We start from the raw sequence: 54,434 nt of genomic DNA, 5'->3' as shown, positions 1-54,434 counted from the left end.
GTGAAAGTGATCGAGGGAGCTATTCAGATCACCCCCATAGACTTCACCGTGCTGGAGGGCCTGCGAACCATCGAGCGCCAAACGGAACTGTACAAGGCCGGCAAATCAAAGACGATGCGCAGCCGCCACTTAACCGGTCATGCGGTGGACCTGGGTGTGTTGATTAACGGCTCGATCACCTGGGAGACTCGCTATTATCAGATACTCGCCGACACCGTGAAGCAAGCCGCCGACGGGCTGGGCATTCCCATAGAGTGGGGCGGTGACTGGAATGGCTTTTTCGACGGACCTCATTACCAACTGCCTTGGAAAGAATACCCATGAGCGCCTGGGCCTCAATTCTGAACCTGTTTAAACCGGTCGCCGACCTGATCGACAACGTCCACACCAGCGACGAAGAGCGTCTGCAGATACAAGCGCAGCTATTCCAGATTCAGGCCGAGCTAACCCAACGGGTGATGGAATACGAAACCAAGCTGCTGGAGGCGAAGGCCAGAACGATCCAAGCGGAGGCGCAAGGCCAAAGCATACTGCAGCGCAACTGGCGCCCGTTAACCATGCTGTGTTTCCTGGCTTTGGTTGTGTGTGATTCCTTCGGCCTGCTGACGTTCAGGCTAAGTGTGGAAGCCTGGGACCTGCTGCAAATAGGGCTGGGCGGATACGTCGCCGGCAGATCGCTGGAGAAGATCGCCCCCAAGGTAACCGACGTGATGAGTAAGAAATAATGGAAGAGAACCAAACCACCCGGAGGCACTGGCACTTGGACAAGACCATCAGTGTGGGCCACCTGATCAGCACGCTGGTAATCGCCATATCTGTGATCACCTGGGCGGGCTCCATAGATCGCCGTGTGGAGCAAAACGCGCTGGCGGTTAAGTACCTGAATGAAGAGCAGGTGCAGCAGCGGCAACGTATCGACGCCGTCCGTAATGAGATTAAAACCGACTTGCGAGCCATCAACGACAAGTTAGACCGCCTGATCGAGCGGCAGAGTGAACGCTAATGCCCAAGGCATCGCTAAGGCCCTGTAAAGATAAAGGCTGTCCCAATACGACCCGGCATAAGTCGCGATACTGCGAGAGTCACGCAGACAAGCGAGAGGCAACGCGCTGGGGAGTCTGGCAACAACAGAAGGGCAGCGATACCCAACGCGGTTACGGTTGGCAATGGCGGAAGCTGAGAGCGCGGATACTGAGACGAGATAACTACCTGTGTCAGGTGTGCTTAAAGCAGGGGCGAACGAGTGCGGCGACTGAGGTGGATCACATCCAACCCAAAGCGAAGGGGGGAGGTGATCACGAAGATAATCTGCAAGGAATATGTGAGATTTGCCACAAGCGTAAAACATCAAAAGAGAGGCGTCAGTCTAGGCGGGGTTTGCCAGACGCCTAAGAATCACCAGTACAAGGCTCAAAGATTTGTTGCTCTGGAAACCAAGGGGGAGTAACCCCATATTTTTCATATAAAGCAGCCACTCGCCCTGTTCCAACCAAGTCTTCCAACGCTGCTTGAAGTGCGGCTTTGTGACGGTTACCAGGGCTAATACCGTAGTAATTACCTATATTGATTTTCTTCTTATAAACGGCAAATGCATACTCTGTAACTCCTGCTGCCTTTAGCGCGTCCAGCGCAGAACTGCGATCAAGTACGGCCATCGCGTCAAATCGCGAACCATTGAACATTTTTACCATATTTTCGTCATCGCCAGACTCCACTTTTTTAATATCAGGGGCGGTATTGAACTCTTTGAAATAAAAAGTACCTCTTTTCACTCCGATCTTTAGACGCTTAAGGTCATCAAAGGTTTTGACTGATTCTTCCATGCCTGGTTTAACCAGGAACTCTATAACCTTCTCCTGGTATCCAATAGGGCCAATATAGTCAATTTCACGCACCCTCTCATCAGTACACAAAGTTCTAGGGAGAATATCTACACTTCCTTTTTTTAACTCTTCGTAACTGGCTTTGAACTGCCTTTCTGAGAAGCGGACTGTATGACCTGCCTTCATGGCTGCCTCGCTGATAATATCAAGCAATGGGCCACTCATTGCCCCATCACTGATAACCATTTCAGGGGGGCGGCTTCGGACATCAACATTTAGTTCGGCTGCTGATGCTATGCTCACCCAAAAAAAGCATAGGCCCCATATTGCATAACGTTTTATTGGTAGCGAAAGCATGGAGTAACCTCACCAAATATGAATGAACACCTCTCTCTACATACAGAGTAGCCAAGGATTTTGATACTGCATACTTTGATTCGCGCGCGTGTGATTGCTACTTGGAGTAATGCCATAGATAGCCGTGCACTGATGAGCTTGTATGGTTGCGGTAAAGGATCACTCTGTGTCTACGATCATAAAAAAATTGGCTTATGTGGGGGCGTACAACGAGAAGTTAGGCCATCTGATCGAGCGCTATTCTACAAGCTTCCCAGAAGGGCGGTCCTAACGCCTAGCGCAGTTACGGTTTGAGCATAGGGCGCGAATACTGAGACGGGATAGTTACTTGTATCAGGTTTGCTTTAAGGCTGGGCGAAGCAGTGCGGCCACTGAAGTGGATCACATCTATCCCAAGGCCAAAGGTAGCGATGATAGGGAAGGGAATATACAAGGAATTTGTTGGTGGCGTCATAGGGCAAAGACACTTAAAGAGTAGAGGTTATTAGCCTATTCTATATTTTTAAGAAAGTGGGTAGGCTCTAATTGACAGGAAAAGAATAAAGCAGATGAGATCTGAGTTTTCGATAAGGAGCAGTAAAGTGCGTGCTCTGTTATGTCTCTGTATCCTTGGGTGTCTTGCTGCGGCGCCAAAGGCCCTTGCGGAGCTGGTAATTGTTCGTTACCCAAACTCTGAAGCAGTTAATGATGCGCGTCAGGATTATCCCTTGAAACTCCTTGATTTAGCCTTAAGTACAGCCGGTGCTGATTATAGGTTATTAGCTACGAAGCAGCGTATGCCACAGGGCCGTGCGCTTCAATTTTTGCGTGCGGGAGATGCTGTGGATGTGGTTTGGAGCATGACCTCAGATCAGCGGGAGAAAGAGTTGTTACCTGTGCGAATCCCCATTTTCAAGGGACTGATTGGCTGGCGTGTATTCCTGATAAATAAAGAGGATGCAGATAGATTCCACCATGACTTATCCCTGCAAGAGCTGAAGCGTTTTCTGATGGTGCAGGGACATGATTGGCCTGACACTGAGATACTCAAGCTAAATGGGTTTAATGTTTTAGAGTCACCAAGCTATGAATCAATTTTTGATATGCTGGCTAGAAAGAGGGCAGACCTCTTCCCGCGTTCAGTCGTTGAGGTGTGGAGCGAAGCTGAAGCGAATAGTGATAAAGGTTTAGCAGTTGAAGGCACTAAGTTACTGAGATATCCCACAGCGCTTTATTACTTTGTTTCACCAACAAATCATTCCTTAGCTAATGCTATCGAAGCAGGTTTAAATCAAGCCTTATATGATGGAACATTTGATGCGCTGTTTTATCGCTACCATTCCGAGCTGTTAAAAAAGACAGGGATATCCAAGCGGCAAGTTTTCACTATCGATAACCCAATATTACCTGAGGCCACGCCGTTAGAGCGTAGAGAGCTGTGGTATCAGGGAGATGATTAGCATGGGTTGTTGCGGTCAAAAAATGATCAAATAGCGAGAATAGGAAGGGGTGGGGCGGGTCAAATCTCTGATACCTGAGCGACCAACACCGCACCCCTAAGTCTTTTTTTATACCCGCGAAATTAAAAATTTCAGATTCACGCTGTGGGTGGGGCCGCCACTCGCTTGCCACGCAGCACCAAATAAAGCAATGGTCCAGCAGATACAAATATGGCAGTCAAAATGAAAAAGGGAAGAACGTAAGCGAAACCTTTCCCACGACTTTTCGCATCTTGGTACATCCATAGGCAAGCTAATGAAGCGAGTATATAGAGGTCGATAACAACCTGTGCGGTATCTGGTTTAGACATGAGTTGAAGACCAAACGCCACCAGAGACTGTTCTGCGCCAGCCATGACCCAAAGGGTAAAACCCATGAAGAGGCAGAGGACAATAAGAGGAGGGATTGAGAGTCTCATAATATTCCTTAATCGAGGCTGAGAAATGTAGTGTTGCACTTTGCCGTTAGTTGGATGCCCAAGAACTCCGGGCCTCAATATGCTTATAAACAAATGTAAAGGGGCGGGTCAAACCCGTGATATGCGGGCGTCCCGAATCATTTTTATACTCACGAATACTAAACTCAGATAAACGCAATGAGTGGAACCGCAACCAGAGCTGGACGGGGGCGGAAGCCCAAGCCCGTTGCGCAAAAGCTCCTGGCCGGCAACCCCGGAAAGCGTCAACTCAACACCCACGAACCCCAGTTTTCCCAGATCACTAACATCGACTGCCCGGACTGGCTGGGCGACGACGCGCGCCGCATGTGGGAGCTGATCGCCCCGGAGCTGTGCGCGCAAAAGATCATCGCCATTACCGACGTGCATAACCTGGAAGCCTTCTGCGCCGCCTATGGGCGCTGGCGTCAGGCGGAGCGCGAATTGGCGCAATACGGCATTACGATCACTGACGCAAACGGCGGCCTGAAGAAAAACCCGGCGGCCACTATCGCCAACGAATCCTTAAAACAACTGGCGACCTTCGGGGCGCTCCTGGGCCTGGACCCATCCAGCCGTCAACGTCTGACCGGCGGCGGCAATCAAGACGCATCAAACCCCTTCGATAAATTCTGATTTTCGGTTAATCCATGGCGGCTAAATATCCTCACGTCGAGGCGGCGACGCGGTACGCCCGCGCCGTGCTGGACGGGTCTATCCCTGCGTACCGGTACACGCGCCTCGCGTGCCAGCGTTACCTGGATGACCTCGCCCAGGAGAGCGATCCGGACTATCCGTATTACTTCGACCGGGCAGAGGCCGAGCGGGTGTGCGAGTTCGTCGAACTGCTGCCGCATACCAAGGGCGAGTGGGCGTTCAAACGTCAGCTTATCAAGCTGGAGCCCTGGCAGGTGTTCGGCTTCGTCAACATCTTCGGATGGAAGAGCAAGGCCGACGACTTGCGCCGCTTCCGCGAAGTCTATTGGTGCGTGCCAAGGAAGAACGGTAAAAGCATTATCGCCGCCGGCGTGGGGCTGTATATGTTCGCCTGCGATAACGAGTTCGGCGCAGAGGTCTACAGCGGAGCGACCAACGAGCGCCAAGCCTGGGAGGTGTTCAGGCCGGCCAAGCTGATGGTCTCGCGCACGCCGTTATTGCAAAAGGCCAAGGGCATTGCCGTTAACGCCAAGAACCTGAACCGCCCGGCGGATGAAGCGCGCTTTGAACCGGTCATTGGCAAGCCCGGCGATGGCGCGAGTCCGTCCTGTGCGCTCATCGATGAATACCACGAACACGACGCCCCCGACTTATACGAGACCATGGTGACGGGGCAGGGCGCACGCCGGCAGCCGCTGACGTTTATCATCACCACCGCCGGCAACAACATCGAAGGCCCTTGCTACGACAAGCAGACCGAAGCGCAAGAGATGCTGGACGGCGTCGCGCCCAATGACGAGCTGTTCGCGCTGATGTATGGCGTGGATGATCCCGAACGCTGGGCGGACCCGGACGTATTGGCCATGGCTAATCCGAATCTGGGCGTTAGCGTTTATAAAAAGTATTTGGAAAGTCAGCAGCAAAAAGCGATTCGCTCCGCCCGCTTTCAGAACATATTCAAGATCAAGCATTTAAATATCTGGGTTACGGCGCGCTCGGCGTTCTTCAACATGGAGCAGTGGCAACGCTGCTACGACCCCAGCCTGAGCGTGGAAGACTTCGAAGGTCAGGAGTGTATCGGCGGTCTGGACTTGGCCGGCAAACTCGACCTTAACGCTTTCATCAAACTGTTTTACCGCGACCTGATGGACGAGGACGGCAGAACCCGTCGGCATTACTACTGCCTCTCGCCGGTGTTCTGGGCGCCCGAGGATACGGTCAACAACCCGGACAACCGCAAGCTATCCAGTCGTTATCAGAAGTGGGTCAACCTGGGGGCGCTCACCGCCACCGATGGCGCGGAAGTGGACTATCTGGAAGTGCTGGCGGAGGTCACCGACACCAACCAACGCCACCCCATCGCGGAGATCGGCATCGATCCACACGGCGCGCTGAACCTGTCGCACCGCCTGGACGATGAGAACCTGAACCCGGTGCAGATCACGCAGAACTATTCCGGCATGTCCGCCGGCATGAAAGAGCTGGAAGCGGCCATCGCGGCGGGGCGTTTTCATCATGACGGCCACCCCATTTTAACCTGGTGTATGGGCAACGTCGTCGGACGCTATATGGGCGGCGCCGATGACGACATCGTTCGCCCGACCAAGGAACACAAAGACAAAAAAATCGACGGCGCGGTCGCGCTCATCATGGCCGTGGGCCGCGCTATGTTGGCGGCGGAAACCACTGGCCCCAGCATAAGGTTTGCCTGATGTTCTCCATTTTCAAACGTAAGAACGCCGCCGTCATCGACAGCTCGGCCAAGCTCGCGGAGTTGCTGGGCGCATGGTACGACGCCGACGCCGGTGTGCAGATCACCCCCGGCAACGCGCCGGAGATCAGCGCCGTGTTTTCGTGCATCAAAGTCCTAACGGAATCAATCGGCATGCTGCCCTTAAACCTGTTTAAGGAACTGCCCGGCGGCGGTTCGGAAAAGGCCAGCGGCCATCCCCTGCAGGCGCTGTTAAAGCATGGGCCGAACGACTACCTGACGGACCAGGAATATAAAGAACTGATCGTCGCGCACCTGTGTTTGCGCGGTAACCATTACAGCTACATCAACCGCACGGCGTCGGGCAGGGTGTTGGAGCTGCTGCCCATGGCCCCGGATGCAGTGACGCCGAAATTGTCCAACGAATATGAACTGACCTATGACGTGCAGTTTAAAAGCGGCCCTGTGCGCACGCTGCCGGCGGAGGAGGTGCTGCATATCCGCTTATGGAGCCTGGACGGCTTAACAGGATTGAACCCAATTCAATACAACCGCCACTGCCTGGGGCTGGCCAAGGCGACCGAAAAACACGGCTCCACACTGTTCGCCCATGGCGCGAAACCCTCCGGCGTGCTCTCCACCGATCACGCGCTGACAGATAAACAATACGAGCGCCTGAAACAGGAGATGGAGCTGCACCGCGGCGTCGCCAACCAGAACCGCGAGATGATCCTCGACGGCGGCTTGAAGTGGCTGCAGGTGTCGATGACGGCGGAAGATTCGCAATTCTTGGAAACCCGCAAGTTTCAGCGCTCCGAGATCGCCGGCTTTTTCCGGGTGCCGCCGCACATGATCGGCGACCTGGAGCGGGCGACCTTCAGCAACATTGAACACCAAGACCTCGCCTTTGCGCGGCATTCATTAATCCCGTACTGCACCCGCATCGAGAAGCGCATTAACAAGGCGCTGCTCTCAGACAAAGAACACGTCGCCCACTTCGCCAAGTTCAACATCAACGCCCTGATGCGCGGCGACATGAAGACCCGTAGCGAATACTACACAGCCATGATTCAAAACGGCGTCATGAGTCCGAACGAAGTCCGCATCCTGGAGGACATGAACCCCAGGGAGGGCGGCGACACCTACCTGACGCCATTGAACATGGCCGTTAACGGACAACCCACGGGAGAGGCTGAGAGTGCTGAATAAGCAGAAGTTAGATTTTCCATTAAAGATTAAATCCCTGTCCGACTCTGGCGAGTTTGAAGGGTATGGCTCCGTGTTCGGAGTAAAAGACTCCTACAGCGACATTGTGGTCAAGGGCGCGTTTGACGCATCCCTGGCGCGCTGGAAACAACGAGGCCGCCTGCCTGCGCTGTTATGGCAGCACCGCATGGATGAACCTATCGGCGTCTATACCGCCATGGAGGAAGACGAGCACGGCCTGAAGCTGTCCGGGCGTTTGCTGATTGACGATGACCCGTTAGCCAAACGCGCCTACGGGCACCTTAAAGCCGGCTCTATTTCCGGTCTCTCTATCGGTTACTCCGTCCCCAGTCATGGCGTGGAATACGACAGCGCCAAAGATGCGTTTTTAATTAAAGAAATCGACTTGTGGGAAGTGTCCCTGGTGACTTTCCCCGCCAATGACGAGGCGCGCATTGCGCAAGTCAAACACCGCCAACGAGACGCCGAGCACGCACAAGCCTTGGCCACAATCAAATCCCTGCAAACCCTGTTTAACTAAGGAACTTTCTATTTATGCCAGTTGCATTACAAGACATCCAAGACGTAGCGGAAGAACTGTCTAGCCGCTTCACTGAGTTCAAGGCGGCGAATGACTCCAGCCTGGAAGCCACCAAGGCGGAGGTAATCAAACTCACCGAGAAAACCGACAAACTCAACGCCCAGCTTAGCGAGCTGGAGGCCCTGAAAAAGGAGCTGGACGGCCTTTATAAAAAGCAGAACCGCCCCGGGACCGTGGAGGGCGATGCGGAATACCGCAAACACTTTATCGACCAGTGGATGCGCAAGAACAACGCCGCTGGCATCGAGGCCAAGGCCGTCAACCTGGGGGCGAATCAGGACGGCGGCTTTGGCGTACCGGAGGAGCTGGATCGCCAGATCCTGGAGCTGGAGCGCGAGCTGTCGCCGATGCGGGCGCTGTGCCGAAATATCCAAGTGTCCACGGACGGCTACAAACGTTTGGTTAACCTGGGCGGCGCTGGTTCCGGCTGGGTGGGCGAGACCGACGCCCGCCCGGAAACCAACACGCCCAAACTGGCGCAGATTGAAGCCTTCATGGGTGAGATTTACGCGAATCCCGCTACGACCCAAAAGGCGCTGGACGATGTGTATTTCAACGTTGAGCAGTGGATCGCCGACGAGGTGGCGCAAGAGTTCGTCGACCGTGAAGCCGACGCCTTTCTGAATGGCGATGGCGTGGGCAAACCGAAAGGCATCCTGGCTTACTCCATGGACACCGCCCCGGACGCCTCCCGCGAGTTCGGCAAGCTGCAACGAGTGATCAGCGGCAAGGCGGGTGACTTCAACGCGGATAACCTGCTAAGCGTGATCTACCGTCTCAAGAAAGCGTTTCGCCGCAACGCCAGCTGGATGATGACCGGAACCACGGTGGAGAAGGTGCGCAAGTTCAAGGACGCGGAGGGCAACTACATGTGGCGCCCCGGCATCGAGGCGGGACAACCCTCCTTGCTGTTGGGTTACGGCATTGAAGAGAACGAGGACATGCCGGAAGTGGCGGCGGATGCTAACGCTATCTTGTTTGGCGACTTCATGCGCGGCTATTCGATTGTGGACCGTATTGGCGCGCGCATGCTGCGCGATCCCTACACCCATAAACCCTTCGTTCACTTCTACACCACGAAGCGGGTGGGCGGCATGTTGGTCGACTCCAACGCCATCAAGGTGCTGACCTTGAGTAAGGGGGCGTAATGGCCCCCATCACCTTAGAGGAAGCCAAGCAGCATCTACGGGTTGAGCACGAGGAAGAAGACGCCTACATCACAGCGTTGATCGCCGTGGCGCGCAATCTGGCGGAGGAATATTCAGGCCTTTCCCTGGCGGAAGGCGAGAGCATTCCCGAGCTGGCCAAGCACGCCATAAAAATGATCATCGCCACCCTGTACGAGCAACGGGAGGACCAGACGGCGGCGACGGTCTCGCAAGTACCGCTGTGCTCCAAAGCGCTGCTGGATTTGCTACGGATTCGCAGGCTATGAGAGCGGGACGACTACGGCGACGGGTGACCATACAGGTTAATGACACGACTCAGGATGAGTACGGCGAAACCGTGCAGGGCTGGCGAGAAGTCGCCACGCGCTGGGCGGGCGTGGAGCCGCTGTCCGGTCGGGAGTTCCTGGCCGCCAGCGGTCCCCGCGCTGAGCTGACCACCCGCATGGTGCTGCGCTGGGAGCTGGGGCTGGCTGGGCTCACGTCCCAGGATCACCGGGTGATCTATCAAGGGCGCGTCTATGACATTCATTCCGCCATCAATGCCAACGAGGCGAATAAAGAATGGGTGCTGATGTGCGCGGATGCAGGGGGGCATCATGAGTAGCGGCGTCAAGATCAGCGGCCTGCGCGAGCTGCACCAAGCCTTACAACAACTCGGCAAGCAGGCGGCCAACAAGGCGGCGCGGGACGGGCTGACCGAAGCGGCCAAAACGTTCAGGAAAGAGATCCGCCAAGGCGCGCCCGTAAAAAGCGGCCACCTGCGTAAACACATCCGCTACAAGCTTCGTAGGGATCGCAGCGGTCGCGGCTACACCGGTCGCGTGGGCGTGCATCCCAAAGCCTACTACGCCCGTTTTATCGAGTTCGGCGCCGCGCCGCACGCCATTCCCAACCCGACCACCGGACGAGGGAGAAACAAGCGCAAGAACAAAAAGCGCCTGCGCATCGGTTCGCAGGTGGTGTCCGGCGTTAACCATCCCGGCATTGCCCCGCGTCCTTTCCTGCGTCCGGCGTTTCTGCGCGCCAAGGATGCAGCGGTCAAAGCCGCCGGCAAACGCATGTGGCGTTCCATTATTCAAGCGCGTGCGAAGCGCAATTAATCAACCCTGAAGGAGTACGCGGGAATGATCATTCCCCGATTGCTGAAGCGGCTGCGTAAGGCGGAAGAGGTGCGAGCGCTGATTCCGCCGTCCGCGATTCATGGACATTTTCTACCGCCCCACGCAGCAACGCCGGCGCTATCTCTGCTGTATGTCGGCGACGATCCCGTCAACGACCTGGGCGGAGAGGATAGCAGCCGCCGCGAACGGGCGCAGATCGACGCCTGGGCGCCGACGCTCAAGCAGGCGGAGCAGTTAGCAAAGGCTGCGACGGCTGCATTGGCTCCACGCGGCCAGGATTTCACCGCTGTACGCAACGGCAAAACCTACGAGTACGACGACGCGGCCCAGCTCCACCGGCTGAGGCTGGATTATTCATTTACCTTTTACGAGGACTGACCATGGCGAAAATGCCCGCCGACGGAACCAAAATTGAAATCGACGGTACGACCGCCGGCGCGCCTGACATTGAGGTGACCGGAGTTAAATCTTTCTCTGGTTTTGATGGGGAGCGCCCCGAAATCGACAACACGGACTTATCCAGCGAGGCGTCCGAGTTCTTTTTAGGCAAGCGCGATTGGGGCTCTTTCTCTCTGGACTGGTTTATTAACTATAGCGATCCCGGCCAAAACGAAGTCCGCGCCGCCGAGCTGTCTGGAGCTTTAAAGACCGTCAAGATCACGTTTCCCGACCTGACCACCGCTACATTCAAAGCCTATGTGAAGAACGCCACCAGTTTGAGTGGAGGCATCAGCGGCATGGTGGAAGGCTCCGCCGCGCTGCGCATCACCGGTAAACCCACTTTCGCGAAGCCATAAACGAGGAACCTAAATGAGTTATTTAAACAAAGCCCAGATTCTGGCGGCGCAGGATATCGAGTCTGTCGATGTGGACGTGCCGGAGTGGGGCGGGACCGTGCGGGTTGCGCTGATGAGCGGCGCTGCCCGCGACGATTACGAAGGCTCGCTGATTCGCTTGGCCCCGGATGGAACGGCGCAACGCGACCTGACCAATATCCGCGCCAAGCTGGTGGCGGTCTGTCTGGTGGATGACAAAGGCGAGCGCTTATTCAGCGAGAGCGACGTTAAAGCCCTGGGCGCGAAATCCTGCGCCGCCCTGGATCGCGTCTACCATGTCGCCGCCCGTCTCAATCGCCTGACTCAGGGCGAAGTGGAGGACGCCGCAAAAAACTCCTGAGCCGGCCCGAGCGCCGGTTTTACTTCTACCTCGCCGCCAAGTTGGGCAAGACGGTTAAGGCCCTCCTGCAAGAGATCGACTCCGCCGAGTTGGCCGAGTGGATGGCTTACGAATCCCTGGACGCCTACGCCGAGCAATTCGAACGTGAGCGCCAGAGCAGCGCTGAGCGGTCGGACGCACTGAAACACCTCCTATTCGGCGACGCCTGGCGCGACGCCTAACCCTTCTATTTCGTAATCCCTACAGGTCGCTTATGAGCCAAGAAATGATTGGCGCGCTATCTATTGATCTACGCCTTGCGACGGCCAAGGTCGAAGACGGCTTGCGCAGCGTCAACAAGCATCTGGAGCGCACCGCGTCAGCGGCCAACAATGCCGGCAAGATGTTCACGACGCTGGCCACCATCGCTACGGCGGGCGTGTTTGGCGGCGTTATCAAAGGCAGTCTGGATGCGGCCAACCATCTGGGCGACTTAAGCGTGCGCCTGGGCGTGAGCGTGGAAGGACTGAGCCGTCTCGCTTACGCGGCCCAGTTGTCGGGCGTATCCGTCGGCACATTGGAAACCGGCCTGCAGCGCATGACCCGACGCATCGCCGAGGCGGCCGCAGGCAGCGGCGAAGCCATTGGCGCAATCAAAGCCCTGGGGTTATCCGCGCAGAACCTTCAGCAACTGCGACCCGAGCAGCAATTTGAAGTGCTGGCGGACGCGCTGGCGGAAGTGCCGGCGAAGTCGGACCGGGTCCGCCTCGCCATGAAACTGTTGGACTCCGAAGGCGTCGCCCTACTGCAAACAATGGAGGGCGGCAGCGCCGCCATACGAGCCATGGGCGAGGAGTCCGACCGCACCGGCAATACCATCAGCACCCGCTTTGCGACCCAGGCCACCGCCGCCAATGCCGCCATCATCAAGATGAACGCGGCGCTGACGGGCATGACCAACAATATGGCCGTAGCGCTGGGGCCGACCATCGAGCAAGTCGCCCACTTTTTGGGTGACGTATTGCCGGATGCCGCCAAGCTGGGCGGGCAGGCGGTGCGGTTGCTCGCCGCTGGCGCCTTGGAGGTCAGCGCTAGCGTGATTGAGTTTATCCGAGTGGCGACCTACTACCTGGGCAAGCTTTCCGATGATGTGGCGCAAGTCGACGCCGAGCTCTACAACATGCAGGAGAACCTGCGCGGCGCCACGGGCGACATTTTCGCGGAGATGGCGGCGGCGGATCAGGAGACGGAAAAGTTCAAGGTGACGCTGGGCGAGAGCGTCGTCACCCTTCAGGACTACCAAGGCGTTACCGCCACCGTGGCGGACAACCTACAACGGGTGAAGGCGGCCCAGGAGGAAGCCAACGCAGCGCTGCAGCGTCAGAACGAAATACGCGGCAACGTCGAAAGCATCCGTGAATCCCTGCTGACCGAGGAAGAGGCGGAACGGGAATCCTACGAACGTCGGCGGGACATGCTGCAGGAGGCGTTGGACGAAAAACTGTTAACCCAAACCCAGCATATGGAGTTGTTGGGCGAGCTGTCCGCGCAGCATCAAGCCACGCTGACGGAGATCGAGGAACGGGAGAAAGGCAAACGTAAAGCCCTGGCGGAGGCGGAGCATCAGGAGCGGGTGTCTGTCATGACCGGCATGCTGGGCAACCTCTCCACCTTGATGGACACGAAAAGCAAGAAGCTGTTTGAGATCGGCAAAAAGGCGGCCATCGCCAACGCTCTGGTGGCGGGTTATGAAGCGGCGGTGCATTCCTACAACAAAGGCGCGCAGATCGGCGGTCCTATTGTGGGCGCCGCGTTCGCGGCCACGTCTGTGATCGCCACCGCTGTGCAAATTCAAAAACTGAAATCGCAGAAGTTTGGCGGAGGCGGAACCGTCAGCGCCGGCGGAGGCGGAGCGCCGCCCAACACCTACCAGCCGCCGCAACCCACGATCCCCAGCGGACCCGCCGGCGGCAAAGGCGAGGGCGCGCAGATCATTTTTCAGTTTAACGGCGCCGTGAATGGTGACCCCTATTTGATCGCCGACGCCATCGCGCCGCACCTGCGGGATATTGTCAGCAAGAAAGACATCGTCATCGTGGAAGCGAACAGCCGCAACGGCCAACAACTAAGAGGGCTCTAATGTACGTTGAATATATCGCAAGGCGCTTTATCGCGCCCGGCCATGTCGCCGGCGGCAATTACTGGATCGACGTGAAACTGACGCGCTGTGATTTTGATGCGCAGATTGAGGCGCAGACGACCACGGCGCTCAGCGGCAAATCGAAAACGCTGCTTCACCGTATCGATCAGACCTATGACATCGCCACCGTGTACATGAACCAACCGGAGCAAATAGCGGAAATGCGGGAGTTTTTAGGGTCTGTCAGTGGCGGGGAGAGTTTTATGGTCAGCCTGCATGGCGACCGGGTGAGCCCTCTGCAGCCCGCTATGCTGGACCCGATCACCTGGAAAGAGGAACGCTATGGCACGACCACTTACTTTAAATATATGTTCAAACTGAAACTCACATAAGGGTAAGATAAATCCAATAAGATGAAATGGTCCAAATGGCTGATTGGGTGTTTTGTCTTTGTGTGTTAATACTCCTATATATATCAAGAGATAGGAGTATGATTTTGGGTCAGGGATTAAAAATGGTATCTGCCAGGAAGTTGACAACTGGTGACAAAGTATATCCTATTGAAAAGCTAAGTAAGGACGACCGAGGAAATTTAAAATGCAGCTACTGTGAAGCATTAGTAACATATGTAGATGAGCACACAAGGAGGAATTCAGACTACTATGTTTCCGCATATCTTAGACTTAAAAATGAGAGTCAGCATCATGCAAATAGTTGCTTAAACACTCCACGAGGTGCGCTTGAACAATTGGTCGCTAGTTCCAAGGCTGTAGAAAACGGCCCTCTTTTGCTCGAATGTCAACCTGATGGCAGCTTTATATTCAGGATGAATATGCTTGTTAATGAGCTATATGAGCATAGTAATAATTATGAGGATGAAAGAGAAAAGGCTTCATCATGTGAGAATATAACTGAACGTACAAGGTATGTGAATAACGGAAAAACACTTGCCAATTACTTTCGTTCTGCTGCTGGCGTGGCTAAAATTAGAGCTAACCTGGAAAATGGAAATTTATCTGAGTTTAAGGACCTTGTGAAGATTCAGTACAATAAGGGATTTATCGATTGGAAAGACTTCTATTATGACGAGGAACGGTATGATGTGCTTGCAAAAAGGCTGAATAAAGAGTCTAAAATTGCGTATCCTATAGCCATCAAAGTACACCCTAAGAGGGAGGCGACTAAAGGGAAAAATGGATATTTTGATATTCAATGTATAGGGGGGAAAGGTGGAGCTCCAAAAGTGATTCCGCGCATTAAAACTAATAACGAAAGTATTGCAAATTTGATTTCTGTCGGAAGAGCCTACTTAGTTGTAGGTAAGCTTTATGCGTCTGTAGGTGGAAATGGTAAATTTTTTAATATACATATTTATGTTGTCGCATCTTCTCAATTGTTAGAGGATGTTGTTTGACCTTTAAATCGCCTTGCGCTAAGTGCTTCATGTTGTTTATTTACTTTCTAATATTTTGAAATTTAATGGCCGGTTATGTTAGCTGGCCTCTTTCTCTAAATGTTCTTAAGGCTGCCAATAGTTTGGTGGCTTTCAGCTTCAAATATCCCCACATCTATATTCATCACATCTATAACTCGGCGGCAGTGTTAGTGCCCCGTTATTGAAATATTAAATTAGGTATTGCTCTTCATGAGAGTCACTAATAGCGAATTCGTCTCCGCCTGGAGCGGCGAGAGCGTGTCGCCCGTCTATGTCGTTGAGCTGTCGTTCGACCGCGCCAACGAGGACGTGGTGTATCTGACCAGCGGCCCGGTAACGGGTTTATCCGGCGTAGTGTATGACGGCGTGCTGAACGCCCGCACTTTGTCCGGCACATCGCAAAAAATCCAACCCGACAAAGGCTTGGCGTCCATCGGTAGCCTGGAGTTTGAAGCGCTGGACCACAACCTGAGCGCGCTGCAAAAAGCCAAGCTGGAGGATGGCAAGGGCCTGCGCGGCAAACGCGTGCGCGTCTGGGTCGGCGAGCGTGGTTTGGCGTGGTCGGACTTTGTGCTGGTGGCCACGCAGATCATCGAGGACGCCGAGATCCTGAACGGCGTGTATTCTTTTCGCTGCGCCGATGTGCAACGCACGCTGCGTAAGGATATCTTCGACGTTAAAAAAGTCGGCTTGGCGGCGTCCGCCGTGGGGAATAACGATGTGATTCAAGTGTATTCCACGGAAGGGTTTGCGCCGGTGTATCAACCGCGAGGCAGCGGCATTACCGATGCGCCGAACCGAACTGTCGGTTATCTCAAGATGCCCAACGGTTGCATCGTGCGTTACAAATACACAACCCCCACCGCCTTTTGGGGCTGCGAGTGGGGCGCACTGGGAACCAAACATCTGGTCGCGACGGTGAAAAAGTCCGAGGACACCAACGCCGACAACGCGCCGCAGGTGGAGGAATACGTCTACATCGAGCAGCCGGCGCCCATGCTGCTGTATGGATTGCTGACCGGTTATATCTATGGCTATCCCGGTAAGCGCTACCCGGAGCATTGGCACCTGGGCGTTGATCCGCAGTATGTGCGCACGTCCGACTTTATCAATATCGGCGCAGACCTCTGGGACACTACGGACGCAGACAAAGGCTTGCCGGCGGTGGTGCGCGGTCAAACCAAGATCGACGGCAAGAAATACATTGAGGAGCAACTGCTGTTGATGATGGGCGCGTTCTCGCCGATCTACGCCAACGGCGAAATGGGGCTGCGTCGTCGCACGGCGATCATGTCCAGCGGCGCTTACGTGCGTGAGCTGAACGCCAGCAACCTGCTGAAGGTGAACGCGCTACGCCACGACATGGGCGCGATCATCAATCAGATCGCCATCCACTGGCATTATGACCCGGACAAAAAAGAGTACCGCCGCGCCAATGTCCTGGTGGACCCGGATTCCATCGCCACCCATGGCGCGTCAGACCTGAAAGAGCTGAAGTTTAAAACCCTGCATAGCTCCCGCCACGCCTATTCCGCCATCAAGCATCAGTTCGACGCCTTGCGCGACGCATACGCCGGGCCGCCTTTGCTCCTCGATGTCGTGGCCGACATGGACAATCACGATCTGGAAGTGGGGGACATCGTTCGCGTTAATCTGGAGCATGTGCAGGACTTCACCGGCTTCATGGCGGACGGACGCCTGGACCGTAACTTTGAGATCCAGCAGATCACCACGGACTGGGTCACGGGGCGGGTGAAGCTGGCCTTGCTGGGCTCCTCGCAACCGGCGGGCGCCTTGCCGCCGGATCAGAATGGCGCGGCGCTGCCGGATGCGTGGTACAGCGCCGCCGGCGTGGCGATCAACGCGACTAATTATCCTGGCAAAGTGCTGGTTACCGATACGCAGGTGCGCATCGTGGGCGACATTCACCTGACTGGCGGGGCGGACCTGACTCAGTCCGTTTACTTCTGCGACCGGGATTTAACCGTGGACGCGGGCGTGACGGTGATGTTGTCCGGCAACGTGCAACTGAGGGTCAAAGGCTTTCTACAGATCAACGGAACGGTGGACGGTAAAGGCCGAGGCATCGCGGGAGTCGCTGGCGGACAGTCTGTGGCGCTAACCGGTATCGGCTCCACGGTGGCGGGGGACGGGATTGTCTTCGGCCTTGGGACGGGAGACCGCCGCCGCTTTGAGTCCGCCAACAACCGCGGCGGGATCAACGCCCGCGCCGCACAGGATAACGTCGCTTACCTTAACCTGACCGTGAATGCGCAAGGTCAGCTGCAGGGCTTGCCGGCGGATATTCGCGGCAACGGCGGCCATGGCGGCGGCGCGGCCGTCAACCGCTACGGCGGCAATAAGGGAGAAACGCCCGGCGGACGTGGGGGCGCAGGCGGCGCCGGATTGCTGGTGGTGGCGCGCGGGATTGACCTGGGCGCCAATGGACGGGTGGACACCAGCGGCGAGGACGGAGAACTGGGCAGCCCGCGCCAGATCGGCGGGGATATGGACCCGCAAGCCTACCTCAAATCCGGCAGCGGCGCCGGCGGTGCGCCCGGCGCGGTGTATTACCTCGTTGACGGCAAGTACAACCCGCCCAACGTCACCCTGGGCAACAGTGCGGCGCGCTACGGCCTGAGCCCGGTGCAAGACGGCGTTTACCTTATCCAGGGTCGTAAGCATCAGAATGATACCGTCGGCGCAAGCTGGGACCCGTCTTTCGAGGGGATCGACAAGGCGGTCGCCTCCGTCTACGTGGGGAATTACTTAGGGCCAGAACGTGAGAACGCCGTGCGCGGTTTTCTGACCAAGGCGACCGGGCAAGCGCCCAATATGGCGGAGTCCTGGCATCGCGTGCAGATCCTGTCCGGCTATCAGCCGCCTGTCGTTATGGAAGAGATTCCGAAAAAGCCGCTGCGTATCACTGTCACGGAGTCGGCGAATACGCCGCGTACGCCGGACGGCAATATCTCCACCCTGGAATTAAGCGCCGTTCCGCCCGACGATCCCAGCTATAGCCATGCTTTCTTCCAGTATCGACGGGCGGACGGCGCAGGCTGGACGGACCTGGGGGCGGCGTCGCCGGAGCTGACGCTGCAACTGGTGAGCGATGGTAAGACGTATTACTTCCGCGCCTTCGGCGTGAGCAAGTCGGGCAAACGCTCCGCCAACTACGCCGCTACGTCAGCCACGGTTTCGCGCATTGAAACAGGTTCGCCTGATGTGCATGAAGCCTTGCCTCTGGTGACGCCCAAAGTGATGTTGGTGGATCGAGGACAAGAGGCCAATCACTTTATGGGCAGGGATGCGCACTTCTATATTTACTATGGCTCTGGCTACCAAGAGCCGCCGCACTTCGCCTTCTACGAGATAACCGTCTACCACAAAGGCCTGCAGGTGCGCCGGGAGTACATACCCGGTAGAAGCTACACCTACACCGGCAATATGAACCTGGAGGACGGCAATAGCCGAGATATTGGCCTGAGCGTGCGCCCCTGGGGGAAACAGAACCAGACCGGGCAAACGGCTGTTATCAGCGTGTCCAACCCGGCGCCCAAGGTAACCGTCAACAATACGGTCGCCGGGATCAGCACGGCGCGCACCTATCTGACGGAGATCACTGACCCGGATTTCAAATCCATCAAAGTCTACCGATCAACGGTGAAAGGCTTTACGCCCAGTCCGGATAACCTGGTGTATGACGGCTACACCAACCCGGTTATCCATGAAGGGCTCCAGCCGGACACCACCTATTATTTCCGGTTACTGGGCGCGGATGAGTTCGGCGACGGCGAGTTGACCCCGGAGTTCAGTTTCAAGACGGAGGCCTTTAACCCGGCGGGTGAACTGAGCGACGGCGACAACCTGATCGTGCGCGGCAATGTCGTCAGCGAATACGGCGGCTCCCAAGTGATCCTGGGTCCGCTCAAACGCGACGGCTATTACAACGTGCTGGAGGCTAGCGCCGCCAATGCGCCCATATTCGAGGTCAGGGAAAACGGCGACCTTCTGCTTGGCAGCGAACAAAGCGGCTCTTATGCGATCTGGGATCAGTCCGAAAAAGCGTTCAAAGTGTTCGGTCAGATCAACATCGCGGCGGGGAGCAAAGGCTATTCCGCCCTGCAGGATCGTCCCAACTCGTTGTCGTCCATCAACGCAGCGGAAGCCGGCAAGCTGCAAGGCATTCAGGACGGCGCTACCAAAGGCGCGGACTGGGGACAAGTGTCGGGCATTCCGCAACGGTTTTCCGATAACGCTACGCCGGGCCTGAACCTGACGGCGGACTACCTTGGCTTTCATAACGGCAGCCGCTTCACCACCTACATGGACCGAAACGGCCACTTCGCCCTGAACGCCGGCGCGGCGAATCACTGCCTAAGCTGGAACGGCTCCGTGCTGTCCGTGCGCGGGGATGTATTGGCCACCAGCGTGGCGGCCAGCGTCAGCCTGAGCGCGCCCACGATTAGCGGCGGCACGATCCAAGGGACGAACATCACGGGAACCACCATTAATGGCGGCGCGATCAATGGAACCAGCATCACCGGCGCCACGGTAACGGGGTCCACCATGCAGACCGCCAGCAGCGGCAAGCGGATAGTTTTGTCCTCGGCCACCAATGAAGCCCACTTCTACGGCGATCAGGGAGACGGATCGATTCAGGAACTGGCGAGTATCGGCATACGACCGGTCGGAGGCGACAAGTATGTGATGCAAGTGGGGAACCTGAATCCGGGCAACCGTCGGGCGGGGATATTGGCGCACTCCAATGATACGGTCGCGATCATGGCGCAATCGAATACGGGCATGCCGCTGTTTGCGGTGCATGAGTCCCAGACCGCACGGACCAGTCCGGCGATATACGCGCTCAACATGTCGCACGATCCGATATCCGTTGGCGTGAAGGCGAGCAGCGCCGGCGGGGTAGGGGTGAATGCGCAGGGGAGCAAGTACGCGGTTTACGCCAACTTTGGCGGCTATGGGCCTTTCACTGGCGCGCACGACTGCTTATTGCGTACCGGCAGCAATCCCAAGCCGGGACAAATCCTGGTCTATGGCGGGATTATCAACCGCCGGGATTTATCCAACGTGCTGCACGAAGTGCGCCTGTCATCGAAGCCGCGGCAGCGTGGCAAGGCGGGCGTTTACGTTTCCGCCACCGCCATTAACCCGGAACACTTTGACATGACGGACGACGAGTTTGCGGAGCTGGAGGACACATATACCGCTGGCATTATGAACGCCTTGGGGGAAGGTCAGATCCTGGTTTGTGGGGAAGGTGGAAATATCGAGATAGGCGACTACATCGTCACCTCAAGCCGTCCCGGAATTGGCATGCGCCAGGATGATGATGTGCTGCGTAGCTACACCATCGCGGAGGCCCGCGAGGCGGTTAACTGGTCAGAGGAGGGAAGCGGCGAGAGGTTGATCTCGTGTAAGTATCTTTGTGGTTGAGGAGGGCGCTCCTCCTCACGGCTGCGCGATTTGAGTAAATGCCGAGTTTGTGAAATTGGGGTTAGGCCCCCAGCTTCAATGGAAACTGGTTCTGAAAAGTGCTTTGATTCAATAAGTTGGGATCTGGCTTGTTGTGATAACGAGACCCCCAAAAAAGTGTATATGCGCACGCACGGTTTCTTGTAAGTGAGGTAGTTTGACTTTCTGGGGCTTTACACTGGAATCAGTGGGCTGGAGGAACTATCTTCAAAATATTAGAATGGAAAAACGCGCATGCGCGATATACAAATTTTATATTTAAATGAGGATGACATGCCAAAGAAATATAGAAACAAAGATGTAAGCTCGGTTGGTTGGTATGTTGCCTCTTACATTGAGAGATTTAAGGTTGTTGGTGAAGATGATACCAATGACAAAAAGCGTTGTGTTGCATGGGAAAACACAATTCTTATTAAAGCATCGAATCCTGATGAGGCGTATGAGAAAGCAATCGAAGAAGCAAAAATAGGCAACGATCCATATGAAAACACAGATGGTGAAATGGTCCAGTTTGTTTTTGAGGGCTTAACGTCGTTGCTGCCTATTTACGAGGAGCTAGAGCATGGTTCAGAAATTATTTGGACTGAACATGAGAATAAAGCCATAAAAACTATTAAATCTATGGTAAAAAATAAATCTGAATTGGAAGTGTTTTTCAATGAATAACCAACCTCAGAGCGATACGCTAGGCAACAATATGAATGACTACCCAATATAAGAAAATGTCGATGAACGAGTATTAATTTGTTGCCATTTGATGGATGATGCTGAATTACATTGGGTACATCATCTACCAGAAGAACAGTGTGTATGGAACTTCATGTGTGCGAAAGAGCATGAACGATCTGATATGGTTCAAAAAACGTTGGAAGAAGCATGTCGGTTATTTCCAGAAATCGGAGAGCTAGCAGACGTGCCTCATGATATGGATGTATCGTTTAAAAAGGGTAAAACACAGGTAAATGGTATGATTTTCACCGCAGTAACTAGCATGCCTAACAAAGCGCTAAAATTCGTTCCGGCCGCAAAAAGCACGGCCTCCACCAGACTGGTTGCGTGCTGCCGTTTAGTTTTGCGTTAGGAAATACGAAACACAATGGCATGGAATACTGAGAAACTCGAGAAAGAGCTTTGTAGGTCTGGCGTTCCAAAAGGTGTCATGGATTATTTACTGGAAAAACCAGATTTAGGCTATATCACAATTATCGAAATTATGGATAAAAGAATTTCAGATAGTCATCTTGTAAATGGGCTTGCCATCTTAAATGAGCTGATTTTGAGGAAAGCTGTTGAACCAGATATTGAGAAAGTAACAAGCTATTTTGTTATATCTTTGGAGATCGAGAACGCTGAGAAAGTCACCTACGCTGGAGAACAATTTATCACTTATCTAATGCGTTCGTTACTATATATACGTTTACAAAGTGTGGCAGTTCAGTTTCAACAGCTTCTAGCTAAAATTAAGGTTAATGCACCTGTAGCTTACGAAAGGAATAAGCTTCGTGTAAACCTTGCATACAAAATATGGGTCGAGAAAAATGCCTAACAAGGTGCTTAAACCGATACCAAACACTCCGCACCTTTTGTGTTTCGCTTTGCTCAGTATCACACAAAAGGTGCTCCGTGCTTGTCACGGTTTAGCAAGGCGTTAACTTTTAGAGCTATGCCAAAAATCCTCGAAAAAAGGCACTTTGAAGATGTAGATGAAGAGCTTGGCTATTCCTATATTGGAGATGACTATTGCATCCTCTCCGGGGGTACAAAGTTTTCATTGAGAAAATATGAAGATGAAGATCGGGTCATAATCTCCGATCCATGGGTGGTTAAATTTAGTTCGCCAGATACGCATGAGCTAATTTGCTTTGTAAAAAATGAACTCTTTCATAAAGATATAGAAATATGGCACGCAGGAGAGGGCGGTTACGAACCAATTCCAAAGGGTTAACCGGGGTCAAAGTTCACAAAGCCAGGCAGTAAAGCCCCTGCTGGCGGCGATTATGAGTAATCGAATTGGATAAAGAAATCAAAAATTTATTAGGAAAACTGTGCGTAGACTTGGGGTTCTGTTTACCGCCTATAGAGCAAGATCGTATCGCATCTCTTGCAGTTTGGAGGGCGGACGAATTTGCGAAGGATGTTATTTCTAGCGAAGGGCTTAATCCAGAGTATGAGAAAAAACGGTTCCGAGAGATTCGAAATCGATTTGTTGCTCATTTTGGTAGTAACGTGTATGAAAGCAAAAATTCATAACCAGGCGTGGTTGTCGCCTTCGGCTGGGACGGTGCAAAAAACGCGCAGCCCCCCACTTGACGTTATACGCTATGAAAAAATTCACCATCGTACTATTAATGATCATCGCAGGATGTAGTGATTCTAGAATGGATGCACCAGTACTCAAAGATACGACGTCTATCAATTACACTAGGCATGAATTCCATCATCCACCTGAAGATGTGAATGGAGATCTTCTGACCTTAGTCTATGACATTCCTTATTTTGGGGCCTGTGGCGTATTTCCACCTTTACATATTGCTAATCAAAAATTTTCTAGCGGTGGAGGTGATGGAGGAATGAGTCCGGGGGCATCTTGGAATCCTTTTACGATAAACCAAAACCAATATGATATTTTGCTAAATCAAGTTTTAGAAACACCAGTAAGTGAATTAGAAGGGAAGTCAAGATTTAACTTTGTAAAATTTATTCGTGATGATTCATTTGATAACATTCAAGATCAATTTGATTGGCTAGAGGCAGTTTGCGTTAAACATCGTGAACGCTACAGATTGGAAAATGAAAAGTATCAAAAAGGCGTATAACAAGAGACACTGCAACCGACCTCCGGCGGCTGACCACGGCGTTAGGTCCATGATAAGGAAAAAAAAGTGCAAGCTGTCAACCCTAAATTGATAATAGTTTTATTAGTTGTAATCGCATTTATTGCCTATTTACAACTAAGTAATCCATATAAAAAATATAGCCGCCAAGCATATTGGGAAACGGCTACAGTTGAAGATGTGTATTCAATACCTGATGAGGCCTTGCTCCCAGGTAATAAAAATGGGCCAGTACTAATGTGGGCAGCAACTAGCTCAAACAACCCAAAAGTAATTACTGCGCTGGTTGAGCGTGGTGCTAATGTAAATGAAGCGGACTCTGGTGTATTCTCAGGAACACCATTGAGTGCAGCAGCTGGCTATGCTACTAACCCAGCAATAATAGATGCGCTTGTAGGTTTAGGTGCAGATATAAATAAAGTGGTTGGTAGTAATGATAAAACGCCGTTGATAATAGCGGCAGAAATAAATAAAAGTCCCGCAATTATAGAAAGCCTTATACGCAATGGCGCTGATGTTAATTACAAAGACCTAACAGGTCGGACGGCTTTAGAGCAAGCAATAAGATTTAAAAACGAAGAAGTCTCTAAATTGCTTAAGGCATACACAAAATAAATTAACCAAACCAGCAGCTCCACCGGACTCCGTAATGTGAGCGGGGCGTTAAACCAATAGGGGTTCTAATGCGGAAGCTCTCTGTATTTTTCGTTCTTTTAGTTGTTTTTGGGTGTTCCAAGAAGGATGAGTTATCCGAGGAGGTGTACCAACCGCAAATTGTAGAACTAACAGATGACCATAGGAAAATAGCCTTAACCGCCTCGGATCTATCAAGGGTTGAGGAGTTGACGATTCAAATTCTGAATTACCATAAATCTCAGAATACTCTAGTATCAAGAACTCTCAATCCGCCTATCGCCAAAGAAGAGGTAAGGAAGTTATTTTCTGAATTTTCGTGTGAGCCTCCAGAAGAGATATACCGGATATGGTCGATTATCAATGGTACTTCGATGGCCGGTAGTGATGACAGTTTTATTTGGTATCATAAATTGATGTCGGCCGAAGACTCAATATCAAAGAATAAAGAGCTGCGAAATTACGATATGCCTGATTGGAATTCAGATTGGTTTCCAATATTCGAGTTTCAGGATGAGTGGTATTTTTTTGAATGCACAGATACACCTAAGCTTGCAAGCCCGATAGTGTTCTATTTCACAGAATCAGGGGCGTGGTATAGTTATATTAATCTTACTACAATGCTTGAATTTGGCGCGGCTGTTATTAGCCAGGGGTTGCATAAAGAGGACGGTGAGATTTCCTATAGTGAGCGAAATCGAAGATTGTATGAGATCCATAGGAAGTTTAATGAAGGCGCCACGTTTCCTTATGCTGTCGAGTAGGTTTAACAAGTCAATTAAGAATATACTACTTCTATCGCTGACTTTATTTTGCTGCTCTTCTTTTGCAGAAGTTGAGTCCGTTACAGTTTTTGATGCTGAGTTCAATAAAATAGACGAGTTAACTCAGTAAAAAGATATAGAGGCCTTTCACACATTGTGGAAAACCAAAGCTGGGTCTGAATTAAGATAAGAATGGATTGGTCAAAGGGATATATCAGTGGCTTCACATTTTTAAGTTCGCGCTTAATAAACTGCTTATCGCAATGCTCCATAAGCCATTCGTAGACGTATTCAGTGATCTGATTTTCGGTATAGAGAACTGCTGCGATTTCCCTGAGGCTTAGCTCCGATTGTGATCCGGACATGAAAGGCTGCTACCTTTATGAAAATTTGGCCGGGCAGTTTGGCCGTCATGGAATATCGGGGGGATAGAACAAATCTTAATCGCTTGTGCGAAATTTCGCACAAATACAGATTATTCGGAGGGGGGATCAAATTTATTGGCTTTGCCAATTGGTTCTGCCGCTTGCTTACTCTTATTTCTTGAATTGTTGACCGCCGTGTTTAGAGGCAGATATTCCCAGTTGGATAGTTCGCGAGGTGTGAGCATCGGCCTGATATCTGTCAAAGGGGTGCTAGAACTTAGCCACTGATCAAACTGTTCGGGGTTAAGGAGTACTGGCATTCTGCTATGTAAGTGCTGGAAGCTTGGAGATGCTTCAGTTGTGATAATGGCAAATGACTCAAGATGATTGCCGTCCTTCTCCCATACGTCCCACACTCCCCCGAAAAAGCAGAGGCCGCTTTCAGGTTTGATGTAGTAGGGCTGTTTAACTCCGTTCTCTGTCTTCCACTCAATGAAGCCGCTGGCAGGTATGATTGCTCGTCTATGTTGAAAGGGACCTTTGAATGCGCGGCTTGTTTCTATAGTTTCGGCCTTAGCGTTAAACATGCTGTATTTGCTGGTTACCTCTGGCGCCCAGCTTGGGGTTAGTCACCACCTCATTTCTCTGAAGAACTTGGTTAGCTCCTCCTGAACGGCAACCATTGCATGATCAGTCGGGGCAATATTGAATAAGTCATCTTGATAGAAATGCGGTTTAAGTCCTGACGTATCAAAGCCAAGCGAATCCATTAGGGCGATAACCATGGGGGCGTCGGTTACGTTGAATCTTCCACACATAATCTGATGCTTCGGGTGGTTACTTTGGATTGATTGTAGATCAGTTATGGACGGGTGCTTTTTTAAAGGATGTGTGGACTGGTAGAATTGTCAAAGGTCGTAACGGGCGGGATTAACATTAATCCTTGGCTGGTCTGGGCGTGGGGAATAAATTTTTTGGTTACGCCAAAATTACGCCAAACGCGTATAAGTTATTGATTTATGAAGGGGATCGTTGCCGGCCCCAGGCACCAAATTTCCCCTTATAAATCAGTAACTTACAGATTGTCGATGTTCAATTCGGTTGACCAAGCTTTGCCAAAAATCGGCTAAGTGTCAACAAAGTGTCAACGCAATTTTTTCAGCCTCTCAAAACGTTGGCAGGGTGTCGACACCAGCTTGTCTCTACAAAATCCATTTCTCATTCCAAAGCCTGAAATCTTATCTCGGTCGCTGGCGTTTATTATTCATCTCATACCCAAGCGCTAACCTCTGGTTTTCATAAAATCCCTGACAGGTTAGCGCTGTCATAGCATGCTGAAATTACGATATTTTCTTTTTGTCCTATCAAATAGGGGGCTTTCTAATGTCCAAAATAAGAGAGGTTAGCGAAAATGAACGTGACTATGTCGCTAGGGGGAGGCTTTGCCTTTTGGCTCGCTGTTAAATGCGATCCAGCGGCATAAATAATCGCATTGCCGTAGGTTGTCCACGAAGCTGCCCTGCGTAGGCTGGCTAAGCATGTGTCCCGACTGTTCGCTGAAATGCTTCGCTGTATCTGCAATAGAGTTGTTTATCTATTTGTTTTTATGTCTGCACGATACGCGCCAGCTTTTTTGGATTGCTATACTTTATATATCTTGATGACTTCCCCAAGACCGTTAATTCTCACCACAAATCGTTCTCTATCAACGAAAAACTGGAATTCAAAGATGCCATTAATGCTATCATTACTCCCTATCGAATTTATCTCAGCGTAACTTTCAAAAATTGCATCCTCCGCTTTAGTAAACTCGAGTAACGCCGTGCCTGCATCGAAAAATAGAACCTCAATTGGCTTGGAAACTAATGCCTCACGCTTTGATAAAAATTTTATAAGCTTATTTACTGAATCAATAATACGCTTCCATTCCTCTAGAGCCTCCCTAATCCGTTTATGTGCTTCAGGTATAACAAAAAAAACTGTTCCTGCAATACTTAAAATATTAACAGATATAGTCGGCCAGTCAGCACCGCTGCCAAAATTCTCCTCCGATAAATCATATTTAATATGCTCATCAAATTCTCTGAGAATGCCATTAATTCTATTCATTACGATGGGAGTCTGTTCTGTCCAATCTACTCCCATCGCGGGGTCTTCATAAGGATTGAGTAAAATTTTCATATGGTATCCTTTTTATCTTAACGTTGGAGCGCCACATAAACACACTAACCTGAAGCATTTGTTAGCATTTTTGCCATGCGCTCTAAGTCACACGCAACGTCATTTAAACCGAAGTAATTTGTTGGATGCTCATACATATTAATCCGGCATCGATATAGGCATTCTATGCCGCATATTTGATGCTTGGGTGGTTAAAGTATTTTTTCACCCTCGAAGGCTTCTTTTGCAACATACACATATGTGATCGAACTTTCTTTTTGAGATCCCCTTTCTTTCGCGCCGGCTTACCACTGTGAACTCCCGCTTTTAAGTCACAATTCAAGTATTCGTCCGGGTTCAATTCCGGGGAATAGGCGGGTAAATAGAACACTTCTATACGATCCTCATTCTCCTCAAGCCAGGCCTTCACAACCTTGGCGTGATGGACTCTCAAATTGTCCAGTATCAGGAAGACCTTCCGTTGGGCGTCTTGGATCAGCCGCTTCATGAACCCTATCAACCGGTCTGCGTCCATTGAGCCGTCATAGATTTGAAACCGCACTTTGCCCTGGTTGCTGATCGCTGAGATCATATTGACCGACTCACGCTTGGCGTTCAGGCGAATCACCGGCGTTTTCCCTTTCGGCGCATAGCCCCGCCCATGTTGAGCGTCGCTTCGAAGCCCTGTCTCATCCCCCCAATAGATCTCCGCCCCTTCCGCCTTCGCTCGTCCGCTGATGACCGGGTATTCCTCCTTCAGCCACTTCTCGACTTGAGACGGGTTTTGCTCATACGCTTTCTTCACCGGCTTCTGCGGCGTGAAACCCCAGGCGGCCAGATAACCGCCAACCGTTCGGATCGCCAAGTGCTCTCCCGTCTCCTGCGCAATAAGCTGTTGCACCGCCTTACGGGTCCAGAGCGCATACTCCAGCTTGAGCTGGTCCGGGCTTTTATCGACAATCAAACATCTGATTCGGTTCTCCTGCCCTGGCGTTAATCGCTGTCCCGAACCGGGCTCTCGTCCCCGGGGCTTGGATTTAATCCCGCTAACCCCTTGCGCTTCATAAGCTCTGATCCACTTTCCCACCGTCAGGTTATGGACACCGACCTTATCGGCTATTTCCTGATAGCTATACCCCTGCTTGCGCAGTCGCACGGCCTGTTTTCTTTTTTCTTCCTGCGCTGCGGCAGGTAATGAGCGAGCGTCTTCTATAATCATATGGGCATTGTATCATATCTATATCGATGCCAGGTTAATAAGATCTGAGTGGTTTTTCACTGGTTGGTAATTATGTATTCGCGACCTTAATTCATCTCTAAGCATTGTTGCGTCTACGCGAAACCTACGCTCATATTCTGCATTTCGCTCAGTTGACAATCGCATCGATTCGCTTCTACTTCTTTCCCAGGCGGCATCTCGTTCCTCGTTGGTTTTCGCGGAGTGCATAGCAGAGCGCTCAATAGCATTCAAGCGATTATCTTCCTTCCTGTACCGATCAATAAACTCTCGTAGATTATTAACAAGGTCTAGCGTTCTTTCTTTTAAGGTGGCAGCATCGGAATCTACTACCTGTTTAACTTTATCATCATATTTACGAGCTCTGTCTTTATAGGATTCTGCTTGTTCAGACTTCAAAAGTAGGCGCTCTTTAAGAGCTTCATTTGAAGCTTTCGTTTGATCTATAACTGCTGTAAATCTCCATTTTGCAGCCAAGTATGCGAGGCTAAAGGAAATGCCAAAAATAATAATAAATGTGAATGGAGCTTGAGAGACTACAGACCATTCCTTTTCTATAAGTTCAAGAAGTTTTTCCACGACTATCCCTAATGAATGCTAAAGGTTGTTCATCCCGCATGCGTGCTTTTCTATCTCAAGGCTTCGAAACTGCTTCCTTCAGTACATTGATTCTAGTGTAAAAATCATGGAAGTTCTAACTACCTCATTGACGAATAGCTGCATATTTACATGTGAGCATTCGTGGTCGTCGCGTTATCACTATAGTTTAGTCACCAGGTTATTGATTCATGGAGCTTTTTGGGGGGTGTAAAACCGGGCTATTTGACTCCATAAGGAATGTGAGCTTATTGGCGCTCCAGGCGTGGAACTGTATTTATATACAGAAAAATGGGCGTAGGCAGACTGAGTAAACAGTAGCTTCGCATCTATCTCAAGCTCTGGAGCCAAGCGGGTTGTTACAACATCGTTCCAAAATATTCAATAAATGAACTTTCGACTCTTCTAAAACCATAGCCTCTTGGGACTTAGAGCCTTTCCCTAGTTTCAAAAATATAGCCTTTTCTCAAACCGCGCAGGCGTGGGGAGGAGTGAACTTTCATTCCACAACAGCTTTCGGGCTGAAGTCAGACGACAGCATGGTTTTGAGGTCTGTACAGTGCTTGCTCGAAAGCAGGCACCAGGAAGAAGTGCTACCTTTTTAGTCAATATCAAATGGCAATAGACCACTTTCGGCCAGAAGCAGACATTAAGAGTTTTTACTCTGACCCAGGATATTCCTGCTTACCGACTCCCTGATTAGGCTTTCCTTTCATCACTTTCAACGTGAGGTAAAATACTGGTTGTACTTACAGTATATTGACGAATCATCAAGAATCGTGCTCGTTTTGCCAATACCACTGGCACGGTTTGTCATCTTGTTCTATAAGACAAGTTAAGGAACTCAATAAGCTGTATACCGATCCATTTAAATAACGGGACCAAGTGAGCAAGATATATGTGCATGCTCGCTTTTTCTGCGAGCTACAAGAGCCGATTGCAGGGATTTCCAAATGGAATCAGGGAGCTGGAGGATGTATCTTCAGAAACTAAAATTAGAAAAACGCGCATGCGAACTATACAAATGTTAGCTGTCAGGGAGTATGAGGTAGATATGGTAATATTTGAATTGTTTTCTAAAAGACAGAAGAAGCTAAGAGGAGAAATTCCTGACGTATATCAATATGAAAATATTGACCAAAGCTTCCGCATTCAGGTTGTCCATATAATAACGGATACCATTGGTATCGAGCAGCCATACAATGATACTACTAATGAAGTATACAAAGAGATTCATAAGGCTCTCTGTAAAGAATACGGCGTATTTACACTAAAAGAACATGCCAATTCCAATTTCTCTGCAGTATATGAATACTTCGTAAATGAAAAAAATTACGAAAAATGCCTAGATATCATAGAGCTTACATTCAGAATAATTGATACCCATGTTAGAGAGCGAGAATGGGATTTTCGCAATGCAGCTGGTGTCTCGCAAAAACCAGATGACGCTATTGGTGAGTTAAATTATAGATTTAAAGAAACAGGGATAGGTTACCAATTCGAGTCGGGTGAGCTGATCCGAGTTGACTCCCAATATGTCCATTCTGAAGTTGTAAAGCCTGTTCTTCAACTGCTTGGAAAAAACAAGAAGTATGCCGGTGCAAACGATGAATTCTTATCTGCCCATGAACACTATCGCCATAAGCGATATAAAGAATGCCTTAACGATTGCCTGAAATCCTTTGAGAGTTTAATGAAGGCAATACATGAAAAGCATTCGTGGCCTTACAACCAGAACGACACAGCAAAGAAATTGATCAATAGCTGCCTTACCAATGGCCTTGTACCAGAATACCTGCAAAACCAGTTCTCCTCTGTTCGCATTCTCCTTGAGAGCGGAATCCCAACAGTACGAAACAAGGAAGGAGGTCACGGACAGGGTACTGAGATAACATCTGTTCCAGAACATCTGGCTAGTTACACACTGCATCTAACTGCTACTAATCTTTTGTTTTTGGGCAACTGTGAAGAGCAATACAGCTAACAATGGGCTACTGTCGGACAATTTTTTCCGCTGCGCTCCAAATTGCCGCAGGGCGCGGCGTTATGTCTCTAAAGGAAGTTTATGAGTAAAGTCAGGATAAAGCTGGTATCGATAGGGCACTTACCATTAGAGTTCCAACCTAAAAAAATTAAAAATTGGTCATCTAAGACTTTCGAGGTTGTCGAGGAGATCGACAACTATTCGCTTCGTTGTAATTCTGATGGTATTGATTGGGAGTTCTCAGATAGTGCAGTAAAAGGACAACTTCCTAATCAGTTTAATGCTGATTTTATGATCGCTATTGTAAACGTTCCTATTGAAGACAACTGGTATTCGAGAAGGCTCGGAAATAATCAGGTTGTATTCACATTCTATCAAATCAAAGACATCCTTGAGCATTACAATATTCCACTAGAAAATATTGTTTACCGTTTACTATATGCGTACACACTTTTGTATAGGCGCGCGGGAAACAAAATCCCCGATTTGGGTGAGGCTTCAGATTATACCCACGATGAGACGCGTGGATGCCTCTTTGACATGAATGGCATAAAAACCGATTTAGTCGCTTCTTGCCATAACCCCAAAATATGTGATGAGTGCCAAGAGAGATTGAAGCATGAAAGAGTATCTAAGTCCGATATTGAAAACACTCAAAGTGACATTCAGCGCATCAAAAAAGATTTATATTTCATAATAATAGGTCATGTAAAAAAGCATCCAATTGCAGCACTGGCTATATCTAGTATCTTTGCATTAATGCTTGGGATTACTGGCTCTGTCATCGGCTCGTATGTTTATGGATATCTAAAGAGTGGAGCATGAGGCAGCCGAGACATAACAATCGCAGGCACAGCGACGGCTTTTTCGTTGCGGCTTCGCCTCCACTACAAAGCCGCGCGTGCTGCTGGCGTTATAACTAAAGAGAAATGTCATGCCTTTGCCACCGTATTCCACAGATGTAACATGGACTGACTATAAAATAGATACGCCAACATTCGAGCTGACACCCATTGAAAAGCCCGACATGTCTCCTTTCTTGTTTCACATGACAGGAAAGCAAGAAATTATTTCAATTCTTAAACCAGAAGAAGCTGATGAAATTCCTGAATTTAGTGGGTACTTGCAAGCCAGAGTTCCTGAGGCTCAAGGGGCTGATCAAAACTACCAAGCTAAAGTCGTATGTCTAACGGAATCTCCTTCTTTTGCATTGGATTTTTTCAGATATCGCAGTTTTAGAAGATGGCGAAATAACCAATTATATGGCATAGGATTTGACAAAAGCTCTCTATCTAGAATTGGCGCAAGGCCTTGTATATATGCTGATGAGCAACTTAAAAACGATATTATCGTTATTAAAAATAGATTGGCCGAGATAGTTCTAGATGATCCAGTTTTGAAAGATAGATTGCCTTCTTTGATAAATGGTGCTTATCCGCTTTTAATGCCGTTGCTAGAAGAAACTCGATCCCAAGGTTTTATGTGGGAGCGTGAATGGAGGTATGAAAATGAAGCCAGCGGCGGCTTAGTATTTCCGTACTCTTCGATTCGAGTCGTTTGTTGCCCTGAAAGTGAAGAAGGGGAAATACGTGATGCGTTAGGAGAAAATTCCAATCAGGTAGAATTTGTTCGTTCTTGGCGAGAGTATAATGAGGTCACGAGTTATCTTAAAAAACGCAAGCCTGAAATGCACATTCCACAGAAAGTTCAATACGATAGTGATGGTGATTTTTTGAGCGCTCTAGAGGAGCAGTTAAGCAATCACATAAAAGTATTTAACAGAATTGACGCATTTAGGGGCTTTATCGAAGCTATAGAAAATAAAGAGCAACCAACAAGTGAAGCATTGCAAGAACTTCAAGACACAATGCAATCTATGTTAGGTCAAATACAGAAACTGAAAAAGTTATAACAAGGCGCTGCTGTCGGACAAATTTTTCGCTGCGCTCCAAATTTGCCGCAGAGCGCGGCGTTATACAGGTGTCGCATGAAGATTACGTCTACCATAGATCACCCTTTGCTTAAAGCAGCCTCAGTATTATGTAGGCAATTCTCAGAGGGCTTTTTACGGGTCCGAGTGATAAATTAATTTTCTTAATCGTACTACCAACCTGAAATGTATACCCAAAGTTTACAAAGTAAGCCCGCTAATCTGGCCTTTTAAACCACCTGCGCGGCTCGCCTGGCTGCTATGGCTCCCACTGCTTGATGGCGTCCCGCTTCCTCCGCCCCCGTGTGTGTGGCTCGCCGTGGTAGCCGCCAACTCCTGCACCACCCCAATCAGATCCGCAATCACCTGCAACACATCCACGCCTCCGCCGCCCATGGCGATGGCCGGCGCCTGGATGGTCACGGCGGCGCTGGCCTTTAGCTGAATAACTTGCGCTTGAATTTGCCTGGCCGCGCTGGCGATGTCGGTATGGCTTCCCTGAACGTTAATGGTTTTGTTTGCGCTGGTTTGTGTGTCGCTGCCGCTGATCGTCACAGAGCGCGAGCCGCCCACGGTGGCGCTGTCGTCGCCTTGGATCGACGCCTTCCGATCTCGCGCGACCGCCTGGTTAAGATCGGCGGCGGTGGTCAGGTTCAGGTTATCCGCCGCCGATAGGTTGGCGTGCCCACCGCTCAGCAGTTTTAACGCGCCTAGGGCTTCTACCGTTTTCACGCCGCCGATATGCTCCGCGCTATGCTCGCTGACTTCGGTCCGGCTGTCCTTGTAGCGCTCCTGGTTGGCCAGGGCGTCCACGCGCCGGCGGGCGCTGTTGTCGGTTATGGCTCCGTGCGTCTCGCGAAGCCAGTCGCCTTTGGCGCTGACACGCTGGCGCACCGCTTCGGATTGCTGCCACACCAGGTCACCGGGCTGGACGCCTGGCGCGCCTAACCCCTGTCCCAATACCGTGCGGATAAAGGGCTGATCCGGTAAGCCGTAGGCGAACGCCACCTCTACGATGGTCCCCGGTTCCGGGAAACCATACTGGCCGCGCTCGATGCCGCCATAAGACGCCGGCAACGGCACACAGCGATAAAGCGGTAACTCCGGGTCTTCCTCGCCCTGCGGCGTCAGTACGCGCACGTCTACCGCGTAGCGGGGGCGGAAGCGGTCGCAGAGTTCCGGCTTTTGCAATGGGTCGCTAATCGCCACCACCTTGGCCAGGCGCGGCAAATGCAAATTCCCGCTTAGTTCTGGAAACATCCGTAACACTATCTTTTTAATCTCTTCGTCCACGGCGCAGCGCTCCAGGTCAGGTTCATATGATTGTCAGCCAGGCATACCTGAGTGATGTAATGGGTTTGGTTCAGCCAGACGCCCGGGCGCAGCTTTGGCGTCGCCGGCAGGCGGGCGCGGTTAGCCACGCCGAAGCCGTTTAATAAGTTCGTCGGGATCTCCACGGGCCGGGCCGCCCAGTAGCTATGCGTCCAGCTGCCCACATAGACCGCGCCGTCGCCTTGCTGTTGCCAGATCATGTGCGGGATGGCGTACACCTCCGCCAAGGCGTCCATGCAGTGATAACCACCGCTCCAGGAATAAAACGCCGGCGCTTTGGTGGTCGCGTAAGACTCCGGCGGCGTCACGAAAATTAGCCCGGTGTCCTGACTGATCGCCGCCAGGGTGTCATTCAATGTCACGTGGCGCAGATTGAGCGCTAAGCGCCGATTTAACGTGGCGGTCAACTCTCTGCAAAATACCCGCTTTTGTTGGTTATCCAGGGGCGTACAGCTTTCCACGTAACCGATAAAAAACCGTTGTAAGGCGTTGGGATCATAGCCCAGGGCGAACTGGACCACGCCCGACAAGGGCGCGTCCGCCTGCACGGTAAACACCGCCCGTCCAGGACTGAACAACGCTAGGCGCACGTCTTCAGATACCAGCTTAAGCGGCGTTCCGCCCACGCTCAGGGATTTATGCAACTTCATGCCAGCGCTTTGTCCACCTTACTCAGAAAGGTTTCAAAGCCGGTCAGGGTTTCCCCTTCGGCGGGCGTCTCCTCCTGGGCGGCGATGGTTTCCCCGGTTGCCTGTTGCGCCTCCGCCTGGCTCAGGTCGCGGCGCTGTTCGGTTTTCTCGGCCACACTCAGGTATTCCGCCAGGGTGAAACTGACGCGCCAGGCTTGGCTGGGGGATAGATCCTTGCACACAAACGCCCCGGTGAATTGCACCTGGCGCACGTTCATGGCGCGGGCCGTATCCTCCACGATGTCATAAACGCGTAGCTTGCCGGCGTCGTCCTCCGCTTCCGCCACTTTCACCAGGTCGGTTAAATCGCTGGCGTGCTTCTTCAGGATCAGCAGGGACACGGTCAGCGTTTTCGGTTTAATGCCCTTGTTAGCGCGGTCCGTGCCGCTGGTCTGGCCGCCCAGATCCTCGGTCTCGATGCGCAGATTGCCCGTCACCGTTAACTCGGTTCCGGGGACGGTAAAATCGTTGAGTCTCATAATCCAAACATCTCTTTTAAAAAGGTCAGCCGGCCCGCGTCGGCCACAAACAACGCCCCCGCCGTCAGCACGTATTCATGCCCAGGGGCGCCCGGCGCTTCTAGTTGCGCCGCTACGGTTGGCGCATCGCCCTGGGCGTAAAGCGCAAAACCCGCCTGTCCGGTCAGCTGGCTTTTTAATTGGTTGTAGTCGTTGGTTAACTTTTTCAGCTGCCGCCGTTTACGCTCAATGACCGCCTGTAACTCCGCTATCGGGCTTGGCGTTTCCGCCGCGTAACTCTGCGCCATCGCCAGCTGCGCCCCGACCGCGCGCCCATGCTTCGCCAGGCGTGGGATCTGCACGCCATCGCGCGCTATCCAGGGCGGCGTCAGGGGCGCATCCGGCAGGATGAATTTTTCCTGCTCCAGGGTGGCCAGCTGCGCGGCGCGTCGCTGCGTCAGTTGCAGTTCCGGCGTGGGGAATATGGCGTTGAAGGCCGCTAGGCGTTCGGCGAAGCCCGCCAGATCCCGCGCCACGATCAACAGGGCGAGCGCGTCCAGCTGGCCACGGGGCCGGCCTGCGTCCTGGGCGTCAGTCAGTTTCGCCGCCAGGCGCGCCGTCGCATTGGGCGCGGACAAATAGCGATAAAGCCCGCTCCCATCGCCCACGCCTTCCTGAAACGGATGCACGCACAACACACGCCCCTCGTATTGCATTAACGTCTGATAAGCGTCTCGCGCTGCTGCGGCTTCGCTGGCCTGCGTCGCCAGGGGATTTGGAAAGTACGCGAGCGATACACCATTCATCCGCGCGCTGGCATCGGCCAGGGACGCGTCCGCGCCGGCAAGGATCGGCGCCGCCAGGGCGACGGCTTGCGCCTCGGTGTTTGAAGCGCTGAACGCGGTCAGTCGCCAACTCATGATCCCGCCAGCTCCTCAAAGGCCGGCAGCGCAGCCAGCTGCTCGATAAAGGGCTGCGCCAACGCCATTAAGTCGGCGTCAGGGGCGGCTTGATTGATGGCCGCCTTGCCCTGTAAAGGCTATTCCGCGCTGCAGGACCGCCCCAGCTCGTTGTCCGCGATCAGCGCAACCGAAGCCAACAAGCTGAAAGGCATACAGGACGGCGCCACCAAGGGCGCGGACTGGTCGCAGGTAACCGGCGTGCCGCAGCGCTTTACGGATAGGGCGACCAAAGGGCTGAACCTGACGGCGGACTACCTGGGCTATTACAACGGCAGCCAATTCACGCCCTACCTGGACAGCGCCGGGCGCTTCTATCTCAATGCCGGCGGCGACCACTCTCTGACCTGGAATGGCTCCGTGCTGACGATCAAGGGAAACATTCACGCCAACAGCGTGGCGGCGAGTCTGACGATCAGCTCGCCGGTGATCACTGGCGGAACCATCAACGCGGCGACCTTCCAGACGGGCGTGAGCGGCAAACGGATGGTGATGAATTCCGCCACCAACGAAATGGAGTTCTATGGAGATCGCGGCAACGGTCAGATCGACAAGCTGGCGACTATCGGGATCACCCAGTCCGGCGGCGACTATTATATTGGCAGCTTCGGCAACGCCTCGGAAGGCAACAGCCGGATCGCACTGCGCGCCACGTCCAACACAGGCTTGGCGATGCAGGGCGTTTCAAACCGCACCAGCATCGCCGGGACCACCTTCGGACCCAATCCGTACTACGGCATAGGCGGCAACGCGACAGGGACGGGGAAGGGCGCGCAGGGAACCAGCGCCGGCGGGATCGGTGTCTATGGCGCGGGCGCGACCTATGACTTTTACGCCAATGGTCGAGGGGCGAACTATGGACCTTTCACCGCCGGGCATGATTGCCTGATCCGAAAACAGGAACACGTCAGGCCTGGACAGATTCTTGTTTATGACCAGCTGGTCCACCGCAAGAACCTGTCGAACGTGATCCACTCGGTGACGGTTTCCAGTCAGCCAAGGCAACGAGGCAAAGCCGGCGTCTTTCTGTGGGCGAAGTCTTTTGACGAATCGGAGTTTCCGGCGGCGTTTGACCTGGAGGACTTCACGGTCGCCCAGATTTACACGCTGTCGGAAGTCTACAACCTGGGCTGTATGAACGCCCTGGGCGAAGGTCAGATGCTGGTTTGTGCTGAAGGGGGCGACATCCAGATAGGCGACTACATTGTCACCTCAAGCCGTCCCGGCATTGGCATGCGCCAGGAGGATGACGTGCTGCGCAGCTACACCATCGCGGAGGCCCGCGAAGCGGTTAACTGGACGGAGGAGGGAAGCGACGAGAGGTTGATCTCGTGTAAGTATCTTTGTGGTTGAGGAGGGCGCTCCTCCCCACCTCTGCGCAGTTTGAGTAAATGCCGAGTTTGTGAAATTGGGGTTAGGCTCTCAGCTTCAATGGAAACTGGTTCTGGAAAGTGCCTTGATTCAATAAGTTGGGATATGGCTTGTTGTGATAACGAGCCCCCAAGAAAGTGTATATGCGTACGCACGGTTTTTAGAAAATGAGATGGTTTTACTTTTCGGGGTTTTTACACTGGAATCAGTGAGCTGGAGGGGGTATCTTCGAAGTCTTGAAATTGAAAAACGCGCATGCGCAATATACAAATGTTATGTTTTCGGATTATGCAGACCATAAATGTAGATGAAGTCCTAGACAGAGGACTAGAAGACCATAGCACACTCAAAGAAAATGAGCTGCTTGTATATTCCATCGCTTACTTAGAGTCCGTCGCTGATATGGAAGGCTGGGATCATTTCTTTATCTATTCAATGACTTTATATTCTTCTCTGTGCAAATTGCTTAAACTAGCAGGCGATTTTTCTTCATTCAAAGTAATCGAGAATTATAAAGGTCACTTCCAGTCATTGGGTGTGGCTTTTGAAGCAAAAGCGATAGATTCATTCCTTACCAATGCCCCAGACCAATATTATTCTTCTTGCCCAGATTGGCGAGATGAATTTAGCAGCCTTAGTGAGCAACGGTGGGGGTTAATATCAGAGTACTTCCAAAGTATCGGGGTACAATTAAAAACATAACAAGGCGCTCAAGCAAGGACAAATTTTCCGTGGCCGATTTTTTTGCTTTAACGCTACGCTAGCACAAAAACTTCCACTCCAAATTTGCCGCTTATCTTGGCGATATGTGTAAGGAGAGTCCGGTGATTTATATCAACCGAATTGGCAAAGTTATCGAAGGCGATGATGTCGGTACGGAAATTCAGGTCACGCAGGCAACTGACGGCACCGGGGCATATTACATATTAATGAGTGATGATTTCAGCGACCCCAAAACAGATAAATTCGATAGCTGGGTCGAGTCACTCGATGATGTAGAAGAATATTTTAAGGAATCTAATTGGGTTATCGAGTGGCAATAATTAGCACACACATAACAAGGCCAGGCACAATCGCCCCTTCGGGGCTGGACCTCCGCACTGCGTGCTCCGGCCTGTGCTGGCGGCGTTATGTGGAATAGCGAGTTTAAGCTAAGGAGTTCATTATCAATTGTAATCTTCATGGCAAAACGCAGCCTGCAATTTTGTGTTCTCATTTCGCGCAAGAAGGCCGCACCAAGCAAGTAGGTTGGATTCAAGCAGAGTACGATATTAACTCTAGAGAGCCTGGAGACTTGATGGCTTGGTGTGATGAGTGTGATAAAATTTATGAAGCAGATAATGGTTGGAATGATGAAAACGATTCTCACTTTAAGGTAGTCTGTTCTTCTTGTTTTGAAGAAATATGTGAAATTCAATCCGTTTGAATTCCACATAACCAGTTGCAGCAGCAGATGTCGCTAGCTGTCATAAATTTTGTTCCAAAATTTTCGCCAGCCGCGCCGCGGCTGTGCAAAGCGTTATGCAACGGTAAGGATGCTTTTATGAGTTGGGATATTTCGATAACTAGATTTAAAGAAATCTATCATTCTATTGAAAAAATACCTGATGACGCAGTCGTACAGGTTCTGGGTAAGGCTGGTGATGTGCGCAAAGCCATATCGGATATATTTCCCCGAACTAACTGGAATGATCCTTGTTGGGGAACTTTTGACTGTGATATTGGCTCCATAGAGTTTAATGTTGGCAATGAAGACCCTTGTACTGGAATGATGCTTCATGTTCGAGCTGGCAATGAAATTGTATTTCCGATCATTGAGCTTTGTAAAAACAATGATTGGCAAGCTCTCGATTGCGCGTCTGGTGAGTTCCTTGAAAAGTCCGAGAATCCAGAATATGGCATAGAGAAATGGCGTGAATACCGAAATAGAGTGTTGGGCTGGCATGCATAATAAAAGTATCAAACTGGCGCCTGGCGGCGCAGGTTATCCAAGTGTTATAAGCAGGGAAGATATGAGTATTATACAAAAAACTAAAATAGAATTTTTATCAGCGTTTTTTCTTGGCAGTGTTCCGTGTTTTTTATCTGTGATTGGACAAGGAAATTCAGGGCTAGGTAGTTTCCTTAAAGCAATTGATGCCTCTGATCCAACAGTGTTGTATTTTTTTGCATTGCTGGCAATTCAATTTGTAGTTTCAATTCTCGGTTGGTTCAAGCCAGGGTATTTGCCAGGAGTTAATCCTCGCTTTCAGACATATTATGCTGTAGCAAACAATATTGGAACTGCCTTAGCGTGCCTATATCGTGTTGTTTCGGGTGCTATTTTCGCAGGTGCAGTAGTTGCAACCTACGAATATAAAGAAGCTGGTTTAGCAATCGTCATTGCTTTATGGTTAGTTTGGCCATTCTTTTTAGCGGGCGGTTTTATTTTTAATAAAGGCAATGAGTATGCGGTCAGCCTACAGCGGTAAGCTTATAACAAGTGCAAGCAGCATCGCCCCTGCGGGGCTGGACCTCGCTACGCTCGCCGCTGTTGCAAGCGTTATACGCCGGGGTGTAAAACTCAAATGAGAAAATAATGACGATTGAAGAGTACGGAATTCAATTTGATGGTGACTTGGAATCACTTTTCCTTTTTAGTAAAAGTGGTGAAGAGTCCTGCCTCGCCTTTAAACCTGCGGGGTGTAGAGGGCTTTCAGTTCAAGGCTTTGATTCCTGCTGTTTGGATTGTGAAGTGGATAGTCTTCAGTTGTACTTTTATAGCGAGGGAAAAAGGGTATATGCAGAAGTTCAAGGTTTTCCTGTTTATGTTGGAGGTTTTAATTTAGTACACCATCCAGGAGATTGTATATTTTGGGTGCAATCGTTAAAGCACGCGAAGGAACTAATAGAGTGGTTTTTTTCCAGCAATGAATCTCCTATTTGTAATTTTAAAGATTATTTTGAGTCGGGTGAATATAGTAATGATTTGGACGCGCTACCTTCACTATCAGATTGCTTCGAAATCACACCAGATCTCAAAAAACGTGAATTATGGATTCTTGATGCGGGAAGCAATAAGTTGGAGTTAATTAAGATCGTACGCAATTTTAAATCCGTTACTTCATTGGAGGCAAAAAAAATCATCGATCAAGCACCTTTTATGGTTGGTGCTGGGTACGAAGCAATGGATATTGAAGAACAAATGGAAGGTAAAGGTATAATATATGAGTGGCGAGAAGTGTGAGAGAAGATATCTATCTAGTTGATGATCGCCTAAATTTGGTTACAGAGGATGAAATAGATGCTGCGGAGGATCGGCTTGGAATAAATCTTCCTCAGGGATATAGGAATTTCCTGCTTCAATTTGGAAAAGGGACGCTGTGTGGACTTATTGACATACCCTCTCCTGATAAAATTATTCAGGTTTCGCTGAATTGTCGCTGGGCCAGAGGGCGAAATATTCTGGATGAAGCCGAAATAATTGCGTCTTTCGAGATTGCATCAACAATCGATGCTGATTCGATTATATATTGTCCGGATAGCGAGCGAGATATATATGTTTTACCTCGACACGATGATACCATCTACTGGATAGATAAATGCTTTAGTGACCCCACTATCTGGTATTCAGATGTTGGGGTGGTTCGCGAGAAAGAGCCTTTCAAGTATTTCGAATCCTTGGTGGATCGCTCTTGTATAGAAGTCATATTTCCAGATAACCACTTTGCTTCTCAAAAAGTTGTATCTTCAATCAAAGCGACGTTTGAAGAAAGCGGTAGTGTATTGCATCGTGCATACAAAGAATGTCAGTTGATATTTGTGAGAGAACTTTCTGCGATTATTGAGGTTTGTCAAGCTGGTAATTATATCCGTTTTGATTTTAACCCAATGAATGAAAATAGAATTTTATCACTGATTTCAAGTTTGGAATCTGAGGGTGTGTTCAGTGGCTGTAAATTGATTTTTCACATGTAGTCAGCGGTATAACAAGTTGCAGCAAGGGCTCCAGTGCAAAGCGTTATGGGTGATTCAATGAAGAATATACTACTTCTATCACTGACTTTATTTTGTTGCTCTTCTTTTGCAGAAGATGAATCCGTTACAGCTTTTGATGCTGAGTTCAATAAAATAAACGAGTTAACTCAGCAAAATATATAGAGGCCTTTCACACATTGTGGCAAACCAAAGCTGGGTCTGAATAAAAATGGATTGGTCAAAGGGATATATCAGTGGCTTCACATTTTTAAGTTAGCGTTTAATAAACTGCTTATCGCAATGCTCCATAAGCCATTCGTAGGCGTATTCAGTGATCTGATTTTCGGTATAGAGAACTGCTGCGATTTCCCTGAGGCTCAGCTCCGATTGTGATCCGGACATGAAAGGCTACTCCCTTTTGCGCTCCGACAGCGAGCCTAAGCCGGGACAAATCCTGGTCTATGGCGAGGTTATCAACCGGCGGGACTTATCCAACGTACTGCATGAAGTGAGCCTGTCATCGAAGCCGCGGCAGCGTGGCAAAGCGGGCGTGTATGTTTCCGCCACCGTCATTAACCCGGAACACTTTGACATGACGGACGACGAGTTTGCGGAGCTGGAGGACACGTATACCGCCGGCATTATGAACGCCTTGGGGGAAGGTCAGATCCTGGTTTGTGGCGAAAGCGGCAACATCGAGATAGGCGACTATATTGTCACCTCAAGCCGACCCGGCGTTGGCATGCGCCAAGAGGATGACGTGCTGCGTAGCTACACCATCGCGGAGGCCCGCGAGGCGGTTAACTGGAAAGAGGAGGGGAGCGACGAGAGATTGATCTCGTGTAAGTATCTTTGTGGATGAGGAGGGCGCTCCTCCTCACGCCTGCGCAGTTTGAGTAAATGCTGAGTTTGTGAAATTGGAGTTAGGCCTTACGCTCCAAGGGGACAGGTAATTTTTTATGTTTGTCTGTATATAAATACAGCTGATTTCTCACGTGACTGGAAAGTAGCACGCTTTGCCGTACCGAATGGCTCGGTTTTCCGATGATGCTGTTCTGAAAAGTGCTTTGATTCAATAAGTTGGGATCTGGCTTGTTGTGATAACGAGACCCCCAAGAAAGTGTATATGCGCACGCACGGTTTTTAGAAAATGAGATGGTTTTACTTTTCGGGGTTTTTACACTGGAATCAGTGAGCTGGAGGGGGTATCTTCGAAGTCTTGAAATTGAAAAACGCGCATGCGCGATATACAAATGTTATGTGCCACAAGTATGAATAAGCATGAAGCACAAAGCTTGGTTGAGTCTGAGCTAGAAAGAACCAAAGATAAGTACAATCCTATTGAATGCGTTGTCCTCGAAGAGGAAACGATCGAAAAGCCATGGGGTTGGGTGTTTTTCTACCAAAGCAAAGCTTACGTTGAAACTGGTGACTTTCGTGAAATGCTCGGTGGTAATGCTCCAATAATAGTTAATCGCAATGCAGGTGAGCTTGCCCATACAGGTACGGCTCATGAAGTTGAACATTATATAAAAGAATATGAAGCCGCATTGTAGCCCAACACATAACAAGTGCATGTTGTTCGCCCGTTGCGCGGGCTGGGACCTCCGCACTGTGTGCTCCGGTCCCAAATGCAGGCGTTAGGCGTACAAATGAACCCGAGTATATTTGTTTCACAGCTAATTAATCCAATGGAAGATATGGATTTATCTAGTTACTCCTATAAAGAAGTAATACTTGCAGCTCTTACTTGGCCTACTGACGGCTGGGCACCGCAAGCTTTTGACTGGATAGAAAAGGGAGTGCAACTAGATTCAGAGATAGTGCAGGCATTAGAATTATTTAGCTCTAATAAATGTAATTCGCAAAAGAATCGTCATCGAGCCTTTGCACTAGCTAAAAGGTGGTTACGTGATAATGCAAACACCTAACAAGTTGCTCAAATACATTCCGGCCACAAAAAACGTGGCCTCCATGGGACAGCCTACACTGCGTTTCGGCTAGCTCTTAGCAAAACGTTATGAGTAATCGAATTGGATAAAGAAATCAAAAATTTATTAGGAAAACTGTGCGTAGACTTGGGGTTCTGTTTACCGCCTATAGAGCAAGATCGTATCGCATCTCTTGGAGTTTGGAGGGCGGACGAATTTGCGAAGGATGTTATTTCTAGTGAAGGGCTTAATCCAGAGTATGAGAAAAAATGGTTCCGAGAAATTCGAAATCGATTTGTTGCTCATTTTGGTAGTAACGTGTATGAAAGCAAAAATTCATAACTAGGCGTGGTTGTCGCCTTCGGCTGGGACGGCGCAAAAAGCGCGCAGCCCCAACACTTGGCGTTCAATGCCTAAATAACTATGCGCAAGATTGATGATTGGGGACAAAATATCCTTATACCCACTAAAGAAGAGTGGGAAGTGCTGTTGAGTGAGAAAAAATATAACGGGTATGAGCTTAGCAGAGTAACCTGCGAATTCGCAGAAAGAGATCTTAAAGAGTTTTCTGAAAACCCTGAGGTTGTGCTCGCGCTTATCGATCATCCTGGAAGGTACTTTTACCTTCGCTTACTCAATATTGATGGTACTCTCTACAGAGTACACTTTGAAAATGTTATATGTGAGCACTGCAATAATAGATCTGGCATGTCTGCAACACCAGATTTTGTTTCTTATGCAGGGGCAAAGAGAGCGGATGACGCAAAGCAGGCAATGTCGCAACTGCCCGTCATGAGTTGTAAAATTTGTGGTGGTAAGTTAAATAGGCGCCAGACATTATGGTTTGCACAGCATTGAACAAGCGCCTGCAATCGGACAGCCAAACTGTCACTCAAATTGCTTGCGCAATTTAAGAGCCATTTTTGTCTGCCGTTGAGGCGGGCGTTGTGTGAGGTCGTAGTGAATTTGCTTCGGGTCACACTTATTGTTTCGTTAATATTGTATACAAATATTGGGTTTGCCGTGGATCTTCAAGACGAGATACAGGAAAAAATTGGCGATTTGTCAGAGAAAGGCAATGCTCTTGCTGATGATGGTGAATATAGGCAGGCTGTTGAGAAATTTATTGAAGCTCTCAATCTTCTCCCAGTCCCGATCGAACAGTGGCATGAAAGCACTTGGCTATTAACTGCTATAGGTGACGTAAATTTTCTTGCAGGTGCATACCAACAGGCTAAGGATGCTCTTTCGGATGCAATGCACTGTCCGGGCGCGATTGGGAATCCATTTATACATATGCGGCTTGGCCAAGCTCAATTTGAGTTGGGTAATATGGATAGGGCATCCGACGAACTGGCCAGAGCATATATGGGGGCAGGTAAAGACATCTTTAAAAATGATGATCCAAAGTATTTCGATTATCTAAAGACGGTTCTTAAGCCACCTGTAAATGGCGATTGGTGATGTCACATAACAATCCAATGCACCCGGAGCCAGCTACGTTGCACAATTGTTTGTGGTGTCGCTACGCTTCTTTATACCACAAAAATTGCTCCACTCCGCTGACCTGGTGATTGGGGCGTTATGTGCCCTACAGTGGCTCGCCGCCAATACCTAGGCTCGGAATGCGTATAAACTCTAGCGATAATGAACTTGGAGATAGATGATAGTGAACAGCACATTTCATAAGATTAAAGGTCAGTGCCGTTGCGGACAGGTAGAATTCGAGGTCAGCGCAAAGCCACTGATTACTATGGCCTGCCATTGCACAGGGTGTCAGCAAATGACATCAAGCGCGTTCAGCCTGAGTTCGCTAGTTCCGAGCGCTGCCTTTTCGATCACATCTGGGGAGCCTGTAATCGGTGGACTGCATGGGAGCACGCGCCACTTTTTCTGTGGGCATTGTATGAGCTGGCTGTTCACTCGACCCGAAGGCATGGATGACTTTGTCAATGTTCGCTCAACGATGCTAGAGGACTCTCGAACCTACAAGCCATTCATAGAAACTTACACAGATGAAAAGCTGGAGTGGGCTATTACTGGTGCAGAGCATAGTTTCTGCAAGTTTCCACCGCAGGAAAAGTTTCCGGATCTGCTCCAAGAATATGCGCGAAAACAAGGATAAACACAGCATCGGAGATATGTTGCAGCACATAATAATCAGTTGCAGTTGCAGTGGCAATTTACGCTACGCTGCAACTGCCAGCTTAGCTAGGCGTTACGTGTAATGGAAAAAATCGACCGTCTGGCGCAACAATACGATGCTCAGCGCCATGTACATTTGAATAGTGCTCCGCCACCAACACCAGAGTCTGTGGCAAAAATTGAAGAGCACTTTGGGTGTGCATTGCCTAAGAGTCATATTCGATTTTGTGAGAAATCTGCGCACTATGGTGATTGGCTAGCTAGTATCGGCCCAGATTTTGAGTCTCCGAATCATATAATCAATATAAATCGGCTATGGCGTGAAGAAGTCGAAGAAAATGAGCGTATTCCACCAAATCTTTTGATAATAAATGTCGGCTATGATGAAGATCTTGATTGTATTGATATGGAAACATTCGATGAGGCTACAGGGGAATATCTAATCACTTATTGGGCTTATGACGTACCACCGGAGGAAAGCGATTTGTCTGGAAGCTTTTTTGACTATATGGCAAAGCAGGTTCGCGGGTGGTAAAACACGTAACAAGTCAAAGCACGCTCGCCAGCACAGCTGGCTGGACCTCCGCACTACGTGCTCCGGCCCGTGTTTGAGGCGTTAGGAAATACGAAACACTATGGCATGGAATACTGAGAAACTCGAGAAAGAGCTTTGTAGGTCTGGCGTTCCAAAAGGTGTCATGGATTATTTACTGGAAAAACCAGATTTAGGCTATGTCAAAATTATCGAAATTATGGATAAAAGAATTTCAGATAATCATCTTGTAAATGGGCTTATCATCTTAAATGAGCTGATTTTGAGGAAAGCTGTTGAACCAGATATTGAGAAGGTAACAAGCTATTTTGTTACGTCTTTGGAGATCGAGAACGCTGAGAAAGTCACCTACGCTGGAGAACAATTTATCACTTATCTAATGCGTTCGTTACTATATATACGCTTACAAAGTGTGGCAGTTCAGTTTCAACGGCTTCTAGCTAAAATTAAGGTTAATGCACCTGTAGCTTACGAAAGGCATAAGGTTCGTGTAAACCTTGCATACAAAATATGGGTCGAGAAAAATGCCTAACAAGGTGCTTAAACCGATACCAAACACTCCGCACCTTTTGTGTTTCGCTTTGCTCAGTATCACACAAAAGGTACTCCGTGCTTGTCACGGTCTAGCAAGGCGTTATGTGAAAGGAAGCTATGAGCAAGAAACAAGATAGCCTAGAAAATTTTCTTAAAATGTTCGATACCACCGATGACCAAGGGTGGTGTGATATAGGCTATGAAATGAGTGAAAGCATTACCCAGTCATATGGTGATGAAGATTGGCTAAGGTTTATTGACGCACTTGGTGGTTTAAACGAAGGCGTCTACTTGGGTGTTGTTGAAATAATGCCTTTAATCCCGGAAACATATCACCAGCGAGTTATAGAAGAATTACTGGTCTATTCAAAGAGCGAGGCATGGCTAGAAGCATTCTCTTTTTTTAACGAAATCTTGAAAAAATCACCAGAAACAGCAGAGTTGGTGTTTGCGCGCGTTAACCTTCTAAAAAGTTTTGAAGCACAGTTCATCTCATGGGTTAATTTCAAGGTTAAAGAAAATGAAGAGTTTCGCTCATACTACGAGCGTTACTCTCACCTAGTCAGTCCGGAGGCATGCGAGTGCTATGAGTCATTGTGCAAATCACATAACAAGTAAAGGCACCCGACATCAAAACCGCCGCTTCGTTCTGGTTTTTCTGCCTGAGCTTTAGGCGTTATACGAAAATATGATCGAGAGAGAAAAGTTAGAAAAATTCGAATCATTTCTGAATGAATGCTTGGTTGGTGTTTTTTCTGATGAAGGCACTGAGCTTACGAATGGTATTGATACTTCGTTGGAGTTCTACCCAATTGGAGGAATTGAAATCATCTTAGATAAGCTAATCGAGATAGACTCGGACACATTCGAGCAGAACCTTAACCAAATGCTATTAGAAGCATCAAGGTATGGAGGGGTGTCTATCAATAAAGAGGAGTGCGGTGCTATAAGTTCGCTATTGAAACAAGGATTCGAGAGCCCGAAATATTACACAAATTTCTCCGGTAGCTCGTGGAACCCAGTTACAAAATTCAGTAGAGATAGCATATTGTGTGTAGTCGAAGGCCAGAAAAGTAATGCCATTATTAGCTTTGACGATGAGTAATCGTATAACAAGTCAAAGCACGCCCCCGCATGGGAGGGCGACTTTCCCGAAATGTGGACTCCGCTTTCACTGTGGTGTTTCAATCCACGCCCTCACACGGAGGGCGACTCCCAAACTATAGCTCGTTGTTTTCAATAATGTTAATTACTCTTTTTCGCTAACCTAACACATCTGGGCTTCTGAGCCGTTTCTATTTTGAAGGGGGAAGAAAAATCATTGAATTTTCAGTAAGCTACAGCCGCGCTAACCTGCCAGGAATTTATGTGTACCAGAGTTTAGCGCCAGGCTAAATTCAGGATGTGCTCATTTGCTATAATTTTGAGCATGATGCACCAGTGTTCCACTCAGGAAATATACCCTCTAATATTATTGCCCTTTCCATTACTCTATTATCTCGCAGCTTAATGCCTGGTCTAACAAATGTACGGTTTGGTATGGCTCGTTGTTATGTGCCTCTCAGTGCGGCTTCGGACTTTCTTGCGTCGGCCTGATTGATAAGCGACTTAATTGGCCAGCAAAACTTCCACGTCATCATGACAGCACCCTTTAATGTTAGGTGATAAAAATTGTTATGCTCCTTAGGCGAGACCCAGCCAACTTCTATAAGATGTTGTGTTTCATCATCTAGATGACTTTCAATAGTTTTAAGCTCTTCTCCTCGAGCTAAATCCCTAGGTAAATGGTGGATTTTATACTTTTCTATAAGCTTGTTTGTAATGATAAGTAGTTCATCAAAGCTATTTGTGTTTTGAAATCTGTGGGTTTCTTTGATTGACCACTTTGGATATGCGCCTATAATGCTGTTGTTGTTGACGTTTAAAAAGGTTCCATCCGTATAAATCTGAGTAAACTCAATTTGGGTTGTTGGCGAGATGTGGGGGCTGTGAGCTGTCATTAAAGTGCAGGTTAGTTTCTTGGTTTCACTATAATAAATGGAGAAGTAAATATTGCTATTGCTCATGTTTAACTCTGATGAGCCAATGTATCGGAAGTCGGAACCTAATATTTGGTTGTGTAATTTTTTAAAGACCTCTCCTCGTTCTACTAGAAAAGCTTCACTGTCTAGTAATTTGAACTTGAATTTTGTCGGTATTTTCTGGCTAAAGTAAGCAAATGCTGGTCCTAACAAGTACTGAAGAACAAAAGTTAATAAAATTGGAATGATTAATAAATTAATATATTCCATTATCTGTTCCACTCATATTTGTAAGGCATATTTTTTCTGTATTAAATTTGTTTAAGCGGTTTGATCATCGATAGAGAAATTTATAATGAGAATAATTCTCAAGCACTTGTTCGAAAGACTATACAGCAACTAGTTATCCGAAAGACGTATCAAATTTTCTTGATTTGCCAATTGGTTCTGCCGCTTGATTACTCTTATTTCTCGAATTGTTGACCGCGATGTTTAGAGGCTGATATTCCCAGTTGGATAGTTCGCGAGGTGTGAGCATGGGCCTAATGTCAGTCAAAGGGGTGTTAGAGTTTAGCCACTGGTCAAACTGTTCGGGGTTAAGGAGTACTGGCATTCTGCTATGTAAGTGCTGGAAGCTTGGAGATGCTTCAGTTGTGATAATGGCAAATGACTCAAGATGATTGCCATCCTTCTCCCATACGTCCCACACTCCACCGAAAAAGCAGAGGCCGCTTTCAGGTTTGATGTAGTAGGGCTGTTTGACTCCGTTCTCTGTCTTCCACTCAATGAAGCCGCTGGCAGGTATGATTGCTCGTCTATGTTGAAAGGGACCTTTGAAGGCGCGGCTTGCTTCTATAGTTTCGGCCTTAGCGTTAAACATGTTGTATTTGCTGGTTACCTCTGGCGTCCAGCTTGGGGTTAGCCACCCCCTCATCTCTCTGAAGAACTTTCTTAGCTCCTCCTGAACGGCAGCCATCGCGTGATCAGTCGGGGCAATATTGAATAAGTCATCTTGATAGAAATGCGGTTTAAGTCCTGACGTATCAAAGCCAAGCGAATCCATTAGGGCGATAACCATGGGGGCGTCGGTTACGTTGAATCTTCCACACATAATCTGATGCTTTGGGTGGTTGCTTTGGGTGGTTGCTTTGGATTGATTGTAGATCAGTTATGGGCGGGTGCCTTTTTAAAGGATGTGTGGACTGGTAGAATTGTCAAAGGTCGTAACGGGCGGGATTAAGATTATTGAAAACAGCGGGCTATAGTAGGAGTCGCCCTCCGTGTGAGGGCGTGGATTGAAACTGTCCTACAACAAGAAAACCGTCTGGATTGAAACCATTATTCATTAGATATAACGCCTGCAGCAACGGCAGGCTTGGAGTGGAACGATTGGTGCGATAGTGGCGAAGCCACGGAAAGGCTGTCCAGGGCACGCAGTGCCCGATGTTGCCTGCACTTGTTATGCGCTTTCAAAGTATCGGGAAAGCTTTTGTAGCAACTTACTTTCTTCAAGCTCTAATTTGGGTGCCTGATAAGACTCATATATTTGATTAAGCTTCTCATCAGGGCATTCAAAACCACCATACTCTTCACAAAGAAAGAACCTTTCTAGAGCATTTTTCAACTGAACAGGCTGTAGCGAGAACCTCAAAAACGCAAGCTTCAATATTTCTAGTATTAGTTGGTGGTTAGATTCCAACTCATCTTTTTCATATAAATGCGCCCACTCACCACTGGACAGATGCTCTAATACCCATGAACTAGGCGCTTGCCAATTTCTAACTACACTATAGACCTCTTCAAGAAACTCTTGCCTCGAAATTGCTCCAAACTCGTGAGCAAACCATGCTACATAGATAGATATTTCTTCTTGAGTCATGACCTCTCTCTACTCATAACGCCCATGTAACCGGACTGCGCTGGAGCTTTGATTTTATGCGAAAATGGAGCGTAGCGACACGCATAAAATTAAAGCGTAGGTGGGGGCCGGTTCACGTACTTGTTATTTAGTTCCCTTCACCAGATGGCTCTCGTTTTTTTAACGAATTTTCAAACATTTCAGTAGTCACCGTAATAGTGTGGGGCTTAGTATTTGATTGCCCTGACGGCCAACCATCTGCTAAAGCTCCTTCTATAATTAGGGATACCAACCCCGGTGTAATTGGATGATCCATATATTCGGCGTAATCCCATGAATTTATACTTGCATATAAAAGCGGCCCTTGGTCCTGCATTTGAATAGTAACTGACTTATGATCCCCGTTATCTCTAACTCTCCACATAAACTGTGAATTTTTTACGACAATCTGTCGACTACCTTCTTTAGGCATTGACATATATACGACCTATTTCTATATAACGCGCTATAACGGGCCGATCGTTCATGGCCTTGTTATGTGTTTGGCCGCCACACAAAATATGTAAATTCATGACTTTTTTCACGACAAATTAACACTTTTGCAAAAATTTCGGGTTGCTCACCAGGATCAACTGCTAAGCCAATAGTAACTTGGGAATAAAAAACAGCGTCAGGAACAAACCCGACGACAGACTCCCATGAATTATCTGGGGCATTGTGAGCAACGAACCCCCTTGCACCTGACTCATTATTCCATGTTTCAATATCACTTTCCGAGAGATGCTCGCCAACAAGCCCGTAGAATTTTTCATGAGCCATATTAGTGATTTTGGGAATACCCCATCTATTCTTCTTATTCATATCTTCTACTTACACATAACGCCTAAAGCAGCGGCCGTTGTGTATGCGCGAAGCGCCGAAACGGAGGTCCAGCCCCGCAGGGGCGATGCTGGCTTTACTTGTTAGCATTTTCGCAACCTTCCAACTAGACTCCAATGACTACCATCATTATGAGGCGCCAACTTAACAATCATTGCCTTCAAATCCTCCTGAGATATTACATTCCAATCACCGGTCCAGCCATGCCCAGCGTTCTTGAATAGAAACACACCATCTTTATACATAATTGACGTTATTCCTTCGCCTCCTTCGTCTTCGTTATTTGCCAATGAGATCTCGTCACCACTACTGATGTATTTTACCAAATATTCGGCTGCATCTTTCTCTTTTCCTAATACAAATGAAAACTCAATCTCTGACTTTGATTGTTTTATTACTTTAATTGAATCGTTTTCCATATTATTCCCGAATGCTAACGCCACTATTACCGGTGAATTGTAGTTAATTGGGTTTTTGTGCTACTCAGCACAAAAACCAAGCGACGGAAATGGAGTCCGGTAGATAGCTTGGTTATGTGCGATCTAGGTGCCACCCCATTCATATTTAATATTAACCCGACAATCAAGACTCTTGGCTTTGTTAAGGAATTGTAATAGTTCTGATATATTATCTTTATTGAAATATTCGACACATACCTTAGCACCAGAGACTACTTGGTTATAAGCTAAATCCACGTTACATACGTGCCAAGGTGCTTCTTTCCATGTCTCATTGCAATGGTATTCGTAGGCCAACCCTTCCCAACCATCCAGCCCTGGAGATAATGCTTCAAGAATAGGTTCAAAGTCGTGATCACAAATGGCAATGGACTCAAAAGTGTCCTCATTACGAAAAATATACAAGCCATGCAATGGGTATTTGTCTGCGCAGCCCTTTGTTAAATCTTGATTGCTATTCATAATGTCGAAGCACATAACGCCGCTATCAGCTGACCGCTACCTGGAGCGGCGTTGTGCTAAAATGGAGAGCAGCGTAATGGCACATAAGCCGTGGAAGGTAGCGGGTTAGCTGGATGGCTTTGTTATGTGCTTTCTGCACAGGATTTCTCAACAAGCGCTTCCAGCATATCTTTATAAAATGGATATTTTGGGTTCCAACTATAAATGTATTCGGTTACTTTTGCCTCCGGATCGGTAAATGCCGCTAGACCTTGTGAGTATGCATTACATGCCTGCTCGTTATCTCCTTGGTTCGTATAACCATCACCAACTCCAACCCAAGAGTTCGCCACGCCCCAGAGATCGCCAGCCTTTCGCAATGACTCCATAGCCTTAAAATGATAGCTAATTGAAGTTTGGTGCGTCGGATCATAATCACCCCTTTCACGGAAAAAATGTTCAGCGGAGCGATATGCTTGGCTACTATATAAAACTCCTAATGCTGTGTATGCGTGCCCAGCGCCCTGAAAGTCTCCTTTCATCTCAAATTCTTCTACCGCTTCTTTCGCCAATCTTTCGGCAGGTATTGCGCGCTCCTGTCCGATCAATTGATATGCATATTCAATTTTTGTTCTTGGATCACTTGTATAAGGCACTAACGCAGCTGAGCAGCCAAAAAGAAGAAAATGTAGAGATAAAATTAATAGTGCATTTATTTTCAAGACCAAACCTCCAGTAGTTGTTAATTTCCAGCACATAACATTTGTATATCGCGCATGCGCGTTTTTCCATTCCAATATTTTGAAGATAGTTCCTCCAGCCCACTGATTCCAGTGTAAAACCCCAGAAAGTCAAGCTACCTCATTTACAAGAGACCGTGCGTGCGCATATACACTTTCTTGGGTGTCTCGTTATCACAACAGGCTAGCTCGCAAGTTATTGAATCAAATCACTTTTCATGGAAACTTCATCAGAAAACCGAGTCATTCGCTACGAAAAAGCGTGCGACTTTCCAGTCACGTGAGAAATAAACTGTATTTATATACAGGTAAACATAAAAAATTACCCGACCCCATCACATCGTCTTACACCAGATTAACTGTTACAACTTGGTTACAAATTATTCAGTAATTGAAATCCTGATCTTTCCAAAGTCTGTCCCCCTGGGGGCTTAGGGCCTAACCCCAATTTCATAAACTCGACATTTACTCAAATCGCGCAGGCGTGGGGAGGAGTGAATTTTTCTATGAAGGTGGAACACTCAAGGCGGCGTCTAACCCTTGCTGGTCAGCAAAATACGCTTCATTAAGCTTTTGGTGTCGCTTCATCTGCAATTATTGCAGGGATCGGAGGGCTGAGTTTCCGGCAAGGCGCTAGCTAAAAGTATTGCAACAGTTTGTAACTCAAGGTTTATACTACCCCCTTCCTCAAAGATCCCATCAATAGAACCGAACTGCACAAGGATGCACTTATGGATGACCGTAGTTTGAGTTTGGGCCGGTTTTATAAAACCATCGCTCAAGCCGTTTTGTTTTTCTTCACGTGTTCTTAAAGAAGACAA

70 protein-coding genes (1 of these 70 only partly in view) are annotated in these 54,434 nt (G+C 49.4%); 51 read left to right on the top strand and 19 right to left on the bottom strand.

Annotation, left to right across the window (positions count from 1 at the left end; genetic code table 11):
* The 4 genes in view from AC2IBB_RS20945 to AC2IBB_RS20930 are tightly spaced (each overlapping or abutting the next) and all read left to right on the top strand, a layout consistent with a single transcriptional unit that may run on beyond the window.
* Positions 1-324 carry the 3' portion of a M15 family metallopeptidase gene (locus AC2IBB_RS20945; RefSeq protein WP_486328698.1) on the top strand. The gene continues 60 nt to the left of window position 1, outside the view, so only the last 324 of its 384 coding nucleotides appear in the window; its start codon lies beyond the left edge, outside the window; its stop codon occupies positions 322-324.
* Positions 321-725 (top strand): 3TM-type holin, encoded by a 405-nt coding sequence (locus AC2IBB_RS20940; RefSeq protein ID WP_305904490.1) that lies wholly within the window; start codon positions 321-323, stop codon positions 723-725. Before AC2IBB_RS20945 ends, AC2IBB_RS20940 begins: the two co-directional genes overlap by 4 nt.
* On the top strand, positions 725-1,003 hold the full coding sequence (locus AC2IBB_RS20935) for a hypothetical protein (RefSeq protein ID WP_011398331.1): 279 nt from the start codon (positions 725-727) through the stop codon (positions 1,001-1,003). Before AC2IBB_RS20940 ends, AC2IBB_RS20935 begins: the two co-directional genes overlap by 1 nt.
* Positions 1,003-1,392 carry an HNH endonuclease gene (locus AC2IBB_RS20930; RefSeq protein WP_486328697.1) on the top strand — a complete coding sequence of 130 codons (390 nt, stop codon included), beginning with the start codon at positions 1,003-1,005 and terminating at the stop codon, positions 1,390-1,392. Before AC2IBB_RS20935 ends, AC2IBB_RS20930 begins: the two co-directional genes overlap by 1 nt.
* On the opposite strand, the gene AC2IBB_RS20925 is transcribed toward AC2IBB_RS20930, so the two are convergent.
* Entirely contained in the window at positions 1,389-2,180 is a 792-nt protein-coding gene (locus AC2IBB_RS20925; RefSeq protein ID WP_486328696.1) for a substrate-binding periplasmic protein, read from the bottom strand. The two genes, AC2IBB_RS20930 and AC2IBB_RS20925, sit on opposite strands and share 4 nt — an antisense overlap.
* A gap of 376 nt (positions 2,181-2,556) precedes the next feature.
* Here AC2IBB_RS20925 and AC2IBB_RS20920 point away from each other — a divergent pair, with 376 nt between their 5' ends.
* On the top strand, positions 2,557-2,658 hold the full coding sequence (locus AC2IBB_RS20920; RefSeq protein ID WP_486333982.1) for a hypothetical protein: 102 nt from the start codon (positions 2,557-2,559) through the stop codon (positions 2,656-2,658).
* A gap of 103 nt (positions 2,659-2,761) precedes the next feature.
* The gene (locus tag AC2IBB_RS20915) at positions 2,762-3,619 is read left to right on the top strand and encodes a substrate-binding periplasmic protein (RefSeq protein ID WP_486328695.1); all 858 of its coding nucleotides are present in this window, start codon (positions 2,762-2,764) and stop codon (positions 3,617-3,619) included.
* Between the two features lie 137 nt (positions 3,620-3,756).
* Here the strand turns inward: AC2IBB_RS20915 and AC2IBB_RS20910 are convergent, their stop codons facing one another.
* Positions 3,757-4,077 carry a DUF2834 domain-containing protein gene (locus tag AC2IBB_RS20910; RefSeq protein WP_486328694.1) on the bottom strand — a complete coding sequence of 107 codons (321 nt, stop codon included), beginning with the start codon at positions 4,075-4,077 and terminating at the stop codon, positions 3,757-3,759.
* Between the two features lie 177 nt (positions 4,078-4,254).
* Here AC2IBB_RS20910 and AC2IBB_RS20905 point away from each other — a divergent pair, with 177 nt between their 5' ends.
* The 24 genes from AC2IBB_RS20905 to AC2IBB_RS20790 all read left to right on the top strand — a co-directional run bounded on the left by AC2IBB_RS20905 (position 4,255) and on the right by AC2IBB_RS20790 (position 25,014).
* The gene (locus tag AC2IBB_RS20905; RefSeq protein ID WP_486328693.1) at positions 4,255-4,731 is read left to right on the top strand and encodes a phage terminase small subunit P27 family; all 477 of its coding nucleotides are present in this window, start codon (positions 4,255-4,257) and stop codon (positions 4,729-4,731) included.
* A gap of 14 nt (positions 4,732-4,745) precedes the next feature.
* On the top strand, positions 4,746-6,464 hold the full coding sequence (locus AC2IBB_RS20900) for a terminase large subunit (RefSeq protein ID WP_486328692.1): 1,719 nt from the start codon (positions 4,746-4,748) through the stop codon (positions 6,462-6,464).
* Positions 6,464-7,672 carry a phage portal protein gene (locus AC2IBB_RS20895; RefSeq protein WP_486328691.1) on the top strand — a complete coding sequence of 403 codons (1,209 nt, stop codon included), beginning with the start codon at positions 6,464-6,466 and terminating at the stop codon, positions 7,670-7,672. The genes AC2IBB_RS20900 and AC2IBB_RS20895 overlap by 1 nt, the downstream gene beginning before the upstream one ends.
* A complete protein-coding gene (locus AC2IBB_RS20890) occupies positions 7,662-8,210 on the top strand; it encodes an HK97 family phage prohead protease (protein ID WP_486328690.1) in 549 nt (182 codons plus the stop codon). The genes AC2IBB_RS20895 and AC2IBB_RS20890 overlap by 11 nt, the downstream gene beginning before the upstream one ends.
* Before the next feature lie 14 nt (positions 8,211-8,224).
* Positions 8,225-9,418: a phage major capsid protein gene (locus AC2IBB_RS20885; protein WP_486328689.1), complete on the top strand. Its 1,194-nt coding sequence runs from the start codon at positions 8,225-8,227 to the stop codon at positions 9,416-9,418.
* Positions 9,418-9,705 carry a head-tail connector protein gene (locus AC2IBB_RS20880; protein WP_486328688.1) on the top strand — a complete coding sequence of 96 codons (288 nt, stop codon included), beginning with the start codon at positions 9,418-9,420 and terminating at the stop codon, positions 9,703-9,705. Before AC2IBB_RS20885 ends, AC2IBB_RS20880 begins: the two co-directional genes overlap by 1 nt.
* Entirely contained in the window at positions 9,702-10,043 is a 342-nt protein-coding gene (locus AC2IBB_RS20875; RefSeq protein WP_486328687.1) for a phage head closure protein, read from the top strand. Before AC2IBB_RS20880 ends, AC2IBB_RS20875 begins: the two co-directional genes overlap by 4 nt.
* The gene (locus AC2IBB_RS20870) at positions 10,036-10,539 is read left to right on the top strand and encodes an HK97-gp10 family putative phage morphogenesis protein (protein ID WP_253938757.1); all 504 of its coding nucleotides are present in this window, start codon (positions 10,036-10,038) and stop codon (positions 10,537-10,539) included. The genes AC2IBB_RS20875 and AC2IBB_RS20870 overlap by 8 nt, the downstream gene beginning before the upstream one ends.
* Positions 10,540-10,563: 24 nt before the next feature.
* Positions 10,564-10,938 carry a tail completion protein gp17 gene (gp17, locus tag AC2IBB_RS20865; RefSeq protein ID WP_486328686.1) on the top strand — a complete coding sequence of 125 codons (375 nt, stop codon included), beginning with the start codon at positions 10,564-10,566 and terminating at the stop codon, positions 10,936-10,938.
* Positions 10,939-10,940: 2 nt separating this feature from the next.
* Entirely contained in the window at positions 10,941-11,357 is a 417-nt protein-coding gene (locus tag AC2IBB_RS20860; RefSeq protein WP_486328685.1) for a phage tail protein, read from the top strand.
* A 13-nt stretch (positions 11,358-11,370) separates the two neighbouring features.
* The gene (locus tag AC2IBB_RS20855; protein WP_486328684.1) at positions 11,371-11,736 is read left to right on the top strand and encodes a hypothetical protein; all 366 of its coding nucleotides are present in this window, start codon (positions 11,371-11,373) and stop codon (positions 11,734-11,736) included.
* A 41-nt stretch (positions 11,737-11,777) separates the two neighbouring features.
* On the top strand, positions 11,778-11,957 hold the full coding sequence (locus tag AC2IBB_RS20850) for a hypothetical protein (protein WP_486328683.1): 180 nt from the start codon (positions 11,778-11,780) through the stop codon (positions 11,955-11,957).
* A gap of 32 nt (positions 11,958-11,989) precedes the next feature.
* Positions 11,990-13,855, top strand: a complete 1,866-nt coding sequence (locus AC2IBB_RS20845; protein ID WP_486328682.1) for a hypothetical protein — start codon at positions 11,990-11,992, stop codon at positions 13,853-13,855.
* Entirely contained in the window at positions 13,855-14,247 is a 393-nt protein-coding gene (locus AC2IBB_RS20840; protein ID WP_486328681.1) for a hypothetical protein, read from the top strand. Before AC2IBB_RS20845 ends, AC2IBB_RS20840 begins: the two co-directional genes overlap by 1 nt.
* A gap of 98 nt (positions 14,248-14,345) precedes the next feature.
* Positions 14,346-15,269, top strand: coding sequence for a hypothetical protein (locus tag AC2IBB_RS20835; RefSeq protein WP_486328680.1), 924 nt, complete (start codon positions 14,346-14,348; stop codon positions 15,267-15,269).
* A gap of 231 nt (positions 15,270-15,500) precedes the next feature.
* Positions 15,501-20,744, top strand: coding sequence for a fibronectin type III domain-containing protein (locus AC2IBB_RS20830; RefSeq protein WP_486328679.1), 5,244 nt, complete (start codon positions 15,501-15,503; stop codon positions 20,742-20,744).
* 273 nt (positions 20,745-21,017) lie between these two features.
* The gene (locus AC2IBB_RS20825) at positions 21,018-21,449 is read left to right on the top strand and encodes a DUF4288 domain-containing protein (RefSeq protein WP_486328678.1); all 432 of its coding nucleotides are present in this window, start codon (positions 21,018-21,020) and stop codon (positions 21,447-21,449) included.
* Positions 21,450-21,540: 91 nt separating this feature from the next.
* Positions 21,541-21,864: a hypothetical protein gene (locus AC2IBB_RS20820; RefSeq protein ID WP_486328677.1), complete on the top strand. Its 324-nt coding sequence runs from the start codon at positions 21,541-21,543 to the stop codon at positions 21,862-21,864.
* Between the two features lie 15 nt (positions 21,865-21,879).
* Positions 21,880-22,329: a hypothetical protein gene (locus tag AC2IBB_RS20815; protein ID WP_486328676.1), complete on the top strand. Its 450-nt coding sequence runs from the start codon at positions 21,880-21,882 to the stop codon at positions 22,327-22,329.
* A gap of 117 nt (positions 22,330-22,446) precedes the next feature.
* Positions 22,447-22,728 carry a hypothetical protein gene (locus AC2IBB_RS20810; protein ID WP_041598827.1) on the top strand — a complete coding sequence of 94 codons (282 nt, stop codon included), beginning with the start codon at positions 22,447-22,449 and terminating at the stop codon, positions 22,726-22,728.
* A 65-nt stretch (positions 22,729-22,793) separates the two neighbouring features.
* Positions 22,794-23,033 carry a hypothetical protein gene (locus AC2IBB_RS20805; RefSeq protein WP_486328675.1) on the top strand — a complete coding sequence of 80 codons (240 nt, stop codon included), beginning with the start codon at positions 22,794-22,796 and terminating at the stop codon, positions 23,031-23,033.
* 71 nt (positions 23,034-23,104) lie between these two features.
* Positions 23,105-23,599 carry a hypothetical protein gene (locus AC2IBB_RS20800; protein ID WP_486328674.1) on the top strand — a complete coding sequence of 165 codons (495 nt, stop codon included), beginning with the start codon at positions 23,105-23,107 and terminating at the stop codon, positions 23,597-23,599.
* Between the two features lie 66 nt (positions 23,600-23,665).
* Entirely contained in the window at positions 23,666-24,232 is a 567-nt protein-coding gene (locus tag AC2IBB_RS20795) for an ankyrin repeat domain-containing protein (protein ID WP_486328673.1), read from the top strand.
* 68 nt (positions 24,233-24,300) lie between these two features.
* Positions 24,301-25,014 carry an SMI1/KNR4 family protein gene (locus AC2IBB_RS20790; RefSeq protein WP_486328672.1) on the top strand — a complete coding sequence of 238 codons (714 nt, stop codon included), beginning with the start codon at positions 24,301-24,303 and terminating at the stop codon, positions 25,012-25,014.
* A gap of 475 nt (positions 25,015-25,489) precedes the next feature.
* Here the strand turns inward: AC2IBB_RS20790 and AC2IBB_RS20785 are convergent, their stop codons facing one another.
* The 4 genes from AC2IBB_RS20785 to AC2IBB_RS20770 form a co-directional block, all read right to left on the bottom strand.
* A complete protein-coding gene (locus AC2IBB_RS20785) occupies positions 25,490-25,966 on the bottom strand; it encodes an SOS response-associated peptidase (RefSeq protein ID WP_486328671.1) in 477 nt (158 codons plus the stop codon).
* A gap of 1,054 nt (positions 25,967-27,020) precedes the next feature.
* Complete coding sequence (locus AC2IBB_RS20780; RefSeq protein ID WP_486328670.1) at positions 27,021-27,560, bottom strand: hypothetical protein; 540 nt, start codon at positions 27,558-27,560, stop codon at positions 27,021-27,023.
* Positions 27,561-27,723: 163 nt separating this feature from the next.
* Complete coding sequence (locus tag AC2IBB_RS20775) at positions 27,724-28,758, bottom strand: IS630 family transposase (protein WP_486328297.1); 1,035 nt, start codon at positions 28,756-28,758, stop codon at positions 27,724-27,726.
* Between the two features lie 18 nt (positions 28,759-28,776).
* The gene (locus tag AC2IBB_RS20770; RefSeq protein ID WP_486328669.1) at positions 28,777-29,355 is read right to left on the bottom strand and encodes a hypothetical protein; all 579 of its coding nucleotides are present in this window, start codon (positions 29,353-29,355) and stop codon (positions 28,777-28,779) included.
* 922 nt (positions 29,356-30,277) lie between these two features.
* Here AC2IBB_RS20770 and AC2IBB_RS20765 point away from each other — a divergent pair.
* The 3 genes from AC2IBB_RS20765 (at position 30,278) to AC2IBB_RS20755 (ending at position 33,269) form a co-directional block, all read left to right on the top strand.
* Entirely contained in the window at positions 30,278-31,357 is a 1,080-nt protein-coding gene (locus tag AC2IBB_RS20765) for an STM4504/CBY_0614 family protein (protein WP_486328668.1), read from the top strand.
* 81 nt (positions 31,358-31,438) lie between these two features.
* Positions 31,439-32,182 carry a hypothetical protein gene (locus tag AC2IBB_RS20760; RefSeq protein ID WP_486328667.1) on the top strand — a complete coding sequence of 248 codons (744 nt, stop codon included), beginning with the start codon at positions 31,439-31,441 and terminating at the stop codon, positions 32,180-32,182.
* Between the two features lie 109 nt (positions 32,183-32,291).
* Positions 32,292-33,269, top strand: coding sequence for a hypothetical protein (locus AC2IBB_RS20755; protein WP_486328666.1), 978 nt, complete (start codon positions 32,292-32,294; stop codon positions 33,267-33,269).
* Positions 33,270-33,488: 219 nt separating this feature from the next.
* On the opposite strand, the gene AC2IBB_RS20750 is transcribed toward AC2IBB_RS20755, so the two are convergent.
* From AC2IBB_RS20750 to AC2IBB_RS20735, 4 genes are read right to left on the bottom strand one after another with little or no spacing between them, the layout of a single operon-like run.
* Positions 33,489-34,547 carry a hypothetical protein gene (locus tag AC2IBB_RS20750; RefSeq protein ID WP_486328665.1) on the bottom strand — a complete coding sequence of 353 codons (1,059 nt, stop codon included), beginning with the start codon at positions 34,545-34,547 and terminating at the stop codon, positions 33,489-33,491.
* A gap of 8 nt (positions 34,548-34,555) precedes the next feature.
* Positions 34,556-35,269: a hypothetical protein gene (locus AC2IBB_RS20745; protein WP_486328664.1), complete on the bottom strand. Its 714-nt coding sequence runs from the start codon at positions 35,267-35,269 to the stop codon at positions 34,556-34,558.
* The gene (locus AC2IBB_RS20740) at positions 35,266-35,787 is read right to left on the bottom strand and encodes a baseplate complex protein (protein ID WP_486328663.1); all 522 of its coding nucleotides are present in this window, start codon (positions 35,785-35,787) and stop codon (positions 35,266-35,268) included. The genes AC2IBB_RS20745 and AC2IBB_RS20740 overlap by 4 nt, the downstream gene beginning before the upstream one ends.
* Positions 35,784-36,686: a hypothetical protein gene (locus tag AC2IBB_RS20735; protein WP_486328662.1), complete on the bottom strand. Its 903-nt coding sequence runs from the start codon at positions 36,684-36,686 to the stop codon at positions 35,784-35,786. Before AC2IBB_RS20735 ends, AC2IBB_RS20740 begins: the two co-directional genes overlap by 4 nt.
* 96 nt (positions 36,687-36,782) lie before the next feature.
* Between AC2IBB_RS20735 and AC2IBB_RS20730 the strand changes: the two genes are divergently transcribed.
* The 7 genes from AC2IBB_RS20730 (at position 36,783) to AC2IBB_RS20700 (ending at position 42,053) form a co-directional block, all read left to right on the top strand.
* Complete coding sequence (locus tag AC2IBB_RS20730) at positions 36,783-38,078, top strand: hypothetical protein (RefSeq protein ID WP_486328661.1); 1,296 nt, start codon at positions 36,783-36,785, stop codon at positions 38,076-38,078.
* Between the two features lie 306 nt (positions 38,079-38,384).
* Positions 38,385-38,798 (top strand): hypothetical protein, encoded by a 414-nt coding sequence (locus AC2IBB_RS20725; RefSeq protein ID WP_486328660.1) that lies wholly within the window; start codon positions 38,385-38,387, stop codon positions 38,796-38,798.
* Between the two features lie 122 nt (positions 38,799-38,920).
* Entirely contained in the window at positions 38,921-39,139 is a 219-nt protein-coding gene (locus AC2IBB_RS20720) for a hypothetical protein (RefSeq protein ID WP_486328659.1), read from the top strand.
* 500 nt (positions 39,140-39,639) lie between these two features.
* Positions 39,640-40,047 (top strand): hypothetical protein, encoded by a 408-nt coding sequence (locus AC2IBB_RS20715; protein ID WP_486328658.1) that lies wholly within the window; start codon positions 39,640-39,642, stop codon positions 40,045-40,047.
* The gene (locus AC2IBB_RS20710) at positions 40,010-40,567 is read left to right on the top strand and encodes a hypothetical protein (RefSeq protein ID WP_486328657.1); all 558 of its coding nucleotides are present in this window, start codon (positions 40,010-40,012) and stop codon (positions 40,565-40,567) included. The genes AC2IBB_RS20715 and AC2IBB_RS20710 overlap by 38 nt, the downstream gene beginning before the upstream one ends.
* A gap of 107 nt (positions 40,568-40,674) precedes the next feature.
* Positions 40,675-41,322 carry a ribosomal protein L7/L12 gene (locus AC2IBB_RS20705; protein ID WP_486328656.1) on the top strand — a complete coding sequence of 216 codons (648 nt, stop codon included), beginning with the start codon at positions 40,675-40,677 and terminating at the stop codon, positions 41,320-41,322.
* Positions 41,319-42,053: an SMI1/KNR4 family protein gene (locus AC2IBB_RS20700; protein ID WP_486328655.1), complete on the top strand. Its 735-nt coding sequence runs from the start codon at positions 41,319-41,321 to the stop codon at positions 42,051-42,053. The genes AC2IBB_RS20705 and AC2IBB_RS20700 overlap by 4 nt, the downstream gene beginning before the upstream one ends.
* A 273-nt stretch (positions 42,054-42,326) precedes the next feature.
* Here AC2IBB_RS20700 and AC2IBB_RS20695 read toward each other — a convergent pair whose 3' ends face one another.
* The gene (locus tag AC2IBB_RS20695) at positions 42,327-42,455 is read right to left on the bottom strand and encodes a UBA domain-containing protein (RefSeq protein ID WP_486328654.1); all 129 of its coding nucleotides are present in this window, start codon (positions 42,453-42,455) and stop codon (positions 42,327-42,329) included.
* Between AC2IBB_RS20695 and AC2IBB_RS20690 the strand changes: the two genes are divergently transcribed.
* From AC2IBB_RS20690 to AC2IBB_RS20640, 11 genes are all read left to right on the top strand, one after another.
* Entirely contained in the window at positions 42,454-42,915 is a 462-nt protein-coding gene (locus tag AC2IBB_RS20690) for a hypothetical protein (RefSeq protein ID WP_486328653.1), read from the top strand. The two genes, AC2IBB_RS20695 and AC2IBB_RS20690, sit on opposite strands and share 2 nt — an antisense overlap.
* A 409-nt stretch (positions 42,916-43,324) precedes the next feature.
* The gene (locus tag AC2IBB_RS20685) at positions 43,325-43,609 is read left to right on the top strand and encodes a YrhB domain-containing protein (RefSeq protein ID WP_486328652.1); all 285 of its coding nucleotides are present in this window, start codon (positions 43,325-43,327) and stop codon (positions 43,607-43,609) included.
* A 96-nt stretch (positions 43,610-43,705) separates the two neighbouring features.
* A complete protein-coding gene (locus AC2IBB_RS20680; RefSeq protein ID WP_486328651.1) occupies positions 43,706-43,984 on the top strand; it encodes a hypothetical protein in 279 nt (92 codons plus the stop codon).
* Between the two features lie 102 nt (positions 43,985-44,086).
* Positions 44,087-44,326: a hypothetical protein gene (locus AC2IBB_RS20675; protein ID WP_011398304.1), complete on the top strand. Its 240-nt coding sequence runs from the start codon at positions 44,087-44,089 to the stop codon at positions 44,324-44,326.
* A gap of 81 nt (positions 44,327-44,407) precedes the next feature.
* Positions 44,408-44,842, top strand: a complete 435-nt coding sequence (locus tag AC2IBB_RS20670; RefSeq protein WP_486328650.1) for a hypothetical protein — start codon at positions 44,408-44,410, stop codon at positions 44,840-44,842.
* A 102-nt stretch (positions 44,843-44,944) separates the two neighbouring features.
* Positions 44,945-45,448, top strand: a complete 504-nt coding sequence (locus AC2IBB_RS20665) for a tetratricopeptide repeat protein (protein ID WP_486328649.1) — start codon at positions 44,945-44,947, stop codon at positions 45,446-45,448.
* Between the two features lie 199 nt (positions 45,449-45,647).
* Positions 45,648-46,109 carry a GFA family protein gene (locus tag AC2IBB_RS20660; protein ID WP_486328648.1) on the top strand — a complete coding sequence of 154 codons (462 nt, stop codon included), beginning with the start codon at positions 45,648-45,650 and terminating at the stop codon, positions 46,107-46,109.
* A gap of 102 nt (positions 46,110-46,211) precedes the next feature.
* Positions 46,212-46,664 (top strand): SMI1/KNR4 family protein, encoded by a 453-nt coding sequence (locus AC2IBB_RS20655; protein WP_041598828.1) that lies wholly within the window; start codon positions 46,212-46,214, stop codon positions 46,662-46,664.
* 100 nt (positions 46,665-46,764) lie between these two features.
* Positions 46,765-47,214, top strand: a complete 450-nt coding sequence (locus AC2IBB_RS20650) for a hypothetical protein (protein ID WP_486328647.1) — start codon at positions 46,765-46,767, stop codon at positions 47,212-47,214.
* Between the two features lie 119 nt (positions 47,215-47,333).
* Positions 47,334-47,834, top strand: coding sequence for a hypothetical protein (locus AC2IBB_RS20645; RefSeq protein WP_486328646.1), 501 nt, complete (start codon positions 47,334-47,336; stop codon positions 47,832-47,834).
* Positions 47,835-47,904: 70 nt separating this feature from the next.
* Positions 47,905-48,321, top strand: a complete 417-nt coding sequence (locus AC2IBB_RS20640; RefSeq protein ID WP_486328645.1) for a hypothetical protein — start codon at positions 47,905-47,907, stop codon at positions 48,319-48,321.
* Between the two features lie 445 nt (positions 48,322-48,766).
* Here the strand turns inward: AC2IBB_RS20640 and AC2IBB_RS20635 are convergent, their stop codons facing one another.
* The 8 genes from AC2IBB_RS20635 to AC2IBB_RS20600 form a co-directional block, all read right to left on the bottom strand.
* Positions 48,767-49,507, bottom strand: coding sequence for a hypothetical protein (locus AC2IBB_RS20635; protein WP_486328644.1), 741 nt, complete (start codon positions 49,505-49,507; stop codon positions 48,767-48,769).
* Between the two features lie 133 nt (positions 49,508-49,640).
* Positions 49,641-50,300, bottom strand: coding sequence for an SOS response-associated peptidase (locus AC2IBB_RS20630; RefSeq protein WP_486328643.1), 660 nt, complete (start codon positions 50,298-50,300; stop codon positions 49,641-49,643).
* Positions 50,301-50,696: 396 nt separating this feature from the next.
* Positions 50,697-51,116: a hypothetical protein gene (locus AC2IBB_RS20625; RefSeq protein WP_486328642.1), complete on the bottom strand. Its 420-nt coding sequence runs from the start codon at positions 51,114-51,116 to the stop codon at positions 50,697-50,699.
* A 127-nt stretch (positions 51,117-51,243) separates the two neighbouring features.
* On the bottom strand, positions 51,244-51,573 hold the full coding sequence (locus AC2IBB_RS20620) for a hypothetical protein (RefSeq protein WP_486328641.1): 330 nt from the start codon (positions 51,571-51,573) through the stop codon (positions 51,244-51,246).
* Between the two features lie 56 nt (positions 51,574-51,629).
* On the bottom strand, positions 51,630-51,956 hold the full coding sequence (locus tag AC2IBB_RS20615; protein ID WP_486328640.1) for a DUF440 family protein: 327 nt from the start codon (positions 51,954-51,956) through the stop codon (positions 51,630-51,632).
* Positions 51,957-52,057: 101 nt separating this feature from the next.
* Positions 52,058-52,393 (bottom strand): hypothetical protein, encoded by a 336-nt coding sequence (locus AC2IBB_RS20610; RefSeq protein ID WP_486328639.1) that lies wholly within the window; start codon positions 52,391-52,393, stop codon positions 52,058-52,060.
* Between the two features lie 123 nt (positions 52,394-52,516).
* Positions 52,517-52,894, bottom strand: coding sequence for a hypothetical protein (locus AC2IBB_RS20605; RefSeq protein WP_486328638.1), 378 nt, complete (start codon positions 52,892-52,894; stop codon positions 52,517-52,519).
* A 122-nt stretch (positions 52,895-53,016) separates the two neighbouring features.
* On the bottom strand, positions 53,017-53,595 hold the full coding sequence (locus tag AC2IBB_RS20600) for a hypothetical protein (protein WP_486328637.1): 579 nt from the start codon (positions 53,593-53,595) through the stop codon (positions 53,017-53,019).
* Positions 53,596-54,434: the final 839 nt, after the last annotated feature.

The sequence above is a fragment of the Hahella sp. NS-SX17 genome (assembly GCF_057367735.1).
Note: the sequence above shows the minus strand (reverse complement) of the source record. Positions and strands in the feature narration are given on the sequence as shown.

What these genes read in the sequence shown, in the direction of transcription:
- AC2IBB_RS20740 (WP_486328663.1), bottom strand. Translation starts at nt 35,787, where the DNA reads ATGAGACTCAACGATTTTACCGTCCCCGGAACCGAGTTAACGGTGACG.
- gp17 (WP_486328686.1), top strand. Translation starts at nt 10,564, where the DNA reads ATGATCATTCCCCGATTGCTGAAGCGGCTGCGTAAGGCGGAAGAGGTG.
- AC2IBB_RS20905 (WP_486328693.1), top strand. Translation starts at nt 4,255, where the DNA reads ATGAGTGGAACCGCAACCAGAGCTGGACGGGGGCGGAAGCCCAAGCCC.
- AC2IBB_RS20645 (WP_486328646.1), top strand. Translation starts at nt 47,334, where the DNA reads ATGAGCAAGAAACAAGATAGCCTAGAAAATTTTCTTAAAATGTTCGAT.
- AC2IBB_RS20935 (WP_011398331.1), top strand. Translation starts at nt 725, where the DNA reads ATGGAAGAGAACCAAACCACCCGGAGGCACTGGCACTTGGACAAGACC.
- AC2IBB_RS20635 (WP_486328644.1), bottom strand. Translation starts at nt 49,507, where the DNA reads ATGGAATATATTAATTTATTAATCATTCCAATTTTATTAACTTTTGTT.
- AC2IBB_RS20620 (WP_486328641.1), bottom strand. Translation starts at nt 51,573, where the DNA reads ATGTCAATGCCTAAAGAAGGTAGTCGACAGATTGTCGTAAAAAATTCA.
- AC2IBB_RS20870 (WP_253938757.1), top strand. Translation starts at nt 10,036, where the DNA reads ATGAGTAGCGGCGTCAAGATCAGCGGCCTGCGCGAGCTGCACCAAGCC.
- AC2IBB_RS20760 (WP_486328667.1), top strand. Translation starts at nt 31,439, where the DNA reads ATGAGTAAAGTCAGGATAAAGCTGGTATCGATAGGGCACTTACCATTA.
- AC2IBB_RS20750 (WP_486328665.1), bottom strand. Translation starts at nt 34,547, where the DNA reads ATGTTTCCAGAACTAAGCGGGAATTTGCATTTGCCGCGCCTGGCCAAG.
- AC2IBB_RS20725 (WP_486328660.1), top strand. Translation starts at nt 38,385, where the DNA reads ATGCAGACCATAAATGTAGATGAAGTCCTAGACAGAGGACTAGAAGAC.
- AC2IBB_RS20875 (WP_486328687.1), top strand. Translation starts at nt 9,702, where the DNA reads ATGAGAGCGGGACGACTACGGCGACGGGTGACCATACAGGTTAATGAC.
- AC2IBB_RS20780 (WP_486328670.1), bottom strand. Translation starts at nt 27,560, where the DNA reads ATGAAAATTTTACTCAATCCTTATGAAGACCCCGCGATGGGAGTAGAT.
- AC2IBB_RS20605 (WP_486328638.1), bottom strand. Translation starts at nt 52,894, where the DNA reads ATGAATAGCAATCAAGATTTAACAAAGGGCTGCGCAGACAAATACCCA.
- AC2IBB_RS20715 (WP_486328658.1), top strand. Translation starts at nt 39,640, where the DNA reads ATGAGTTGGGATATTTCGATAACTAGATTTAAAGAAATCTATCATTCT.
- AC2IBB_RS20910 (WP_486328694.1), bottom strand. Translation starts at nt 4,077, where the DNA reads ATGAGACTCTCAATCCCTCCTCTTATTGTCCTCTGCCTCTTCATGGGT.
- AC2IBB_RS20755 (WP_486328666.1), top strand. Translation starts at nt 32,292, where the DNA reads ATGCCTTTGCCACCGTATTCCACAGATGTAACATGGACTGACTATAAA.
- AC2IBB_RS20885 (WP_486328689.1), top strand. Translation starts at nt 8,225, where the DNA reads ATGCCAGTTGCATTACAAGACATCCAAGACGTAGCGGAAGAACTGTCT.
- AC2IBB_RS20615 (WP_486328640.1), bottom strand. Translation starts at nt 51,956, where the DNA reads ATGAATAAGAAGAATAGATGGGGTATTCCCAAAATCACTAATATGGCT.
- AC2IBB_RS20845 (WP_486328682.1), top strand. Translation starts at nt 11,990, where the DNA reads ATGAGCCAAGAAATGATTGGCGCGCTATCTATTGATCTACGCCTTGCG.
- AC2IBB_RS20730 (WP_486328661.1), top strand. Translation starts at nt 36,783, where the DNA reads ATGGCCGCCTTGCCCTGTAAAGGCTATTCCGCGCTGCAGGACCGCCCC.
- AC2IBB_RS20685 (WP_486328652.1), top strand. Translation starts at nt 43,325, where the DNA reads ATGAATAAGCATGAAGCACAAAGCTTGGTTGAGTCTGAGCTAGAAAGA.
- AC2IBB_RS20790 (WP_486328672.1), top strand. Translation starts at nt 24,301, where the DNA reads ATGCGGAAGCTCTCTGTATTTTTCGTTCTTTTAGTTGTTTTTGGGTGT.
- AC2IBB_RS20690 (WP_486328653.1), top strand. Translation starts at nt 42,454, where the DNA reads ATGAAAGGCTACTCCCTTTTGCGCTCCGACAGCGAGCCTAAGCCGGGA.
- AC2IBB_RS20925 (WP_486328696.1), bottom strand. Translation starts at nt 2,180, where the DNA reads ATGCTTTCGCTACCAATAAAACGTTATGCAATATGGGGCCTATGCTTT.
- AC2IBB_RS20830 (WP_486328679.1), top strand. Translation starts at nt 15,501, where the DNA reads ATGAGAGTCACTAATAGCGAATTCGTCTCCGCCTGGAGCGGCGAGAGC.
- AC2IBB_RS20855 (WP_486328684.1), top strand. Translation starts at nt 11,371, where the DNA reads ATGAGTTATTTAAACAAAGCCCAGATTCTGGCGGCGCAGGATATCGAG.
- AC2IBB_RS20745 (WP_486328664.1), bottom strand. Translation starts at nt 35,269, where the DNA reads ATGAAGTTGCATAAATCCCTGAGCGTGGGCGGAACGCCGCTTAAGCTG.
- AC2IBB_RS20860 (WP_486328685.1), top strand. Translation starts at nt 10,941, where the DNA reads ATGGCGAAAATGCCCGCCGACGGAACCAAAATTGAAATCGACGGTACG.
- AC2IBB_RS20670 (WP_486328650.1), top strand. Translation starts at nt 44,408, where the DNA reads ATGCGCAAGATTGATGATTGGGGACAAAATATCCTTATACCCACTAAA.
- AC2IBB_RS20735 (WP_486328662.1), bottom strand. Translation starts at nt 36,686, where the DNA reads ATGAGTTGGCGACTGACCGCGTTCAGCGCTTCAAACACCGAGGCGCAA.
- AC2IBB_RS20880 (WP_486328688.1), top strand. Translation starts at nt 9,418, where the DNA reads ATGGCCCCCATCACCTTAGAGGAAGCCAAGCAGCATCTACGGGTTGAG.
- AC2IBB_RS20940 (WP_305904490.1), top strand. Translation starts at nt 321, where the DNA reads ATGAGCGCCTGGGCCTCAATTCTGAACCTGTTTAAACCGGTCGCCGAC.
- AC2IBB_RS20820 (WP_486328677.1), top strand. Translation starts at nt 21,541, where the DNA reads ATGGATGATGCTGAATTACATTGGGTACATCATCTACCAGAAGAACAG.
- AC2IBB_RS20900 (WP_486328692.1), top strand. Translation starts at nt 4,746, where the DNA reads ATGGCGGCTAAATATCCTCACGTCGAGGCGGCGACGCGGTACGCCCGC.
- AC2IBB_RS20895 (WP_486328691.1), top strand. Translation starts at nt 6,464, where the DNA reads ATGTTCTCCATTTTCAAACGTAAGAACGCCGCCGTCATCGACAGCTCG.
- AC2IBB_RS20835 (WP_486328680.1), top strand. Translation starts at nt 14,346, where the DNA reads ATGATTTTGGGTCAGGGATTAAAAATGGTATCTGCCAGGAAGTTGACA.
- AC2IBB_RS20815 (WP_486328676.1), top strand. Translation starts at nt 21,880, where the DNA reads ATGGCATGGAATACTGAGAAACTCGAGAAAGAGCTTTGTAGGTCTGGC.
- AC2IBB_RS20660 (WP_486328648.1), top strand. Translation starts at nt 45,648, where the DNA reads ATGATAGTGAACAGCACATTTCATAAGATTAAAGGTCAGTGCCGTTGC.
- AC2IBB_RS20695 (WP_486328654.1), bottom strand. Translation starts at nt 42,455, where the DNA reads ATGTCCGGATCACAATCGGAGCTGAGCCTCAGGGAAATCGCAGCAGTT.
- AC2IBB_RS20650 (WP_486328647.1), top strand. Translation starts at nt 46,765, where the DNA reads ATGGCATGGAATACTGAGAAACTCGAGAAAGAGCTTTGTAGGTCTGGC.
- AC2IBB_RS20825 (WP_486328678.1), top strand. Translation starts at nt 21,018, where the DNA reads ATGCGCGATATACAAATTTTATATTTAAATGAGGATGACATGCCAAAG.
- AC2IBB_RS20930 (WP_486328697.1), top strand. Translation starts at nt 1,003, where the DNA reads ATGCCCAAGGCATCGCTAAGGCCCTGTAAAGATAAAGGCTGTCCCAAT.
- AC2IBB_RS20625 (WP_486328642.1), bottom strand. Translation starts at nt 51,116, where the DNA reads ATGACTCAAGAAGAAATATCTATCTATGTAGCATGGTTTGCTCACGAG.
- AC2IBB_RS20610 (WP_486328639.1), bottom strand. Translation starts at nt 52,393, where the DNA reads ATGGAAAACGATTCAATTAAAGTAATAAAACAATCAAAGTCAGAGATT.
- AC2IBB_RS20785 (WP_486328671.1), bottom strand. Translation starts at nt 25,966, where the DNA reads ATGTTTAACGCTAAGGCCGAAACTATAGAAACAAGCCGCGCATTCAAA.
- AC2IBB_RS20765 (WP_486328668.1), top strand. Translation starts at nt 30,278, where the DNA reads ATGCTCGCTTTTTCTGCGAGCTACAAGAGCCGATTGCAGGGATTTCCA.
- AC2IBB_RS20640 (WP_486328645.1), top strand. Translation starts at nt 47,905, where the DNA reads ATGATCGAGAGAGAAAAGTTAGAAAAATTCGAATCATTTCTGAATGAA.
- AC2IBB_RS20630 (WP_486328643.1), bottom strand. Translation starts at nt 50,300, where the DNA reads ATGGATTCGCTTGGCTTTGATACGTCAGGACTTAAACCGCATTTCTAT.
- AC2IBB_RS20775 (WP_486328297.1), bottom strand. Translation starts at nt 28,758, where the DNA reads ATGATTATAGAAGACGCTCGCTCATTACCTGCCGCAGCGCAGGAAGAA.
- AC2IBB_RS20705 (WP_486328656.1), top strand. Translation starts at nt 40,675, where the DNA reads ATGACGATTGAAGAGTACGGAATTCAATTTGATGGTGACTTGGAATCA.
- AC2IBB_RS20655 (WP_041598828.1), top strand. Translation starts at nt 46,212, where the DNA reads ATGGAAAAAATCGACCGTCTGGCGCAACAATACGATGCTCAGCGCCAT.
- AC2IBB_RS20800 (WP_486328674.1), top strand. Translation starts at nt 23,105, where the DNA reads ATGAAAAAATTCACCATCGTACTATTAATGATCATCGCAGGATGTAGT.
- AC2IBB_RS20680 (WP_486328651.1), top strand. Translation starts at nt 43,706, where the DNA reads ATGAACCCGAGTATATTTGTTTCACAGCTAATTAATCCAATGGAAGAT.
- AC2IBB_RS20840 (WP_486328681.1), top strand. Translation starts at nt 13,855, where the DNA reads ATGTACGTTGAATATATCGCAAGGCGCTTTATCGCGCCCGGCCATGTC.
- AC2IBB_RS20810 (WP_041598827.1), top strand. Translation starts at nt 22,447, where the DNA reads ATGCCAAAAATCCTCGAAAAAAGGCACTTTGAAGATGTAGATGAAGAG.